The sequence below is a fragment of the Pseudomonas syringae pv. tagetis genome (genome assembly GCF_022557255.1).
Taxonomy (GTDB): domain Bacteria; phylum Pseudomonadota; class Gammaproteobacteria; order Pseudomonadales; family Pseudomonadaceae; genus Aquipseudomonas; species Aquipseudomonas caricapapayae.
In genome coordinates this window covers 1-54,401 of the sequence record NZ_CP092924.1, presented here as the reverse complement: position 1 = coordinate 54,401, position 54,401 = coordinate 1, and the positions used below count along the sequence as shown (strand labels likewise).

The following is a 54,401-nucleotide window of genomic DNA, read 5'->3' as shown; positions in this document are numbered from 1 at the left end:
TCGCCGTGAGGTGGTCCAGGTCATCGACCGACTGAGGCGAGTTTTCGACTTGCTTGTAAGCAGAGACGATGCTGGCTTTGAACGCTTCGCGGTAGCTGTCGTTTTCCATGTAAGCCGTCAGCAGGGCAGCCGCTTCTGGGGTCTTGTCATCCGTCGCAATGATCCAAATGGCATGGTCTTCACCTCGCAAGCCCATGACCGTATCAGAGGCCCTGACATCCGCTTCGGACATCGGAAAATCACGACGCCATTGCGCTTCAAGCCGGACCAGCTCGCTTGGGCTCTGCAGGTCAGGGTCGTTGGCCAGCGCAGTCTTCGCGGCTTCTGGGCTTACCGGTTCAGGCACGGCGTCTGAAGGCGTCGGCACATTGGCCTTCGCTTCAGACGTTGCTGATGCTGCGGAATTCGCAGCCGGTTGCGCACGCTGCGCCTGCCACTGTGCAAACGACTGGTCGCCCTTGGGCTCGCCACGTTCTGGAATGCCCAGGGTGATGGCCACCGTCTCCACGAACGCAATGCGCTCCGACTCAGGAACGGTGTCCAGCTGCGCGGCGAGCGCCTGGCTAACCTGGTCAGCAGTTTTTCCTTGGCCATACAGCGCTTCGATAGGCACGGTAACGCTCAGGCGATCCGCCTGGTCCCGCACGTCCCGTGTGGCGTCATCAACGTGCCGAGGCAAGTCGGTGGCAGGACCAATGCTCTGGCCATCACGTTCGATGTCCAGCTCTGCACGGCGGTCCGCCAGGCTTTGATTCATGGCCTTGTCGGTGAAATGCACGTCCAGGCCATTTTTGGCCACCGCCTCGATCACGAGCTTTTTGAATTCGGCAGTGCCGTTGATCGTCAGTGTGCTGCCAAACCTTTCCCGGGCCAGCTGGAGGGCTACGGACACCCCGGCTTCGGTGATGCCCGTGCGGCGCATGGAAATGGTGGTACCCGTGTCGACAAACAAAGTCTTGTCGGTCTGTTTGTCCAGGTAATGCACGTTCTGACTGAACTTGACCTTGCGCGTGTAAAGATCCTTGGCGCTGAGGTCGCGAGCCCGCTCACTGGCGGCGGCTGGATCAACCTGTTTGGCGAAGCGATCCATGATCCGCTTCACCTGGTCACGCACGCCTTCACGGCCTGGGCCCCTCGCGCCGCTGATGCTGAAGCCTGGGTCTTCTTTTTCATCATCTAGGAGATTGCGTATGGCTGCACTGCCCATGAGATTTACCTCGATATTGGGTTGGGGTTTGTGGAACTGTTCACGTGCTTTGAGCCGTTCGAAGGTCAGCACGGAAACCAGCTGCGCCTTGTCCTGACGGGTTAAGCGTTGATCGGAGAACACGGCGCGCCTGAGCGCGAAATACTGCTGATCGATCCGGCGTATGGCCCGGCGGTGGGCCGGAGCGATCTTGTTGTGCTGCGCCTGCCGCGTGAAATACGCGGCCACCGTGGAGGCGTGTTTGTTAACGGTCAGGGCCTTGATCGAAGCCCGCTTGAACACCAGCACCTTGTCTGCAGGTCGCTTGAGCGGATCGAACAGCATCCGGGCGCGCTGCTCGATGTCAGCCACCGTCGCGACCCGGTGCGGGTTCTTGGCGTAAGGCGGGACAGCACCAGGCCGCCATTGACGGGGAGGGCGGGGCTTGCCTGAACTCCGGGGCCTGCGTCCGGCAGTAGATTGGACAGGCGTTGTCGTCGCAGCCGTCGCCTGGGGCAACTGGTCGGCCACCTGTGGGTGGCTGGATGATCGATAGAACACCAGCGCGTTGTCAGAAGGCCGCTTGAGCGGGTCAAACAGGCGTCGGCCCCGCTCCTCGATGTCAGCGATGGTGGCGACACGGTGGGGGTTCTGGGCATACGGCGGGACTACACGTCCAGCTCGTACTCGGGTGTTTCGGGATTTTCCAGCTCCGGCTCGTCGTCGGCCTGTTGCGCCTGCAGGCGTTGCTGTTCCCTTTGTTTCTTGAGAAACGGCGGCAGGTTGGCTTCCTCCTCTTCCTCGCTCAGCTGTGGACCCGGCCCGCCTTCCTCGTCCACCTCCTGGTACAGATGATCGCAATCCAGTATCTCCTCCTGGTTGCGACTGTCCCACGTGAACGTGTGCATCACTGGGCAGTAACAACGCACCGTCACGGCTTCGGGTCGGTCCGGCTTGCCTGTGATCTGCCACATCGCTGACGGACAGGTCTTGCAAGCCATCGGCAGGTGCCGCAGTGCGTCGCCCTGTAGTTTCAGCAGGACTTCGCTGGTTATCTCTCTGTCGTTGCCAGGTGTGTACGGATTCATAATCATCTCCATGTGCTCGGTAGAAATGGGTTTCGCGCTCGGCCAGTAGCCGAACACGCTCTTCAGGGGAAGCTTGGGAATACTGTTTGCGAAACTTGGGGGTGGCCTTGTTGACGTACTTGATTTCCCTTGCGCGCTGCGGCCAGGCAAGCAAGCGTTCCTGGATCACACTGGCTTCAAGCGGTGGTTTTCTTAGTTCACGCCTGACAATGAAGTCATCCTGGAAGATGGTGTCTTTCAGGTTCGTGCCCTTTGCGTCACCCGGCAATTTGACCGAAATGTATTCGTTGTCCTTGCCTTCATTACGGATGCGTGTTTCACCGTGCTCAGCTACCAGGGCATAAAAATCAGCGCGTGAAGTTACGCCGCGCTCAATGACCTGCTTAACCAGCTGCTGTTTGAACTGGCGGTTCTTGCCGTAAAAGTCGTCGCCCTTGTAACGTGACAAAACACTGGCCGCATCGGTAATGTCCGCACGCACATTCTCACGCGGTGAAGACAGACCGTACTTCTGGTTAATGTGCTCCTGAAAAGCTTCAAAATACTTCTCATGATTCTTATAAACATCGACCGGATTGGCCTCGTTGCCGCTCAGCAGGTTGATACGCGGAATGATGATATGAATGTGAGGTTTGCGGTCAATCACCTCGCCGGTTTTCCTATCAGTGACCGTCTTCATTTTTGGCAAGTGCGCTTCGGCATACAGATTGAATTCTTCAGGCTTGTACGCATGCATAAAGAAGTTCTTGAAGTCGGTCGTCACTGCCTTGAGCAATTCAGGTGACACCGTGTCCTCTTTGAAGCTTAGCGTGAACGTAAGGTAGCGATCTTGGCCATGGTCCGGAATACTTTCGTAGATGGCCCTGGTCACACTGAGCTGACCCTCAATGATCAACCGATGGTCCAATTCATCACGCGTAAACTCTCGACCTGATTTGTTGCCTTGTTCTAAATACTCCTGCGCCCCGGTGTTATAGCCACTGACTCTAATCAGCATATTCAATACCTGCTAATAAAATCGTTTCGATGACCACCAGCGCTTCATACCATTTGTCTCTCACACTGTCGGTAATGAGGCCTCTGTCACTGGCTGATTTAGCGATATAAACCAACTGCGAAATGTTGTTACCGGCTTTGTTTACGATGAATACTATTCTCCTCCTAAACCCGGTAAACTCTCTGAATACCGGAGTGGGATTTAAAATCAGCTCTCTAAAAAAGGTTGATGCAGAACAGCCCGCCCGTTTGATCATGTCATCAAACTGGGTCATTTCGTCTTGGGTGAGTCGAAACCGGATGATATGAACTTTTTTGCCAGATACTTTAGGTGAACCACGGTTGCCGTTATGGACTGGCCTTGCCGGTTTTGGCGGGTCAGTCTCGGACAACACGGTGAGCAACAGTTGTTGAATAGCATTTAGTTTATTAAGCCAGTGGAGATATTGCTTTTGATAAACGGTGCCGTTGTAAGGTGCCGAGTTTGCGGAGTAGGCAACTCGGTTTAGAGCATGTCCGGACTTTTCGAATACCTGCTGCATCCGCTTTTTGTCGATTGCGGATCGCTCGAAGGTAGGCGAACGGCTGATCACCAGGTCACGAAAGAATCGGGCTGGCTTAAGGCCGGATTGCGCGATGGGCTCGGCAAACCGAGCGAACTGTTCATCCGTGAAACGGCATGACACGGGGCATGACTTGTTCACTTTTTCGGCCACAAGATCACCTCCTGGGGGCACCTGGAATGACGACAACCAACAACGACAACGACAACGCTTTCCCGCTCTGCGGGGTTCCAAAGGGGTATCCCCTTTGGCACGTCGATTGGATACGAAAAAGGCGAAGCTCTTTTTTGTAGACAATCGGTAACGTGCCTGTTTAGCGAATTCGAGATAGGGGGTCAGCAGGATGAACCCACGGTTACATCAGAATTGCATCAGAAATGCTCGGGATTACGTCAGGATTGCTTTGCATTGCGTTTTTCTACATCGGTGTTACGCTCGAATACGACAGATTTACATCACATTTACATCACTTTGTACGCAGCAAGGGGCAAATCTTGGCTCAAGAAACCGAAAACCGGCGTGATGCGTTGGCAGAACTAGCCCAGGACAGCAAAGCCAGGTCGTACACTGCGCAAATTCGCGACCTGTATGACGTGATCGAAAACGCTCTGGACTCAGCTGTAAGCAGGACGGTGATTCACCAGAAACTGGTGGATACTGGACTCGCAATCAGCCTTCGTCACTTCGACCAGGCGCTGTACAGAATTCGTAAAAGCCACAAACGAGCCGGACAGGTTAAACACCCCCTACCTGAAAAAAGCGACAGCGCAGCGGTCAGCAAACCCGCATTGCTGAATGGCGAGAAGACCAGGCCACAAGCTAACTTCAGGCAAAACATGAAGCAAATCAGGGAGGAGGTGGAAAACACGAATTGGGCCGAAGTCATCAGTGACGCGAACAGAACTTCCAAGCCATGACCGTTATATATTAGCTCAGTGGTTACTGCGCAAACTGTTTTTTAATGGCAGACGGTAGCGTATCAATGACAGCCTGCTGTTTTTTGTATTCGTGATAAAACCATCGATTGGTTTCATTAACGTCCTGAGCCTTTATCGCTACCCACCCCATTGCACACACCACCGCGATACTCACGGCAACAAATCCCGACAGGACAATATAGTTGAACCGTGAGGCTTGGGTGTCACGAAAATTGCCGGATAAAGCGCTGACTCGCTTTTCCAAGTCATCGATTTTTATCGCTGCGCGCTGCAAAGCAGGTTCGAACACTCGCTCTAAACTCTGGTGAATGGCCGTGGACATTTCCAAAGCAACGTCCACACCAGCTTTGGCGGCAGTCGCTTGAATAACTTCCTTTGTCGCTTCTTGCAAAAGCAACGCAGTGTCTTCCGCATCCTCTACTGCGTCGGCCACAATATCCAGTGAATCCCTCATGGATATCTCAAGCAGCTTCGGAATGCCTTTAACCTCATCGTGCAAACGGCCTACGTCGCTCAACAACTCAATAATCAGAGCATCACGTGCAGTAGAGGGAATAGTTTCATGTTCACTCATTTTATCACCTCAAGGCCAAACAGCGCCGCGAAAACTCGATCAAGTTTGCGATTAACGCCTTTACACAAGAGTGTCAGCCCGAACATATCAGACCAACGATCACGCTCCTGTGCGTTGGCATCTTTATCCTTGAGGAGTGTTTTGTAGTCGGTGTCATCGTCCATTACGGTTTGCATTGAGATACGGTGGATAGACAAGGCATCAAACAATGCAGATTCAAACACGGCACATTCTGGATTCAACGTGAATGCACCGGCGCGCTGGTGATAAGCAAAGATAATCGGAAACTCTGTATTAACATCCTTTTTGACACGATTGAACAATACAAGAATCTTTTCAGGGGGTACGCCAAGTGAGGCCAGGCTACTAATCATGCTCACCGTTTCTTTTTGCTCCTTGGTGCCTGAAGTGACCGGGATCACGAAGTAGTCGACTTCCTCATGAGCTTCATCAAACTCCTCCAGGTTGGCCATAAAATCTTCAACGTTGGACGCTCCAACGTCGATGATCGCCTGATCCTCCAGCATGAGTCGCTTGAACAGCTCGCGGAACGCGTCGCCGCGCAGCTTCTCAACATCCAAGCCAAGGTTCTCAGCCGTTTCGTTGATGGACTCAATGGCATAGAGCGGCGCGCCGCCCATGCGTGGCCACAACAGGTTGGCGGCGATGGTAGTTTTGCCAACGGTGCCGGTGTAGTTAATGACGACAACTTTCATAGTTAGTGATCCTGGCGATTTAAGATTGATGGGGTCGCAGCGCCCATAGCTGGGCACCGATTTGAAATGTCATTGGCAGGGCTGTTTGAACACCAAGGGCGCGGCCCTTGTCATCTCGCAACGGCCGCGTTGACCTCAGGAGCGCGGGGTGGTGAAGCTACCCCACACTCCTGCGGTAAGCCTTTTCTGGTCGTGGTAGCGTCAAGTGTGCGCTGCGCCCGTGCTTCCGTTCGCCGCGACGATAAAGCGCGTCACGACGAGCCGGGAGCGCGGCACCTGACGTGGGCAAGATCGCTGTGCGGATGGGTCAGACCAGCATCCAGTTGAACCGATAGGGGTCCATGAACGGGATCTTGTCATCACCGCCGTCAAAATCCCCAGCGGGTTGCGGTTCGGGCGCTTTGGCCTGTGCCTGCTTGCCTGATGCACGTGGCGGTTTTGGTGCCGCTTTGCCCTTGCCGGACGGTTTTTCCGGTGCCGCCTGCTGGGGAGCTTGCTGCCGAGGGGGTTCTTGGTGATCACTGTCACCGCTGCCATGGCCGTTCTGCCCTTGTGGGGAGTCGCCCTGTGGACGGCCACCCAGCAGCTGCATCGTGCCCTGCATGTCCACGACGATTTCGGTTGTGTAGCGCTTGATGCCGTCCTTCTCCCATTCGCGGGTTTGCAGCTTGCCCTCGATGTAGACCTGCGAGCCCTTGCGCAGATATTCGCCGGCGATTTCGGCCACCTTGCCAAACATCGAGACGCGGTGCCATTCGGTCTTCTCGACCTTCTGCCCGCTCTGCTTGTCGGTCCATTGCTCGCTGGTGGCCAGGCTCAGGTTGGTCACCGCATTGCCATTGGGCAGGTAACGCACTTCCGGATCTTGCCCGCAGGTGCCTACCAGGATCACTTTATTGATGCCACGCGCCATGATTGCGCTCCTTCTTCAATGAGTGCTTAAAGGGATTTGAGGGGGGTTACGAGACCTATGGATTTACCAAAAGGCGTCCATGGCGATACGTTCGAAGCCTGCCAATTGCGCTTCGTGTTCCTCATGAAAACGCTCGTAGCGATCCATGTGTTCTTCGCAGAACTGCTCCAGGGCGTCGGGCTGAAGGCGTGGCGAATAGATCAGCGCCGGTTCGGCGTCATCGTCCACGAACTGCTCGGTGCCATCGGGAAACATCAGACGGCCCACACCACCAAGCAAGATTTCAACGGCAGTGGTGTAGGGGGCGTTTTTACTGGCGTCGGGATCAAAATGGATTGTCGTGTTCAACAGCTCGCGGCCCCGGGCCGAAGACTGCGCAGCAGGGGCCAATATCAAGGCTGTTGTGCCGTCTGCCGACAACTCAAACTCGGCAAAACAGGTGTCGCAATCCACTGGACGCCAAGTCATTTCCCACTTCCTGACGTTGACGATATCGACAGTTGCGGGGGTTTCGCAGTTGGGGCAGTGCGCAGTCATCGTGTCACCAGGTGGCCACTGAGCAACACGTTCGGTAAAGGTCTGTGCAAGCCAATCAGCGTCTGCGGTCAGGATGGTGACTTCGTCGAATGGGGCTATCAGCAGCGCCTTGATGATCTTGGCCACCCAATTCGGATGTTTCGCCATTTGTGCCTGAGCGTCCGCAAGTGCTTTGCGGCCCAATGCCACAGCTTCAAGGTCATTGCTTGGAATCGAAGCTGTTACGGCTACAGCCTGGGCCTGAAGCGCTTCAAGGGCGGCATACGCTCCCTTGGGTAATTTCTCGTCTGACATAGCAAATGCCTCCGTTGAGGAGAGGGGTCATGCGCGCGTGGGTTTGCGGCTGTATACGAATTCCAGCTTGGCTTCGTGGTTGAGCTTCAGGGCTGCTTCAAAGGACTTGCCGGTCTTCTTGTTGTGAAAGCCCTTCAGTAAACCGGTCTTGCCCGTCGTCAGCAGCGCCTCGATCTGGCCAGGGGACAGCATCTTGCCGCTGACTTCCGGGTAGAACTTGAACGCGCAGGCGCGACAGCCGATCACTCGCGGGGTGACGGCCAGTTCATTGCCGCACATGGGGCACTGAGCATTTAGGCTGTCCAATACCGGCTTACCGTCACCCTGCACGTTGCCCAGATCGACGTTATGCACCTGGTGGGCAATGAAGGACTCCAGCTCGTCCAGGAACGCGTCGACGGTCAGTTCACCGGCCTCGATCATCTGTTGCTGTTCATGCCAGAGCGCGGTCATGTCCGGCGTGGTCGCAATCGCTGGCAGCGCGGCGATGAACTCAAGCCCCAACGCGGTGGGGATCAGTTTTTTCTTCTCTACTGCGTAGAAACCCCGCTCCTGCAGCTTGGCCAGTACCGCACCTCGTGTCGCCGGGGTGCCAATGCCGCCGTTCTCGCCTTTCTTGCCTTGGTCACGGTCGATCAGCAGCTGCTTGATGCGCGGGTCTTTCACATACTTGGCCACGCGCTGCAGATCCTTGAGCAACGTGGCTTCGGTATAAAGCGGCAGGGGCTTGGTCTTTTCTTTGGCCACCGTAATGCCATCGCATACCCCGGCGTCACCGACTTTCATATCCGCCAGAGCATCGAAGGGGCTGGCGACCTCGGCGGCGTCCGACGCGTCTTCGTCTTGCTCGTTTTCTTCAGTGACCTGCGCCGTCCACCCTGGCTGCGTCACTTTGGTGGAGCGCGCAACGAAGGTGTGTCCGTTCACGCCAAAACGCACCTCGGCACTGAGGTAGCGTTTCTCGGGCAAGAACTGCGCGACGTAGCGTTTGACGATGGCCAGGTACACGGCGCGTTCATCGTCACTTAGCTGGGCAATGTCGATCTTCACTGCCGTTGGGATGATCGCGGTGTGCGCCGAGACCTTGCTGTCGTCAAACGCCCGGCTTTTACGTTCCGAATTCACCTCGGTGAACATCCCGGCCAAATCTGGCAGGGCCTGACTTAGCAGGCTCAAGGTCTCCGGAGCCTCGGCAAATTGTTCGTCGGACAGGTAGCTGCAATCGGAACGGTTGTAGGTGATGGCCTTGTACTTCTCGCGCAGCGCCTGGGTCAGGGCTAGGGTTTTCTCGGCATCGATGCTGTGGGTCTTGCTCATGTAGACCTGCAGGTCGAGCAACGCGAACGGCAAGGGTGCCGGGGTTTGCTTCTCCTCCACACGGGCCTCGATCACGTCCGCAGGCTTCATTCGGCACGCGTCGGCTACCTGCGTGGCATACGCCTCGTCGATGATGCGGTTCTTGTCATCGATGGGGGCATCCGCGGCCACCACGAGGCGGGCCTGGGGACGACTGCTACCAAAGGCCAGGCTTGCCGCAACCGTGTAGTAAAACGCACTGGCGTGACCCTTGTTGGCCAGGTAGCGATTCACGATCAGCCCCAGGATCGGGGTCTGCACGCGTCCCACTGACAACACGCTTTTGACGCCCTTGGCCCTACCGGCCAGGGTGCAGGCGCGAGTCATATTGAATCCATACAACTGATCACCGATGCTGCGGGCCAGTGCCTTCTGGAACAGGCCGTAAAACTCGGTGTTGTCGCGCAGGCCGTCCAACGCTTTGCGGGCGGCATTGGCGTTCATGTCGTTGATCAAGATACGTTTGACCGGCGCGGTGTTGCCGAAATGCACCAGGACCTCGTCGACCAGCAGCTGGCCTTCATCGTCCGGATCACCGGCGTGGACGATTTCCGAAGCGCGACCGATCATCTGCTGGACGATGCTCAGCTGGTCCTTGGTGCGTGCGATGGGCTGGTACTTGGCCGGACGCAGCTTCAGGGGCAGGTCGGCCTGAACCCAGTTTTTATAATCGGGGTTGTGCACCTCGGGCGGGGCCAGTTCGAGCAGGTGGCCCACGCACCAGGTGACGATATCGTTGCTACCGCACTCGAAATAGCCGTCCTTGCGTATGACGGTGCCCAGCGCCTCGGCAATGACCTGGCCCAGGGCGGGCTTTTCCGCAATGAATACTCGCATGGTGTTCTCCTTCTTATGATCTGGGGCTTAGCCCTGGACCTTGCCGAACTTGTCGTTGATTTTTTTGGTGTAGCCACGATCAGCGCTGGGGCAGCTGTTGAGATAGTCCTGGCGCATCGAAGCGGTTTCGCTCCATTTGATGTTCCCGTGCTTCTTGACCAGGATGCTGAAGTAGTCCAGCTCGGCGCTGAGGCACTCGTTGCCACCGCTGTTGCCGGTGAACTTGCCGTAGAGGCAAAGTACGGACTTGCACGGGTCACCGGCGAAGGCTGAGCCACTGCCCATCAGGCACACTGCGAACAGCGCGCAGACCCGCGTTTTGCCGCGACCAGGCACGGCGTTGCCAGCGGCCTGACCCTGGCGGTCAGCCGTTTTGCTGTAGGTATTCATGTTTTGCTCCTGCAGGCGCTTGGGTGCGTCGGTGAGGGGACTACATCGGTTCGGAGGTGTCGTCAGCCTGCACAGGCTCTGGATCCGGCTCGACCTCAACTGGCTGGGCTTTGTCCGCTTCGGCCTGAGCCACTTCGGTTGCTGAGGCTTTTGTATCTCTGGGATTCCAGCGCTGCCGTTGTTCGGCCTGCATGGGCTTGGTGTCTGCCACTGCCACCTTGGCTTCGACGGTGCGCACCGGTACGGTTAACGCGTCGATCTTGGAGGCATCCCCCACGGGCAAGGGCGGCGGCGGCAGCTTTTCTCGCGACCTGAACACCTCTTCCTCGTAGTAAAAAATCTTGCGAGCCAAAATCTTCAGGGCGGGCGTGGTTTTGGTCCCCTGTACGAAGATTAACTGTTTGTCATAAGGCAGCTCGTTGATGTCTTGGGGCAGCATCAAGGGCCGGGGCTGTTCGCTGTAGCTGTCTGTTTGCCCTTGAGCCCCAACCTGATGCTTCTGCCTGTTCAATGACTGGTTATGGACGCGCACGGTGGTATTACCCAAGCGCCTGCTGTACTCCTCGGCCAGCTTAATATCACCAGGGGCGAACACGATTTCATTGTGAATCGCCTTCATGATGGCGTTGGCAGCTTCCTCACCATAGATAGCTCGCAGCTGATCCTTACCCTGGAAAATGAAGAAGAACCTCAGCCCCGCGCCTCGGGTCAAGGCGGGCGCAGTCTCCAAGATTTCAATACGGCCCATGATGGCCAGCTCATCCATCAATAGGGCCAGCTGGTACTTGTACCGTAGCGTGCCGTCTGCACAGTGCCCGCCTTGCTCGGGAATGACCTTGGAATTGAGCCGTATGGCCTGTGTGAAGAACAGATTCATCAGCGGGCCATACTTCTTCAGCGAACCCTCGGTGACGCTGAAGTACGCGGTCATCTTTTCTTCTCGGGCTTTCGACAGGTCGATGTCATCTCCCGACACTGCCCATGCCACCGTCTTCTCGGCATACACCGACAACACGTCACGCACGATATCCACGGTGGTGGACCAACCGCTGCTCTTGTTTTTCGAGGCCTCGAATACACCATTAAGCTCACGAAGGGCTTCAAAAGAGAGCGCATTAGGGCCGGTGCTGCGCAGCTCGATAATCTGTTGGGCCCACGTACCCATCCCGGTACCCAAAGAGCCAATTTCGTAGGCCTGAGGCAACGTGAAAGGCATTTCCGGCGTTTCCATCAGAAACAGCAGTACGGCGGTGAAGACGTTGCCTGCCTTGTTGTACCACTCCTGGTTCTTTGGGTTGTCGGAGACAAACAGCACTCTGGCGATCGTGCGAATTTCCCCCAGCCGGTAGAGCGGATCGCGGTTTATCGCGCTCAGTGGATTCCAGCGGTGCGTCTCCAGGCGTTCAGGGGAAAAGCGATAGACTTTGTGCCCGGCAGCAGCCCGGAAACCCGAGGTGATTTCCCAGTTTTCAAATTTCGGATCGTTGACCACCATGGAATCGGGATAGCTGAGCAGGTTGGGGATCACAGCCCCGACCCCTTTGCCGGTACCCGGTGGTGCTGCCAGCATCACGAACTGCTGCCCGTAGCTGGCCAGAAACGAATCCTCCGTGGGGTGCTTGCCCAAGAGGAAAGCGGGATGCTCCTCGATCCGCTTTTGAGGGTTGGTCGGGCTGATGGGTTTGGATTTAGCTCTGGCCATCAGCGGACACCTGCTCGACGCTCAATCGCCTGGGCGTCGAGGCTTTGTTGCAGGGCGATAGCCACCTGCTGATTGGCCTGGATCTGCCTGAGCGATGCACTGATCTCATTGAGCTGAGCGAGTGCGATACAAATCCCCAGCCAGGCTGCAATGACGAAGACAACGCCCAGCGCAATGGGCAAGGGCAAACCCAGAAAGAGAAGGGGTTTCGATTCTTTTGATTGTTCCATTGGGAATCTCCTGCAAGGTGCTTCCGGACACAGCTCGGCCCCAGGCGGCTGATAGCTGTCTGCGTGGCAGTGCATGGAAAGGGTTGGTAAGGGCGGGTGTATCAGGCGGTGATGTGGGTGCAATACCTACTTGCTGGTGTTCTTGTATTCACCCTGGTACTCGAACTGGCGCAGCTCGCGGTTGTTGGCAAAGCGGGCATCACCGTGTAGCGAGGTTTTGGGCTTCAAGCGCACGAAAAGGGCCATCAGCGTGATGCCTACTGGCAAGAAGGTGAGGGCAGCCGTCACACACCATGACCACGGCACGTACAGCATCCGCCGGTCGTTCCAGGCCAGCTTGCGGGTCTCCCATAGCGTGTCCCAGGCCAAGCCCGCGAAGTGACCTTGGGTCAGGTGCAGATACATAGCCCCCCCTGCGTACAGCCCGATAACGAAGCACACAGCCATCATGAACACGATTGATAGCAAGATTTTCCACCACATGGCGTTCTCCTAGGCAGCTCGTTGACGCTGGCCATTGAGCAAGGCCAGCTTGTGTTCGGGTTCGTAATGCACTTCCTCGATGTAGGTGTTTTCCATGTACACCACAACGTCGAATGAGGTCCGTACCAGGCGTTCGATGTAGTCGTAATCCAGGCCCTTGCCGACCTCCGATTGCTTCACCAGACCGCACACACGGGCATAGCCCGCTTCACTGTCGTTGGCGTGCGCGGTGGTCACGGTGCCCTTGGTGCCGGTGTTCAGAATCTCGATGAAGTGCCACACCTCGTCACCCGTCAGCTCGGCCAGAAACAGGTGGTCGGGCTTCATGCGCAGCGCGCTGGCCACCAAGGCTTTGGGCGTCACTACATGGCCATAGAGCAGATGCACATGGTTGGGATGGAAGGGCATCGGGTCCTCCAGTATTTCCTGGATCGTGATCATGCGGCGGTTGACCGGAAACATGTCGATCAGCGACTTGCCGTAGGTGGTTTTACCCGAGCCCGGCCCGCCAAAAATGATGATGTTCTGACGATGGCCGATGGCGATTTCCATGAACCGGTGCCAGTGGCCAGCCGCGTGGGCCTCCTGCATGTCGCGCTGCCAGTCTTTCAGGGTCAGTATCGGCGAAGCGATGGCCCTGGCTCGGTCATAGCGGCCACTGTTGACGTAATCCATATGGGTGAAGCGATCCAAAGAGGGTTTTCGAAACGTGGTCGACAGTGTGCCCTTCTCGCATGCCGGGGCCATGACGATCTGGCCCCGCTCCCCGCCAGGCAGCTCCACGGTATGAATCGGTGAATGAGGGGCCAGCACGCGGTAGTTCAGCGCGCAGAGCGCATTGGCAAGCCGCCAGCACAGGTTGTAGGTGAGCCAAGGCGCTTCTTCATATTCCCAGCCGTTTCTACCGTCCACCCACAGCTCGTAAGGCCGGTTGATGGCCACGTCCTTGGTGCCCTGACGATTCAGGCGCTCGGTGACGCCTGCCTGGTCGAGGAAGTCCAGAACCAGGGTGTCTTCGGTGAGTCCTTGTTCTTGCGTCATGAATACTCCTTAGCGGTTCTCGAAAACCGATGAAAAATCGATGTCTCTGGCCACGATGACGGTGATGACCGTGCCTGGCAGCAGATGCGCGGTGTCCGGAATGTTGATGGTGCTGTCCAGCGCCTTGTTGGCCATGCTCTCCACGTTCTGCTCGCTGTTGTTCACCGTGTAGCCTCCGGACCCCGAGCTTTTCTGCGTCGTGTTGGACGCGGCCTGAAGCGCGTCCTGGATGAACGACAACATCACCGCACCGCCAAAGCGCTGCATGTAGTGACGATCGATCCAGGCTTCGGTCCCGCTGGCTCCCATGGGGCCTGCACCCAAGCTGTCAATCTTGGCCCGCACACCCGCTTGGGTTTCGATTTCGGTCCAGGTGGTAAACACGCTAGTTTCGCCTGGACCAACCTCAACCGTCTGTTCACCGGTGAGCTTGTCACCTGCTGCCGCAATCACCGTGGAGCCATCAGCGGAATACAGCGGATCGGTCAGACGACAATCCACCATTCCTGGGTGTGTACTGATGATTTCGGTGTACAGCGCGCAGCGCGTGTAGGTGTTGTGGCTGACCAGGTACTTGCGGTTCGGTGCCAGGTACGCCTTGGCCGGGGCAAAGGCGGTACCGCCCAGGTTGCTCAGGCTGCTGCGTTTTCTGCTGGACGATTCACCACCCAGACCGCTGCTCGATCCGCCCTGAATGTCGCCCAACATTGAAGGCGGCAGTGATGGCTGCTCGCCGGACGGCTGTTGCGGCTGAGTATTCCCAGCACCAGTACCCTGCGCGTCTTCAAAGGTGACCCACATTTCACCTCCCAGTTTGCGTTGCCGGGGGGTCAGTTCCTCAGGCGGTTTCTGGCCGGGCGAGCCGGGCGGTGGCGGCGCACTACCGGCGTGGTCCTGCCCGGTTCTTCCGCGTTCAGCATCCTCTTTATCCTTTTGCTCTTTGGCCAATCGCTCTCTTTCCGCTCGGGCTCGCTTTTCCTCCTCAGCTTTGTCAGCGGCCAGCTTGGCTTCCCGTGCTTTTTTCATGCTGTCGTCGCTGCCCAGATTCACGTCCAGGGTCGCGTCCTTCTTGACGTTGGTTTCATCGACCTCGGAGCCGGTGGTTTTCATCTGGGAAATGGTGAAGTACCAGAGTCCACCTATCACCAGCAGACCAACCAACACCAGCCCGACCAGGCCCAGGTAAAGCGTTCTCTTGTTTTGGGCATCGCCTGATCGTTTGGCCCGCACGTCAAAGGCCCCACGGGCCTGTGTGCTAGAAGGCTCGGAGACCGGGGCCGGTTCTGGAGAAGCTGCGGTGGACGCTGCTTCGGGCGGCCCGATGCTGTCCGGCCCTTGAGTGTTCTCCGGAGCCTGGTCGTTGTCATTGTTCTGCATGCTTGAGCTCCCGAATCTCGCCGGTGGTGGTCCCGTTGAAGTTGTACCACGTGTTCACCTGAGCAGTAGGCCGGGCCTCTACAAGCAGACCGTTCAGGCGAAACCGAAACAATCGGCTGACCCCATGCACCACGACCACGTTCTGTTCGTTGTGCATGTCGGCCACCGTTTCGGTGCCGTCTGGTAGAACCTGGTACAGCACCGGGCGCGGCCCATTGCCGGTGAAGCGGAAGCAGGTCAGCATGCCGTTGTCCCAGCCCTCATAGGGCGCTATGGATCGACTCTCTGCATTGGAGCGCTTCTGATAGGGGCCGTTTTGCACCGGCCCGTCGCAGGGGTTGCTGGGGTCACGGCGAGCCGCGACAGCCTTTTTCGGCGGCTCGGGGTAGGTGAAGCGCAGTAGATACGTCGAGTCTTGTTTGCGCTTGACCAGCTTCAGCTCAATCAGGTAAGTACGCCGATTGGTGTTAATGGTCAGGTTCGTATCCGGCTCCTGATCAGTGATCGGCTTAAGCGAAACCATGTTGCCCGCTTTGTTTGGGCCAATAGACCAGGCTTTCGGATCGCCCGAGATCATGAGGCCCGTATCTTGGTTGATCGTCTCGTTGGATTGGAGCTGAATGAGCGATGCCCGGCCAACTGTCGTTTGCACCCTAAATACCTCGTCAGGGGAGTAAATGGCCGCCTGTACGCGCCGATCCAGTGATGAACCGGTGCCCATGCTCTCGGCAGAGGCCGGTAGGCCGGACGTCAGAAGCAACAAAGCGGTGAGGCCTGAAGCGGCTTTATTTACCATTGGACACCCCCACTTCCTGGGTCATTGTGTAGGCCTTGATCCCGAAGCCACGGGGGTTTAGCCACTGGTCACCGGCTTTTTTCGCAGGGTTTTTGTAGTCGTAGGTCACTGTGGCCACCCAGGTCACCGGGTGCAGCTGAGGATCGGGGATGCCGTTGCGGTCCAGCACGGTTTTGGTGATTCGCACCTGGGCTGTGCCTTCCCGATCTTTACGCTCAAGAAAGTTGATATTGTTGATATCCGTGCGTATTTGCCGGTTGGTCCCCAGCACTTCCAGATAGCCCTTGGAGGACAATTGGAAGTTGCGGTACTCCGTGAAGGTCTCGTCATAGGACATCAACTTGACCATGCCGTAATTGGCATCGTTACTCGAAAAGTTGTAGCTCTCGCGGAATCGCGTGTACGCGGAAAGCCAGAACTCGTCATCGATCTGCTCTTGTGGCTTGCCTTTGTCGTCGGCCCACACCACATCCGTGTAGCCGGAGTTTCTGTCGACCCGTACCAGGCCAAGTTGAACGGTCTTGAGCGGGGTCAGGCCCATCACGGCGGCAACTGACATGACGGCAATGGACCCAAACACATAATTCAACCGCGTTGCTCGTTTGGTCTTGGCCTTTTCATCGGCGGCGATGCTTTTTTCAAAGAACCGCGCTGCATGAATCCAAGCCTGTTCAACCAGGCTGATTTCTTGTGCGGTGGCCGCGTCGATGCTGGTACGGGCGGCCAGTTGCCGCTCCTGCTCGATCACGTCCTCTTTGGATTTTCGAAACTTTTTCATAAGTCACCTAAACCTGGACAAACACGTGCTGCGCGGATCAGTTCGCGGAGCATTTGGATTCGTTGGGTGGGGCCTCGGCGGGCTTTGCCGGGGGGGCGGTTGCCGAACGCTTTGGACTGGTGGTATTGAGCAACTGGGCCTTGGGCGAAGGGCTCGCTGCTGGCAGCACCCGGCCAGGCACGGGAGCAGGCGTTGTCACGGGGGCATGGGTGAAGGGCATGTCTTCCCATTGCCCTTCCGGTTCGGACAGTTTGGGTGCAGAGCCACACCCTGACAGCAAGGCAGCCGAAAGCAGCCCGCTCAAAGCAAGTTTGAAATTCATAGTTGGATTACCCGTTGTTGCGAGAGAGGGGGAGCAGTTGAAAGCTTGTGTTCGAGGGGCTAAGAGATTTTGTTACGACCTTTCATCTTGGCGGCGATCTTCTCACCTATGCTTTTCGCTGCGCGTGCACTGTTCATAGCACTGCCAAGTCCTGAACCCTTTGCAATAATCCCTCCTATTCCAGTAGCGGATACAGGGGTGCCTCCCATGATGGTTGCCGCGTAATTAGGCAGTTCCACGGCTAAAAGCGTAAATGCCGAGAAGCACAAAAGCATTACAAAGTTGCCTGTAAGACTCAGATCTATCTTGCCATTTACTATGATGTACGAGTTTATAAAGCTGAGTTCCAATGCAATGACCGCGGCGAACAACACTTGGGTCAGCATAAATCCTGCCATAACTGAAACCCACCCCCAAAACCATTGCTTCGTTTGCGCAAACAGAGCGAAGACTATGAACAATGGCCCGACTGCTGTTATGACGGTACTGGCAGCTTTCAGCACCACGATTGTGCCAGAGGCCGTCAGCATGAATGGAATGCCAGCTATTAAATAAATAACTAACGCTTGCCCTCCAAGATAAATAGTTTTGAGGTCGACATCCCAAAGATCAACCTTGAAGATATCAAACAGCTTATTTAAGTTCTCAAGATAGACGACCACCATAGAATCAATCTGGTTCATCTGGCTACCGTCTTGCCCTGAAAGCACACCCCCCATCCATGATGGAAAGCCCGTTATGACCGGCACTATAGTGCTCCAGTACCATTGGACGTTGAACGCACAGCCGCAAATGAACGCAACCTTGAGAATTTCAAAAAAAACCTCTTGGAAGGTGCTAGTCATGCCTTGCCACATCCAACTGAAGCTACGGAATGTGAAATGCACCAACCAAAACGTCCCTACTGCCGCATTCAAAGCCAATAAAACCACGGACATTTTGGTTAGTACCACACTTTGTAGTGCCAAGTCCCAAAAATCATACATTTGTTGTGTAATGTGCATTGCATAACACCTTTTAGCAACAGCATCTATTTATCGGGTGGAACCTCGTCTTTGAAAACAGGATATTCTTTAGTTTTGCCGGTTAAAAAGTCCTGAATCTGAACTTCGCGTTTTTTATTCTCCACATATCGAGCATCGCGTGCGGCCTGAACCTTGCTTTGCTGACTGTGGTCATCGCAACCGCTGATCGCAATCATCGATGCCATTGAAAACGCTATAATCAGATATTTCATATCACTAGTCCTTGTCTATTGGGGCATCACAGTTGACTTCCCAAAATAGTAATCACTTATGTCTTGTGCACGTTTTTCATTTTCCATTTTCTCTTGCTGCTGCTGGAGCATCTGCATGTTGGCCAGCCGCATCTGCTGGTTTTGCAGCTCGATCAACTCCTGCTGGTAGCGCAGCTGTAAATCCTCCTTCTGCTGTGGGGTCTGCACCTCGTTTAACCGGGCTCTTAGCAGCTCGGCGTTCTTGACCCGTTCAGTGCTGGCGTTGTAATTGCGCTCCAGCGCATCGGCAGCCGACATCATCTGATCGAATTTCGCCTGCACGCTGGCATTATCCGAAGTTAAGCCGTAGCGGTCACGCAAACTGGCGATATCCCGTCCCGTGCTATACACATCGGCCCAGTCCCCCAGAGGCATGACCTTGTTCAAGGCTGGGTCGTTCAGGAACCCACCCAACATGTCGTTGCCGGTGATGATGCTTTTGTAGTGGTTGTATTGCTGCGCGGTCTGTGTGATCGCGTCTTTGGCCGTGCTCAGCGCGTCCATCGCCTGCTTGGCCTGGGCCAACGCATTCGCCTTCAGCGCGAGCAGGTTAGACGGATCCAGGACCGGAACGCCTGGTACTGCCGCATGCGCAGCAGGCAGGACTGTGGTCAACATGAGCGCGCTAAGCGCGTAAGCCATCACGTGATTTTTCATGACGAAACCTCGATTTCATTCTGTTCCTGAAGGGCTTTCCAGGCTTTTTGAAAGGCCGGCATCCAGCGCTGTGCATCCCGCGTCTTCATGGACTGGCGCAGGCCCTCGGCATAGTCGAACGCGGGCAGCCATACAGCGGGATCGTCGGTGTTCAACCATTGGCGCACGGCCTCGGCCACCAGGAACACATCGACCCAGACCATGGGATCGGTCGTGCCCAGGTGTTGCCGAATACGTTCAGCCACTGCCAGGTTCTTTTGAGTAGCGGATAACAGCGGCAACCAATACTTGAGCGGACCGTCCAGCTCCATTTTCAGCTTCACCGTCTGGTGCCCCTGTTGCACCACCATTTCCCGGCTCAGCGGTCCCATATCACGCACTGCCTCAAACACCTTGCCGGTGACGCCGAACTTGGCGTAGCTCTCGGCCTGGGCTTTCTTGTTTGGGAGCCAGATAGGCGTTGTCACTTGCTGAATGACGGCTGCTGCGTAAGGCGTCGCCAGTGCTTGCTCGGGGTACTGGGTGTCCATGATCAGGATTTCCCCGCGCATGCGTCCGCTCTGCAGGACCTCTTTGATTGCGTCCGCCGTGCTTTTGAACGACAGCGGTGCCCAATACTCGGCTACCACGTTCAACAGCAGATTGCCGGGGCGGGCTTCGTGCATTTCGCGTTTCATGTAGAACAACGTGTTCAGAAACGCTTCCATGACTTCGGGGTGCTTCTCGGCGTAGTCGTTTTTGAGCAACTGCGTGCAGTCAAAGGCCAGACGCCGGTAAGTCTGCGCATTGAACTGGTTGATCGGCGAGTCCAGAACCCAGGCGTACTGACCTTCGCGGCCTTCACCGGCCAAACGGCACCATTTCGACAGCCGGGTGTGCAGGCAATTGCCACCCCGATGGGGGATGTTTTGCAGCAGCAGCGACATGCCCCGAAGTCGCACATTGGTATGCGCCATGACCGCTTCGACCGAATCCTTGATCGTGCGCTGGTCGGCTTCATCGGTCTTCGCTGGACCACCGGCGCAGCACAGCACCAGATCATTCAGCATTTGCCGCAACCCAGGACGGTCGTGAAACTGAAACGGGTTGACGCCGGTGAAGTGCCCAGGCTGCACGGTGTAATACTCGGCACCCAACCCACACAGCAGATGTCTCAAAGACTCGTTGTAGTCGATGCTGAAAATCAGCGGATCGAAGCGGCTGAGAAAGGTCAGCAGGATGGCCTCAGCGGTGGTTTTACCCACCCCCGTTTGGCCTGTGTAAACCGCATGACCTGGCAGCATTTCACCGAGGTTGTTCTGGCCGGGTGGGCTGTCATGCACGTTGAGCACATATAAGGCCTTGTTGACCGTCAGCACCGGCATCACGCCCGTTCCATCACCGATGGGGTTGCCCTTGACCTTGCCCGTGGGCGTGGAGTGCAGGGAAAAGCTGCACGCCAGGTTCTCGGTCGACTTCATCATCGGGTACATGGCCTCGGTCACACCGGGGAACTGCGTGTACCAGGTGTCGATGTTGCTCATGGTCGAACGCACAAAGGTCGCGTCACGCACCGTGAACACCGACGCCATTTTCGTGCCGTTCTCGATGGCCTGGTCCGGGGTGTTGCCGTAGACGATCAGCGAGGCGTGATAACGACCAAACGCCTTGTCGCCCAGGGTGATGGCATCGATGGCATTTTCAAGCTCTTCGGTTTGCTTTGAATCGCGCTCCACCGAACCCAGATCCGCCACGTGCTTTTTGAATTTGTCCTTGGCCTTGTTACGGTCTTCGAACAGAAACGTTTGCACCAGGGTGAACTCGAACTGCTGCTCGATGGCCTCGTCCCACATACCGGGGTAGGTCCCGCCACTGGGGTAGTCGCGCAGGTCAAAGGTAGTCGCGAAACGCTGGCCACCCCGATTGGGCCGGTTCTCGACAAAATCGTAGTTTTCGAAGTTGGTGACGCTATCAATGATCGCGTCACCCAAGCGGGTGTCGCTGACCAGCACGTCTTTTTCGTGCCCGTTAATCAACAGGCTGAAGTAGCGCCCGATCTGCGAGAACAATGCACCGTGTTCGCTTTCCTCAAGGCCCATGATGACCGGGTCATATTCGGCCAGCAACGTAGAGGAAAGTGACAACAGGTCGCTCATACGCTCGATCCCTTCATCAACCTCGCGGTACTTGAGGATCAGCGCAATGCTGTACCCGACCTGGAAGAAGGTGCCGTTGCGAAAGGGTGCGGTGTAAGCGTCCACGAAGTCCTGCAGCGCGGGCAGCGGCAAGGTGTATTGCGTGTCCAGCTCGATGCCTGTCTTGGTGATGTAGGTTTGCAGCATCAGGTGCTTGCCTTCCTTTTTGCCCAAGGCCAGGAAGTAGCGGTTGAGGTTGTGAAACAGTTGGATCAGTTCGTTATCACTGCGGGTTTCACTGGAAACCCCCTTTAACTGGATCAGGCTCACCAGGCGATTGCCGGGTAGGGTCACCATGTGTTCGTGGACCGGATAGCGCATCAATGGCACTTTCTTTTCCGGGGGCATAACGCTTGTGTGAAAATCGTGCGCCATAGAATTCGCTCCATTGCGGATTAAAAGGGGTCAGCAATAACGGTTTGCCGTACTTGAGATTCAGCCAGAGACGCCGCCGTGCAAAGCGGATACGGCGCAAATACTGAGGATCGATCAGGTCCACGACCCTCAAGGCAATGAGGGCAATCAGGAACGGGGAGGCAGCAACCAGGCCCCACACCCAAGACAGCAGGAACGTCGCGGCAACACCGAAGACCAAGCCGCCCATCAGCAACCCCACCATCGGCATGATGGGAATGTTCCAGAACATCGCAGGCCGACTCATGGCGTTGTAGCTTTCGAAGGTCAGTTTCTTGAGTACTTCGTTACTGGCCATAAGCGCTCCTGGTCAACCCGGCACGCCGGTGCCGAACACCTGCCAAGCCGCTGTGCCGAGGAGCACAGATCCACCAACGACCAGCAGCACACCTACCTGCTCCAGGTAGTCCATGAAGGTGTGCGAGCGGTCGCCCGTGGAACGAGCAATCAGCCACTGGGCACCTGACCAGATCAGGCAAATCAGGCCCAGGGTGCCCGCCAGGGTGTAAAGGCCCAGGCGGATATTGCTGCCCCACTGGTTCAGCGTGGTGAGCCAGTCAGCGGAGGCGATACCGGGCAGGTAGGCCAGAGCCACCAGCAGAATGCCCAGCTCGCCTTTGTTTGGCACAAGGGTACGTTTGATCATCATTGATCCTCTTTGGGGGTGGTTGAGAGCTCTTCAGTGGATGCAGCGGGTGGAGCTGGTGCAGCGGGAGTAGCAGAAACAGCCGGTGTTGCCGGTGGCAGATAGCGCGGGTACTGGCGCAGTACGTCCCAGCTTTCGTAGGTCGGATCAACGGTGGACGCAGGAGCCTGAGCGCGCTGGTGCTTGTTTGGTTCAGGTGATCCGCCTTCCAGCGCAGGGACCGTCACGGTGGTCGTGCCTGCATTGGCCAACACACGTTGCACGTGGCTGCTGCCACCAAATTCGGCCTCGGCCTTAAAGCCACGTTTGGGGTTGCCGCTGTAGTAACAGGAAATGGCTTTGTGCAAAGCGCTTTGCACATCAGGATCGGTTTTCCTGGCCTTTACGTAGCAGGCCTGTAGCTCTCGCGCTGCCATGCGCAAGTTGGTGCAGGGTTCGAACACAGGTTCGGGTCGGCTGACATCGAAATGCTGCCGGTTGATTTGGCCTAGGCCGATGCTGAAGTCAGCGCCCTCTGCGACCAGCTTTTTCACCGCCAATACGGCTTCATCCAGGCTCTGCGGTTGACGCGGCAACACTTTGCCGCTCACGCCGATGGCATAGGGATTGAAGGAGGATTCTGTCTTGACGATGGGGGTCAGCGTGTCTGGGTGTATCGAGGGAGCGCATTGCATAGCCAGGGCCAGAAAGGCACTGGTGGTGAGCATTACAGGTTCCTTTTAATCTGGGGCCGTAAGAGGTTTGCCGGGTACCGGTTTTTTGGAGTCTTCAATCAGCTGCCCAACGGCCATTTCAAGAAAATTATCGATCAGATACCGAGCGAGCTCCGAGGGTGAAATCTGCCTGGAGCTTTGGGTTTCATAGCTCACCCGTATCGCAGCCTTATTCAGCGCCTCCACCCTGATCGGTCGGATATATACGCTTGATGTCTTGGTGGTTGCTTCATCTTCGGATGACGCCATGGGAACTCCTAAGGGCTGTGAGAACGCAAAAAAACACCGCCAGGCGAGACCTGGCGGTGAAATGGGAAATCGTGGAAATAGGTAATGCCTAGGCGGCATTCACCGTCGAATAGAAAACGGTCCCAGAACGCCCGACAAGGCGCTCCAGCGCGGCGTTCTGCGACAGAAGCGCGAAGAAAGCCGCCCTGCGGGCAGCTTCAGATTTCATGTCTATGATCAGACGGAGCGTTTTTTCTAGCTCTGTCGGCACATTGCGAAACTCGATGCAATCGAGTGAACGGTTAGATCGAATCAGCGAAGCAGCCTTTAATTCCTCTACCGTAGAGTCCTGCAAAACACAGGTTCGACCGCCGAACTGAACGAACCCATGAGCACCATTCAACGCTGTGATGGTTGTGGTGTGTGTCACCTCGGGATCGAACCGTAGCAGCAGATAGCCAGGAAACAAACGAACCTCCTTTTCTATCGACGAAGGGCGATCCGTACGTTTGCGAGAGGTAATTCTGACGGGGGAATACACCTCAACGTCTAACCGTTCTATCAATGTCATAAGTGACTGATAAACGGCAGAATTATGCATCAAAACGTGCCAGTTTTTCATAATCAGAACCTTTTGATCAGGCGCTCTTTCGAATTCCGGAACCGCTGGGCCCAGGGGAGAATCATGAGCCATGGAGAGCCGGCTCTATCCGCTTCTGGATCGAAGGAGCTCAATCAGGAAACGGATTTCTAGGAAACAAAATAGATGGAACAGAAAAAAAAGTAAACACTTTTGTATCTAATAGACACATTTGTGACTTTGTGAAGGCGCAAGCAGATGAAATTATTGGTTTTTTTTGGAGACACTGTGGACACTCTCAGGAGCGTGGTAGGAGCAAAAATCAAAGCCCTTCGGAAGTCTTCTACGTTGAGCCAAGCGGACTTGGCAGAAAAGATTGGCTGCGACGCTCCGCTGATAGGACGTTACGAACGAGGCATAAACCTGCCTGGCATCGAGCAGTTGGTAAGAATCGCAACCGTTTTCAACGTCTCTCCAGGAGAGCTGCTACCTGGTGGCCAAGATGTTCTACGCACGCGATTGATATCGCTCCGACAAGAACTTTCAGAAAAAATCAACCAGGTCGATTCTCCTGAAAGTCTTGAGGAAATCATCCGTCTTACCGATAAATTCATCGCATACAATGACCCGTCCAAAAAGACACAGTCTGAATAGATGAAAACTCGTTAAATCAGGCCATATTTTTGAGATAACTCCTCTATACGGCTTTTTCTCTGGAAGTTATATATACTCGATTGCACATCTAGAGGTAAGAAACCGTCTGCAACCAACGCAGCATATTTCTCATCCATTCTAACGAGTTTCACCAGCTCTTTGATTTCATCCCGGTGTGGTTTTTCTAGTACAGCGACTGAGGTAGTCATAGCTGATTCTGTCCTCGAATCTATACCATCACTTGAGCGTTCTGCTTAGACGAATCTACGCAAAACGCGCTCAATATTCACGGCAAAAATTTCCGGCTTAAATACCACTCTTCACTTTGACCCAAGCGCGTGTGCGAATTCGCTCTAGCTTCAACGGAAGGGGCTCTAAAGGGAAAAGCCTACTAATAGTATCTTTATCCAAGTAAACCGAAGCGTTATTTCTAAGTTTTGGCTCTACAAACTGCTTTGCATCTTTATTAGCACTAGGGTAAAGGGTGTGATTTGAAGTTTTAGCAATCACTTCAGGGCGCAACATGTAGTTTATAAACGCCATGCCTTCTTGTGGATGAGGGGCATCCTCCAACAACACCATATTCTCTGACCATACCAAAGCGCCTTCGCGAGGGATGGAGTATGCTATCCGACGTCCAGTTTTGTTTTTCTCATTCAACTCTTGCGCTGCAAGCGCACCATTTGCCCATCCTACAACCATACAAATATTACCATCAGCCAGATCAGCATCAATTTTAGATGAGTCAAAATAGCGTACATAAGGACGAATCTTGAGCAATAAGGCTTGAGCTTTCTGATAGTCGTCTGGTTTTTTGCTGTTGTGAGGCAGACCAAGGTAGTGCAAGGCAATCGAAATAATTTCACTCGGAGAGTCGAGCATTGCTACACCGCACTGCTGGAGCTTACTAATATTTTCTTCCTTGAACACCAAATCCCAACTATCCACCGGAGCGTCATCACCTAGTGCGGACTTTATCTTATCGACATCATATCCGATTCCGGTAGTCCCCCAAAGGTAGGGCACTGCGTACTGGTTTCCAGGGTCATTAACAGAAACCTTAGCCAGTATTTCGGAATCAAGGTGCGACCAGTTGCCGAGCTGGCTACGATCCAGAGGTTGGAGCACTCCTGCAGTGATCAAGCTCGGCAACACGTTTGAGGTAGCTACTACTACGTCATACCCCGTGCGCCCAGCCATGACCTTGCTCTGCATGATCTCGGCGCTGTCAAAGGAGTCAATGAGCAGTTTGCTGCCGGTTTCGTGCTCGAATTCTTTAGAGGTATCTGGTGCAATGAAGGCATACCAGTTGTATAGATGCACGCTGGTTGGGCTCGCAATCGCAATATTTAGCCCAGCGCTGAACAAAGAGGTAGTAATTATGGTCAACATACGAACGCTTTTCATAGGCTTACTCCATGCCATTGGTCAGTCCCCATTGGTAGGTACCGAATCCATGAGGGCGCAATATAAACGTATCAAGTCAGGTTTTAAATAACCCAATAGGGGTAGACGATGCCAAACCAGCTCCAGGGCCAAATTTGGCACAGATCGATAGCGAAGCTTATAGAAAAGCTCAACCGGCCTGAGTTTTGGAATTCGCTAGTCAGATTGCTGAAGGAATATGCACCAGTCGACAACTGGGTTGTGCTGATGTTTGGCAGCGAAGGGGTACAGGCAATTTGCTATCCCGATACCGCTGACGAGGAAGAAATAGATGGGCTGCTCAACCGATATGTCAAAGGGCTATACATGCTTGACCCCTTCTACATAGCTAACCGAGAAAATCAGCAAAGCGGTTTCTTTCATCTTTTGGATATTGCACCGACTCACTTTTTGGAAACAGAATACTATCATCTTTATTTTGAACAATTTGTATCAGTAGATGAAGTTCAGTATAACGTTCAGCTTGGCTCTGAAAGAACACTTTGCTTATCCATGGGTAGCAAAAGTCGGTTTACTCAGGAGCATATTGCTATATTCGACTTAATCAAACCATGGGTATTGGCTTTGATGAAGCAACGTATAGCTTCTGATATTGAAGAAAACGAAAGCTCTCGACCCCAGCAATGGCAGGACAAGATTATAGAGCTTGCTCCACAACTAACGGGGCGTGAAATTGAAGTTTTAAAGCTGGCTTTGAGTGGTTTTTCAAATAGCGAAATTGCTGGAAAGTTGTCGGTATCCCCAGAGACAGTTAAAGTACATCGAAGAAATTTTTACAGTAAGCTCAATATAAAATCTCAATCAGAACTTTTTGCTTATTTCTTTCAGAGCACTATAAGCTAACATAAAAAAGTCATCATAAAGGGAGTGCGACTTTCTCGCATTCCCTTTCATGATGTGACGCTGTCAGAGACTAGACTGGATGGGGTAGCACAAGCGTGTTTTGTCCATCCAGCCACTACATAGGCTGTAGCAGACAGTAGCGGATCAGTGCCTGTTCAACACTCTGTTTACTACCCAATACGAGCAATACGCTGATGTCGGTAATACCATCAGAATCCATCACCTCGTAAAAGATCCGGTATCCGTCAGTGTTCAACTCACGATAGTGCAGTACGCCCAGCTCACTCAATTGAGGACTGACCGGATAGCCCAACGGGGTGGACAGGAGCTTGTCCTGGATGGCATCGATAAGGGAATCTATGCGTTGAGCAGCTGATGAGAATCCCTGATAGACAGCCAGATGTTCAACCTGATCTTCGAGGCTTTGCTGGGCAACATCGGTAAAGCGTAGTGCAAACGTATTCATTTATGCTCCTATTTATTTTTGGGCAAACCTCCTGCTCAATCGGGCTTTGAGTTCGTCAGTGGAACAGTGCTTGCCTTGGGAGTACTCGCGCGAGCTGATTGCCAGGAGCTTCACCAAGGCAATTGACTCATCGCGGCGCTTACGATCAGCGTAAGACTCCACCACGTAGGCCGGGACACCGTTTTGCGTGACGACCAATGGCTCATCAAGAGGCAGGTCGGCTGCATTGCGTTTCAGGTAGCTTATTGTTTCAACTCGCATGAGTTCCTTCCTAGTGGTGCCCGCCAAGGCACCACGCCTGCAGTTTTAAAAATGAATGTCGAGCTGGATCTCGGACGACAACCCATCATAGACCACATTCAGTCCAAATTAAATCTTCTTGTGGCCCGTTTGTTTGTATTTTGTCGATTAGCCTTTTTCATGCAGGATTTTTAGGCTCGCCTACGATTTTTAAAAATCTGCCATAAAAGTGGTGATAAAATAGGTTATCACCACTTATTGCCGTTTATCGGTTTTAGCAACGGCGGACTGATATAGCGATGATTTTGTGACCGAAAGCTTTGAGAGCGATTGCAGGATAGCCAATGATGAGAACGATATGCAGGAACTGACGAAAAACCATACGAATGATCAGCGTCGGCTCACGGCGGTCGAATTTCAGACGCTGGCCAAGGTTCCAGCCGCGGTCGAGTGGTTTGCCAACCTGGACAACCCTCGAACACGACGTGCTTACCAAAACGACCTGGAAGACTTCTGTAGTTTTATCGGCTTGGCTTCGGCCGATGAATTTCGGGTCGTGACCCGATCGCATGTTTTAGCCTGGCGAGCCCACCTCGAGCATCGCGGTTTGGCCGGAGCCACGATCCGGCGCAAATTGGCCGCGCTGGCCAGCCTCTTTGATCACCTCCTGGAGAACAATGCGATCGCCGGCGGCAATCCAGTGCATGGGGTAAAACGTCCCAGGATAGAAAGCAATGAAGGCAAGACGCCGGCGTTGGGTGACCACCAGGCGAAGGCGCTGCTCGAGGCGCCGGATGAAACAACACTTAAAGGGCAGCGCGACCGGGCGCTATTGGCTGTTCTTCTCTATCACGGACTGCGCCGTGAAGAAGCGGCGCTGCTGCAGGTGAGCGACATTCAGGAGCGCCGCGGTATTCAGCATCTGAAGGTTCACGGCAAGGGCGGCAAGGTGCGATACCTCCCGTTGCACCCGATCGCAGCCGGGCGTATTCATCAGTACCTGGAAAACTCAGAGCATCATCTGGCCGAACGGAAGGTGCCACTGTTCATGCCGCTGCGAGGTAAATTGACCGGCGCCGGTATCACGGCAAACGGCATCTATGCCGTCGTCACGGCCTACGCGAAAAAGGCCGGGATTGAGGTCGACGGCCTTGGGGTTCATGGACTCCGAGCAACGGCAGCCACCAACGCCTTGGAGCATGAAGCCGATATCGCCAAGGTCCAGGCCTGGCTGGGTCATGCCAACATCAGCACGACCAAGATCTACGATCGGCGGGAGAACCGGCCGGAGGATTCACCCACCTATAAAGTGAAGTATTAATTGAAGTGATCGAGGCCTAAGCGGCAGCTCACCCACGCGCACTGCCAAGGATGTGGTGCAACGCTGCCCATGGATGATGACCTTCCACATCGCTGGCTGGACAGGTGTCGGCATGTAGAAAGGGGCTTTCGCAGTCTTCCAGCGCTTGGCTTTCCATGCAGCCAGTGCATACAGCACGTCCGGCAACGATCGACCATCGACCGTTCCGTTCCTCAACACCTCGTTCAGTCTCCACTGTTTCGACTCCTCAGCGTACGTTTGTTAGATGCTGAAGGTAGCGCTGTGCGGGCCGATTTGATACGCCCAAAACCATACCCTTGTTTGAGTTGTAAGCCATGCGCACCAACCAACAAAGCGACGCCTGTTGGTCGGCTTATTAACGGCAGCTTTCGGCCATAAGCAGACCTTCGCCCGCATATTTACGATGCCCTACCGTTCTAATTGGCGTTGCCTCAGAATATCGGTCCACTAGCGGCTGGATGGAACCACCATGCGCATCGTCACAGACTCCCGGCCAAACGAAATCCTCAGGCTGGCGTTACGGGAATACGTCCAAGGTGTACCGTACCTCGGCCCCATTTTTCGTTGAAATGATCCATCAAAGATTTATGAGGCGCGGCGGCTGTATGTTGGCGAAAATATCAGGTGTGTATTCTTCTGGTTTGCGCCACTGACAAAGCCAGTGGCGTAAGCCAGCCTATTAATTATTTGACGTTACGGCTTGGCAACGTGCCAGACTTGGTTGACGCCGTCACCGGTTGTATCCCCTGGCTTGGTATCTTTGACCCAGCTGTAAAGTGGCATGCCTTTGTATGCCCATTGTTTTGTGCCATCGTCTCGAGTGATGACAGAGTAATCATGACCCGCTTTCGCGTCTGCGGATACCGGTAGAGGTGGCCAGTTTGAAGCGCATGGCCCATTGCAGACCGACTTGCCCGAGGTGTCCTTACCGAAGGTATAAAGAGTCATACCTTTTGCGTCTACGAGTACTTTTCCCTTGTCCGTTTCAGCAAGCTTGACTGGCGCATCGGCGAGCGCCAAACCCGACATGCAGCTGGCGGCAACAGCGACGGTGAGAATCATCTTTTTGAACATATGTATTTCCTTTGGTCATTTTTAATTTTTAGAAGACCCACCTGCCTCTGAAACGGCAAGCGATCAGACAATAGACGAGCCACAAACAGGTTAATTCGACTCCATAGAAAAAACGTCCCGATATCATTTTTTGCTGGAATGCTGGGCTCTCCCCCCCCCCGGACCCTGTGCCTTCCTCAATTGAGCAAAGCGACGCTCACGGTCAAGCATCATTGGCTCATCTCAATGAGCGACGGCGATCCATCATCCAGGACTCATCATTTTCACTCATTATTATTCACTTGGTCGTGGAGTATCAGCAGGCCCCCATGAAGGCCTGCGCTGTTCAATCAGTCGGCCTTGAGCGTCGACACCACCTTGTTGCTGGCGAGATCGACTGTGGAGATACTCAAGTCCTCATTGAGGACATACGCCTTCGACTTGTCTTTGGTGAAGACAATGGCCTGGCGGGGTGCCTTCAAACCGGTCACAGTGGTGGTCACTTTCAGCGTTTTGGTGTCGATCACTGAAAGGCTGTTGTCACCGAGGTTACCCGAGTAGACGTGCAGCCCGTCTGGAGTGAGGGCTGCGCCGTAGGGGTCTTTGCCAACAATGACGGTGGTTGTGATGGCGCGTTTTTGAGTGTCGACAACTGCGATGCTGTTACTGCCGCTGTTAGCCGCGTACAGCGTATTGCCGTCCGCCGATATGGAGATGGCGCGCAACTTGTTGAAGCCAGTGATCTCACCTTCAATCGTATTGGTCTTGCTGTCGACCAAGGTAATTTTGTCCCCAAGAAAGTTGGTGACATAGACGGTTTTGCCGTCAGGACTTACTCGGATGCCCTGGCGCGGTTGGGAGAAGCCAGGTACCACAGCTACTGGCCGCTGGTGATCAAGGTCAATGACCGACAGCGTGCTGGCCGCTTCATTGTTGACGTAGAGCAGGCTTCCGTCCTTGCTGAGTGTGGTACCAAAAGCACCTGCGCCCAACGGAATATCTGCGATCACTTTTAAAGTCTTGGTGTCAATCTTGCGCACGACCCCCAAACTGCTGTCGGAGAGGTAGAACACATCGCCAGTTGGCGAAAACACAATATTTCGCGGCGTGACGTAGCCGGTGAGAACCTGGCGAACCTTACCGGTTTTCAAATCATAAACCACTACATCTGGACGCTGACTGTAAGAGACCACCGCCGTCGTTTCATCAGGGCTGACGGCCAGCGAGTTGTTGTGAATATCGCCGTCAAACGTCCAGCGATCTTGCGCGGCCCACGCGCTCATCGATGCGGCCAACGCAACACCCAACGTCAGGGCTGTGACGGTTTTCTTTATCACATTCATCAGAATTTCCTCATAGGGTAAGCAAGGCACCCAGTCGCGCCTTGGCATATACAACTCGTTCATCGCTGCAGGGCAATGAGTTGACTATATGCGTCGTTGATAAATTCCGGAAACAACTTGTTTTGGTAGCTCTTACCTGTTTTATAAATAGGTCTAGCTACTCCTGGCTCACGAATTGACTGCATTTTTCCCAGAATCGCTCAAGCCCAGGCGAGATGTATTTGTCCCGGTGACGGATCAGAAAAAAACGTCGGGTCAGTGCAGGCAACGCGTGCGGCAGTTCAACCAAGACTTCAGAGGCCAGTAGATCCCGAACGACCCAGCGGGACAGGCAACTGATGCCGATGCCTTGTGCGAGGGTATGCTTGATGGCCTCTGAACTGCCGATCTGGCGCGTTTCGGCGAGATCGTGCAAATGACGCAGCAGCAATTGTTCGACTTCTTCACGGGTACCAGAACCTGGCTCGCGCAGTAGCCATTCAGCGGTACGAAGATCATCAAGTGTGACCTGCTGCTTTAGTGCCAAGGGGTGCCGTTGGCCTGCGGCAATAAGCAACTCATCAATTAGCCAAGGCTCGGCACTGAGTTCGGGCAGGTGGCAAGGCCCCTCGATCAGGCCCATATCAATCTCGAAATCAGCGACTCTTCTTGCGATAGCCATGCTGTTGGCCATGTCGACATCGACCCTCAAATGTGGTGTTGATTGACGTAGCTCACCGAGAATCAATGGCAGAACATAATTGCCTATCGTGGTACTGCATCCTACCCGCAAGCGTGTCTTCAGCCCGGCATGGCCGGGTAAGAAACTGGCCTCTATCTGTTGTGCATTCTCAAGCATCCTTCTGGCTTGAGGCAGTAAGGCATGGCCGTTATCGTTCAGCACTAAACGCTTGCCTACACGGTCGAACAGCCTGGTATCCAAGGCGCTTTCCAACTCGTTCAGTGCGGCGCTGGTTGCAGATTGGGACAGTGACACCGAAATGGCGGCGCTGGTGGTGCTACCGTGCTGCGCGACGGCGCAGAAAATTTGTAGCTGGCGTAGGCTTAGCTTCATGTAATCTACCTTCTTTATAGGTCATATAAACCTATACTATCCGTTTTTACCGCTATTCCCATCAAGCTATACTTCAACCATGTCATATCGAAGGCACACTGAAGCGGGAGCGCGAAAATGAGTGAGACACGACTCGCAGCTATAATGGGCGGCAGCCATCCACTGGCGGCTTTGTCCAATCCACGAGAAGCGATCCGGCAGTTCACACCCAACTGGTTCGCCGCCACGATGGGCACCGGGATTCTGGCGCTGGCTCTGGGCCAACTGCCCTTTGTTGCGCAGTGGCCCAAAGCGTTAGGGGAAGCCTTGTGGTTTTTTAATATCGTGCTGTTTTGCCTGTTTACGCTGATGTACGCGAGCCGTTGGGTATTGTTCTTCGATGAGGCCAAACAGATCTTCGGCCACTCCACTGTATCGATGTTTTTTGGAACTATCCCCATGGGATTGGCGACCATCATCAACGGTTTTCTCCTTTATGGTTTGCCACGCTGGGGGGGTGGGGTAGTCGCTTTAGCCGAAGTGTTGTGGTGGATCGATGTCACCATGGCATTGGCCTGCGGGGTGCTGATCCCGTATATGATGTTTACTCGCCAGCAGCACAGCATTGATCAGATGACAGCGGTATGGCTGCTGCCAGTAGTTGCGGCTGAGGTGGCTGCCGCCAGTGGCGGTCTATTGGCTCCGCACCTCGCTGATGCGAGCGCACAGTTCACCATGCTCATCACCAGCTACGTGCTGTGGGCCTACTCGGTGCCCGTCGCCTTGAGCATACTGGTGATCCTGTTACTGCGCATGGCTCTGCACAAACTACCTCATGAAAGCATGGCAGCATCGAGCTGGCTGTCTTTAGGGCCGATCGGTACCGGGGCTTTGGGGATGTTGCTGCTGGGCAACGATGCTCCAGCAATCTTTGCTGCCCATGGAATGGCAAGCATCGGCGGCGTAGCCGAGGGCATTGGCTTGATCGGTGGTGTGCTGTTCTGGGGGCTGGGATTGTGGTGGATGGTATTGGCGCTGCTAATTACCGGGCGCTACTTCAGGGAGGGCATTCCCTTCAACCTCGGCTGGTGGGGCTTCACCTTTCCGCTGGGAGTGTACGCCGTAACAACCCTCAAATTGGGCTCTATGCTGCACCTCACGTTCTTTAGCTTCTTTGGCGTGGTGCTGGTGTTGATGCTGACTGTCATGTGGATGATCGTCGCGGCTAAAACCCTGGCTGGTGCCTATCGCGGCAACTTGTTCGTCTCGCCGTGTATCCACTCGCTGAGCAAGGCGAGCAAAACCTGAGCCTTTGGCTACTTGATCGACTGTTTGGCGTGACGCAGTGTGGACAAAATGCGCTGCCTAACATTCGGGTGAGTGCAAACGGAAAGGGGGCTTGGGTGTGGCATTTCCAGCAATGAAAAATTAGGGAAGGCGAGCCGAACACGCGGTATGGCTTTCTGGGCAACACGTCCGGCAAACACGATAGTGACGAGATCAGGGAAAAGCGTCAGTAGCGTGATCAGCATCTCGATACCTTCCTCAATTTGCGCTCTGCGGAGCGGACCCTTGGGCTTATCGAGATCTGGTAACCAAGGGTACAAATTCCAAAGGACGGTTTTGTGACGTGCCAGTCCAACCTGCTCAATGAAACCTTTCAGGTTGCGTTGTGCAGGCCCCGGATTGTCTCTTGAGACATACCGTGGAAGACTGACCGTTCGAGCGGGCGATTCCAACAAGATCAATACCCTTGCGAAGACGCCGCCATCCAGTGGATCGAAATACGGTAATGTTCTTTCGCCCGTGGACTGGGCCATTACCCAGCGCGTCAATTCAGCAGTTTTCGGCAGCAGCAAAAAGTCTTCTCTTACCTTAAGAGAAATTTCCTGCTCTGCGCTTTTCTGATTGAGTAACACTACTTGGAAGCCTCCTTCTTCAGGTTATAGGCCGCTACCGATTTACGAATATCTTCCCGCGCTTCGTCTGCGCTCCCCCAGCGGCCCATTTTCACCCACTTACCCGGCTCTAACGCTTTGTAGTTTTCGAAGAAGTGCTGAATCTGTGCGAGGAGTAACGCAGGGAGGTCAGAGCATTCCTTTACATTGCTGTACATAGAGCTGAGTTTTTCATGAGGCACTGCGATTACCTTGGCATCCGCACCAGCTTCGTCCGTCATGTACATCACACCTACTGGGCGACTGCGGATGACAACGCCAGGTGATACCGGGTAAGGGCAAATCACGAGGACGTCCAAAGGATCGCCGTCATCGCTCAAGGTATTTGGAATGAACCCGTAGTTAGCCGGGTAGAACATCGGCGTGCTGAGGAAGCGATCAACGAAGATCTGTCCACTTGGCTTGTCCACCTCGTACTTGATCGGCGAGTGGTTTGCAGGAATCTCGATAACGGTGAAGAAGTCATCGGGGATCGCGTTACCAGCTGGAATATCCGTGTAGCTTATGCTCATATCTCCAAGCGTCTAGGAAAGGCCAATGCCACTGACGTTTTTGCCAACAGCTATACGTGGTTCGTTTTTTTACGGTAACCAGTCCAACAGGTTTACCGGCGATAGGCCGTCAGCGCACGAATGCATCATGTCCTGCATAAAACGCACGGCTGCCAAGATCCTCTTCTATTCGCAGAAACTGATTGTATTTCTCGACCCGCTCCCCCCGGCATGGAGCTCCTGTCTTGAGATGGCCAGTCCCCATCGCGACAGTCAGATCAGCGATGGAGCTGTCCACCGTCTCCCCGCTACGATGAGAAACCATCGCCCCCCAATTTGCCCCATAGGCCATTTCGATGGCGGCTTTGGTCTCAGTCAGCGTTCCGATTTGATTAGGTTTGATCAATACGGCATTGGCGACGTTTTCTGTGATGCCTCGCTGAATCCGTTCGACATTGGTGACAAATAGGTCATCTCCAACCAACTCGATCCGGTCACCCAGAGCTGCATTCAATAGCTTCCAGCCTGACCAATCGTCTTCCGCGAGTCCATCTTCCAGTACCGCAATCGGATACTTGTCGACCCAGGAGGAATAGAGATTAATCAGCTCTTGAGCATCGACCTTACGACCCTCAGAGCGCAGATGGTAAAGGCCGTTTTCATAGAAGCCGCTGGATGCTGGATCGATAGCGATCTCGATCTGAGATCCAGGGGTGTAACCAGCCCTCTCGATTGCCTTGATGATCAGCTCAATGGCGTCTGAGTTTTTCTTGAGTGCCGGCGCAAAGCCGCCCTCATCTCCGACCGCTGTTGAATAGCCGGCGTCCTTAAGCACCGCTTTCAGCTCGTGGTACACCTCGGAGCCCCATCGCAAGGCTTCCTTGAAACTGCCAGCCCCTGTAGGTGCAATCATGAATTCCTGAAAGTCAGGGCCTTGCCAGTTGGCGTGAACACCGCCATTGAGAATATTGAACATCGGGACGGGCATTCTTGCTGCTTGCTCGCCGCCCAGATATTGGAACAAGGGCAAGTTCAGCGCAGAAGCCGCCGCTCTGGCAACGGCGAGGCTCACGCCCAAGATCGCGTTTCCTCCAAGCCTGGATTTATCAGAGGTTCCATCCAGCTTAATCATCAAATGATCAATTTGTTCCTGGTCAATCGCATTCATGCCCCTCAGAGACTCAAGTATTTCGGTATTCACATTGCTAACGGCCTTTAACACTCCCTTGCCGGAGTACCGCTGTGTATCTTTGTCACGCAACTCAACTGCTTCGTGAGCGCCTGTAGAGGCACCGGACGGTACTGAAGCCCGGCCCATGGCGCCGCACTCCAAGGTGACGTCGACTTCAACGGTAGGGTTACCGCGTGAATCGAGAATTTCACGTGCATGAATGGCCTGGATTTGCGTTTTCATTGATCTTCTCCAAGTAACGATTCGGGAGCGTCATTAACCATTTGAATCCGTTGAGAGGCCTCTATGTCGGACGTCAGCTCTCCATGAGTATCCTGAACAGCTGCACTGCCGACACCGCAATTGCGGGAACCAAGAAGCCTCCAATAATTAGTTCAGGAATCTCTCCCACCAAGGGCATGAACTGCCCTCTTTTTGCCATCTGGAAAAGCTCCATCATTTGGTTTGAAGCAACCATTACAGAGCAGCAATACGCCGTCTGGGCTTGTAGCCTGACGCGCCTTTGATTTAGCAGATGAAAGGTCAGCAAGGACACTCCAACGCTTACGATGAAAAGCGCGGCGAACTCATAGACGGATCCTGTGAAAAACCTGCCCATCACAAGCCCGAATACGATGCTCAGCGTCACTGCGCTCATGTGGTCTCCCAATTCTCTAAAATGATTTTGATGAGCCGACGTCGGTGAGCTCCATTTCGCGATCTCATCTTTGGATTGCCAACCGCCATCGCGCTCAATGTTGCTGTGCTCTCAGCTCGTAGCCCGGTACGCAGGTCTGGGCTACGTCGGCCTTGCAGGACTTTTCACTGGGCATACGCATCGTGACTAATGCGCCTTCGAGCGGGGTGACGACGTACCACCCCTCGCTCGAAATCTTTTGATTGTCTGCGATGCCCGCCAGAAAAAGCGACCAAAAAACCAGTCCTACGAGGAGCTGCCTGTTGTCATGAGCCCAGTTAGCGGGGGCTGGCTGTGGACGTAGGTTATAAACTCGGTACATGGCGTTTATCCTTTTTATCGGTTGTCCAACAAGGTGCGTTTTTTAGTTTTTCGCCTGGCCCACTCGACCGTATTCGATGGGCAATTTGATATAGCTCAGTGAAAACGACTCCTTGGCCAATGCCTCCAGCAACCTGTCGCACCCAATTTCATCAGTGGATATAGTCACCGTGACGGGATGGTCGGCACCGCCGAGGAAATGCGCCGTATGCAAATGCCCCAAATGATCTAGCCCCTCTGTACCGCTCACCAACGTCGCACCCAACGCGCCCTCTCGCTTGGCGAACTCGACCAACCACTCTCCCAGTGGAAGGTGCTGGTAGTTGGTACTCTGTTCGGTGAAAAACGTCAGTTGAAAGCCGTTCATAGCTACATCCTCTAATGTCGCGAGTGACCGACGCTTCGGTCGGCCTTACCTCTTCATTTCCGAGCTGTTTTCAAACTGAATTACGACGCGTCAGTGAGCGGTAACTCACATAAGAGAAGAACTGCTCGCACCTTGCGTAACTCGTCAGCGTGGTCGCGCAGGTATGCGCGCAGCTTGTCCTCTGTATCTAGCAATTCCAGACACTGGGGATGACGCATATCGCCAAGCTCCGGGTGATGATGGGAGATGCGATGGCCTGGCAAATAACCTGCAGAAATCGTCTTGAGCATGACCTGCTCAATTCTTGCTTTTTGAGCAACTTTAAGGAGGTGCTGGGCTAGTGCAGGTGCGCTTAGGTGGTGCCAGAAGCTGGTCACGCGAGCCCGGCTAGCGCCAGGAAAATAGAGTTGCAAAGCTGTCAGGCGATCTTGGTGATGTTCAATCATTTCTCTTCCCCCGCAAGAGTCACTTTCCGCTCGCTGGCGGATTCACTTTGAGCATGAAATTGCTTGATATCAGAGAGCCGGATTTCCTCCGGAAGAGGACGGTGATGCTTGCTGTGGCCGACGCGCTGGGCGTGATAGATCCCGGTGTGTCCGGATACGAGGTAACTTGCGATACAGGCAATGGCTGCAAGCGGAGCAATTTCGGGCCCGAAGAGCTCCATGGCCATAACGATGGTTGCCAGTGGCGTATTAGCTGCACCGGCAAAGACGGCGACAAAGCCGATACCAGCCAGCATGCCGAAGGGAAGGTGCAAGAGGGGAGCCAGCGCATTCCCCAAGGTGGCACCGATGTAAAACAGCGGTGTGACTTCGCCGCCCTTGAATCCAGTCCCCAGGGAGACAACGGTGAACACCATCTTTCCAAGCCAGTCCCAAGGGGCCATTGGCATTTGAAAGGATTGGACGATGCTCGGAATGCCTAGCCCGATGTACTTATCAACGTCGATGTAATGGTTACTACCGAGCGCCCACACTGCGACTGCGATCAGCAGGCCGCCGGCGAAGGGTCTTAATGGTGAATAGGTGATAAGCCGCTTAACGAAGGCTCCGAGCTTGTGGGTCGCAGTCGCGAATAGCAGGCCGGTAAGGCCAAAGACAATCCCAGCTGCCACCACAGCCATGACGCTCCACAGCTGCACCGGAACCACTTCGCCAATGACGTAATGCGTGTGAACCACGCCCCAGGCTTGCCCCACCTGGTCAGCAACGATTGCCGCAACCACGCAAGGGAAAAGCGCGTCGTAACGCATACGTCCAATGGCCAATACTTCAAGTCCGAATAAAGCCCCGGCAAGAGGGGTGCCGAAGACGGACGCAAAGCCAGCACTGATACCGGCCATGAGAATCACCCGACGGTCTTCGCGGCGCAGACGGAAGACATGCGTCAGTTGATCGGCAAGGGCACCGCCCATTTGCACCGCCGTCCCCTCACGTCCCACAGATGCACCAAAAAGGTGGGAAACCACGGTTCCGATCAGCACCATCGGCACCATGCGCAAAGGCACGATCTTCTTAGGATCATGGATCTCATCGATGATCAGGTTGTTTCCGGCATCAACGGGTTTGCCTATCAAGTGATATGCAAGTCCCACAGCAAAGCCGGCCACTGGCAGGAGCCAGATTACCCAGGGATGGGTTTCTCGCCACTGGGTGGCATGATCCAAAGAAAGCAGGAATAACGCAGAAGCAGAGCCTGCCAAAAGAGCTACAAGACCAGCAAGCGCAAGCCATTTCGCTATATAGGGCAGTAAGTCGAGTTGTTCAGGTCGTCGAAATTTAGACATTTGGCCAGCCACAAAAAATAAGTGGGCCTGACCAAAGAAGGGATTCTAAGCGCGAACGCCTACAGACCTGGTTTGATCAGGTTTCTGTAGGCATCATCAGCTGCTACGGGCGCAGCGGTTTGTTAATGGAGGAATGCCATCTCCAATGCGCCGATCTTAGCTAGGTCTGTCCAAAATGTAAAATCGTGTTTCGGAGTACGAGGCAAGCGAAGGCGTCTTCGAGTCACCGCTTACGAAAGAGGGCCAAACTAGGTGACCTCTGTTCCGACGAAGCCCAGCTCAACTGGGGTTTTTATGTAAAACAACGAGATATCTTCAAGCTCCAATCGCTTGAATAACTGTTCAGATTCGTCCTCGGTAATGGCCATACGAATTTCGGTAGGCTGATCCGCTAGTTCAAAAAAATGCGAGGAATGCAGCCGGCCGGTATGCCCAAAGCCTTCGATACCTGTGGACAGAGTCGCACCCCGCAGTCCCATTTCTTTCGCCAAATCAACGACCCAGTCGCCGAGCATCTTTCCCTGATAGCGACGATTCTGTTGAGTAAAGAAGGTCACCAGAAAAGCTTTCATGTTCCTCTCCTCAGCGCGTGTTGATTATTTGATAGGACAGAAGCCCGGCAGCCGTCATTACCAGCGAGCCCACGACGTGTAGTGAAACTGAGCCTAGCGCCCAGGGCAGCCTACCCATCACGACCAATACAGCCGCCATAGCCGGTACAGGCATCCAGGCCCATGCGTTGTTCCAGCTTTCAACGATGCGTGATCTCTTTGCCCCGGCAGCTGTTGCTACCGCTAAGACCAAAGGCAAAGCGATCAGCATCACAAAGGCCTCAACAAATGGGCCTATAGAAATGACCACTGTTGAGTCGTTACCCAGCATGAAGGTCAGGTACACCGGCAGCAGTACAAGCTGCATCAAAAGAAGCAATGGGGTGGCCGCCAGAGTGAGTTTGGAGTCGCCTTTACCGATATGGGTAAAAACCACCACATAGTCGATACAAGGCGTCAGCAAGACCAACAGGGCACCCACCAAAATCGCCGGGTGATTGGTTATCCCCATCGTCAATGCCCAAACCAGCAAGGGGATGGCCACGAAGTTGGCTGTGAGCAGCGCCGCCATGAAACGCTTATTTGCGAGGCCATTACGGAGATCCAAGAACGGGATCTGTAGAAACATGGCGTACATCAGCACTGCGATGGTGGGTGTCACCGTCGACCCTAATGCTTCAGACGCATTGGGGGCGAGCAGGCCTCCGAGGGCCGCGACAATGACCGCGACGAAGTAAATGGGAATCTGGTTAGTCTCTAGCTGTTCTCTGTCCACAAAATGCCCTTCAAGCGCGTGAAATTATTTTCTGAAGACAGGTTAATATCTGTAGCTGCTACAGGTTCAAGAAAATGCTTGGGGAGTTTGCATGTCAGGAATCGGGGCGCTGTCGAAATCAACGGGTTGCCACATTGAAACGATTCGCTACTACGAGAAAATAGGCCTTTTACCTCCCGCCCTGCGGTCGACTGGGCGTCATCGAATCTATACTGAAAAGCATCGATCAAGACTCGTCTTCATCCGGCAGAATCGTGAATTGGGTTTCCCGCTCGAAGATATCCGAGAACTCATCGCGCTCGCAGCAGATGCTGATCGTCCGTGCGCTGACGCGCTTTCGGTGGTCAAGAAGCACCTAGCGGAAGTAGAGTCGAAGGTAGCAAAGCTTCAGCAAATCCGGGTAGAGCTGCTCTCAATGGCAGGTATGTGTGAGTCAACATGCTTAGGTTCGAACACTCCAGACTGCACGATTGTTGAGTCACTTTTTGAACCTGCTGCTGGGGTTCGCTCTGGTTGCTGCTCCTAGACGAGTCAAGAGCATAGGGGGAGCAAGCTGCCATCGAAACCGAATAGCGCGATAGCCTCGACAGGGTGTTTCGAGCGTCCGTCTACACCAAACGGGCTGGTACAAGATGTGTTCGGCAGACGCTTACGACCTGATCAATTCCTGGTGGAATGAAAGGCGTGACGCTGGCCCGGGAAGCCAAGCGCTTTTACCCCACTCCAAAGGTGTCGCTGAAAACTGGTTATTCCGAAAACTCGCTAGAGCCTACGGATGCGGGGGGATTTTGATGTTATCCAAATCTTACGTGCCCATCGATCTGGCTAAGAAGGTGAGGCAAGTGCTGGAGGGGCCCAACGGGGTCAGATGACTATTCGTTCTTGTTCAGTGCAGCCGTCAAAGCCCGCCAGCTTGCTCTAATGGTGCATTGATACACCATGCGAGACTGAGCTGACTACTAAGCGTGCGACCACTGCACCTGGACAATACCGTGCCGCTTGGCGAGTGGCTTGCTAACGATCTGGACCCTGTCTCGGCGATATTTCGGGATCTGCGCTACCCCCGAATCCACTGCAGCCCAGTGCCAGGCCTCAGCATTGCTCATGATTTCCGCGCTGACGTAAAAGCTCTTGTCGGCACCATTGTGCACGTACTCGATTCGATAATGAGCGGAGTGTGGCATGGGCAATTCCTTTCCCGGAATGTGACGAAGTTCCCTTATTCGGAAAATCCCCAAGTTCCTAAGTTCCGTCTCTTTGAATCACCTCACCAGCTCCGGCAATGGCGGCATAGTGTTTAGTCCACACTGAGGCCTAAAGGCAAGTGGCGAATCCCCGATCTGTTATCAACCAATCTTCAGGCCATGAAGCTCAATTGCTGTGGAGTCACTCAGATTGCTGACCGGGTGGAGCGACTGGCTCATACCCATGGCAAGACGTGGCACACCTGGCACACCGATCAAGACAAAACACTTCCCCTAGGTGTTCCACAACTGATGATGGGGTTCACAGCTGACGGCCAGGCTGATCCCGCAATGCAGCAACAACGCAACCAACGCTTGGGAATCGTCAAGTCGGCAATCAAAGCTCAACGAGCCGATATTCAGATCCCCAAAGCAGATCCAGGTGCGGATGGATGGCAGCATGGGAAGACAATTCAGATCAACGATCCTACGGGACATCTTCACGGGCCCGCAACGTCACCCACCCCACAAAACACAAACAGCCGATCAACCCAATAGCCAATAGACTGTGCAATCCCTGCAGGCTCACGCTCAGGGAGGACGGTATATCGCCAAGGCACAGTCGACAGTCTAGGTCCGATATCCAAGGACATCGGACGAGTCCGCTGACGTACGTGAATACCTTAAACCTTGAAACGATTGACCAGCTGATTCAGACTAACCGCAAGCTTCGACATCTCGTTGCAAGCGCTTGCAGTCTGGCTTGCACCTGCAGAACTTTGGGAGGCCAGCTCGCGAATGCTAACCAGATTGCGATCGACTTCCCGGGCGACGTGCGCCTGTTCTTCCGAAGCGGTGGCGATGAGAATGTTACGCTCGTTGATGCCCGTAATAGCTGTCGCGATCTGGTCAAGCGAACTGCTGGCATCGCCTGCGACGCTTAGGGATTCTGCAGCCAGTTCTCTGCTGGTGGCCATCGCCTTCACGGCCTGGTCAGAATCGTTCTGAATGGCCTGAATCATCTGCTCAATTTCTTGCGTAGACACTTGCGTGCGGTGAGCGAGGGCTCGAACTTCGTCAGCAACGACTGCGAAGCCTCGGCCTTGTTCACCCGCCCTAGCGGCCTCGATCGCGGCATTGAGCGCAAGCAGATTGGTCTGCTCAGCAATGGCTCTGATCACCTCAACCACTTTGGAAATGTTCTGTGCACGATTGGACAAGCCAGTGATCTGCTCGCTGGTGTCGCGCACGTTGCTCGACAGCTTTTCGATGGACTTAAGCGTCTGCGATACACGCTCCAAACCAACCTCCGTATAGCCCTGACCTTTCCTGGACTCTTCGGAAGCTGATTCGGCATTGCGTGCTACCTCGTCCACTGCAGCGCTCATCTCGGTGACAGCAGTTGCAGCCTGATTTACTTCATCATTCTGCGACACCAGGCCAAGGCTGGATTGCTCAGTCACCGCGGTCATTTCTTCCGAGGCGGCAGCCAGTTGGGATGAGGAGTCAGCGATCTGCATGATCGTGCTTCGAAGGTTCTGCTGCATCGTGGCCAACGCGCTCAAAAGCCTGCCTGCCTCGTCGGTACCGCTTACCTCAACCTCCTTCGTCAGATCGCTTGAGGCAATGCGTTCGGCGACGCTAAGGGCGCTCCCGATGGGCGACGTAATCGTTTTGGTTAGAAGAGTTGCCAAACAAAGAGTCAGGAGCGCGACGAAGATAATCAGGCCGATGACGATGTAAAGACCTGAATCATAAACTTGCGTCGCTTGAACACCGGCAAGCGCAGCGCCTTTGTTATTGAATTGTGTTAATTCCTCGACCTGAGTTTCCATTTGGTTCGTGAGGGGACGTATACCGGTAGCGACGAGTTTGACAATCGAAGCGGTGTCGCCTGCCTTCAACAAAGGTTCCAGCAGATCCAGTTGGCTTGCGTAATCGTCGTAGGACTTTTTCACGGCCAAGAACAACTGTCGCTCCTGGTCACTCGCAATGAGGGTCTCATAGTTATAGACCGCATCCTTCATGGCTTTCCGGTAGGCAGGAAATTTGACGATGGTCTGCTGAACGGTTTGAGGATCGGCAACGGCCCGCTGGGTCTCCAACCGGACGCGAAGGACGGTGGAGTTCATCATCGCGGTTTGCCGAATACTGGGTAGCCAATTCAGTTCGACATCCTTTTCCGTATCGCGAAGCTTGCCCATCTGCAGTATGGCGATGACGCCCAAGACCACGACCAGCAAAATGATGGCCGAAAAAAACAAGGTGGCGCGTGGAGCGAGGTTTATATTTCTGAGCCGCATAGGACTTCCCACTGCAAGATGGCCAGAGGCCTGGTCTTGAAGCTATCGGCTAGAAATCGTGAAGGATTATGGCTGTTCGTCAGCTCGTTGACACCACGTCCCCCGGCGGCGCATGCGTACCATTGTCGGTTATGGCCGTTACTTACCAATGTAAGAAATACGTTATCACCACTTTTTGACATGGAGCTGTCGGTGGATATTTCAGAGCTGACCAAGATTGATTACACCAATCGCGTTGACTGCTTGGTGGAGACTTACGCCGAAATCGCCGAGCAAGCGTTCGCATGTTTTCTCGATGAGGTCATCGACCCGGCTGCGAGGATTGGGTTTAGCCCATTCGACGATCCAGGGGGACTCATGGATCAATATGAGAGAAGACGAGTCAGCGGCATCAAAACCATCGTGTTTGCCGCCATGGCTATCGAGGCGGCGGCATTTGAATACGCAGCAATGAGCTTGGGTGATCGAATGGCCAAAAAGCTCGACAAGATGGACCTTGAAGGGAAATGGATGATCGCGACTCAACTGGCTTGCGGCCAGTCTTTTCAGGCTAATAGTCCCGCCATCAATGGCCTCAAAAGCCTGGTAAGTGCGCGCAATGCCTTGGTGCATCACAAGTCCAGCCCGGATGACAGCGAAGGAAAGTCGGTGGAGAAAATGATGAAGCGCTGGGCCGACTTTGAAAAAGACCAAGTGCCCAACGCCTTCAAGACCCTGGTATTGCTCTCCCTTGAACTGGATGCGTTGCCAAACAGCATTATTGGGACCCTCCCCTACTACGGCAAAGACCCGTTCCACGATTATCCGCGCCATCCTGGCGTCAAAGCAGTCATTGAACGTTGCCGCATGATTCACAGCGATGCGAATGGAGGTTGAGGTGTCAGATCTGATCATTACCAGTGATCGCCGGCTTACAGCCGTCGAGTTTCAGCAGTTGGCTAGCGTGCCAGCGGCGGCGGAGTGGTTCGCCAATATCGACAATCCGCGCACGCGTCGTGCGTACCAGAATGACCTGCAAGACTTCTGCAGCTTTGTCGGTCTGGCCGGCGCCGAGGAATTTCGCGCTGTGACCCGCTCTCACGTTTTAGCCTGGCGCGCACAGTTGGAGCTGCGAGGCCTGGCCGGTGCCACGATTCGGCGCAAACTGGCGGCGCTGGCCAGCTTGTTCGATCATCTCTTGGAGAACAACGCGGTCGCCGGCGGCAATCCCGTGCATGGCGTCAAACGGCCTCGCGTCGAGAGCAATGAAGGCAAGACACCGGCCCTTGGTGATCACCAGGCCAAGCAGCTGCTCGATGCTCCGGACACTGAAACGCTCAAGGGTCTGCGCGACCGGGCAATTCTGGCCGTGCTGCTGTACCACGGCCTGCGTCGGGAGGAAGCGGCGCAACTAAAGACCGGCGATCTGCAGGAGCGACGTGGCATCAAACACCTGCGGGTGCATGGCAAAGGCAGCAAGATCCGCTTTCTGCCGCTCCATCCAGTGGCCGCCGAGCGTATCTATGCGTACCTAGAACGGGATGTTGAACGAGACGCTGCGCCAGGTCCGCTGTTTCGCTCGATGCGTGGCACCACCACCGGTGCCGGTGTCACTGCGAATGGTCTTTACACCATTGTTGCGCAGTGGGCACGCGTGGCAGGCATCGAGGTCGAGCGATTGGGTGTGCATGGTTTGCGAGCAACAGCGGCAACCAATGCGCTGGAGCATGATGCGGATATCGCCAAGGTGCAGATGTGGCTGGGCCATGCCAACATCAGTACCACGCGGCTATACGATAGGCGCGGCCAGCGGCCAGAGGATTCACCGACTTTCAAAGTGAAGTACTGAGACTAGCGCTAGCGAAAGGTTCAGTTACTGTCTTGATGGCTCAGAGGATTGACCGCTAGTCGGAAAAAAGCATTCAACGATTAGTTGACTACAGATACCCTAGCAACACTTACTAAAAAACTGCGAAAACGAGCACCTTGGTCACCGACGAACGGTGAGGCTCAATGATTATGAGGGGTACAGTGGCGAATACTTTTAATTGATATCATCCCACGATACACCTTTTGCAAATTTTTACTCAGAAACGACGAGGCCCGCAAACTGCGGGCCTCGCGGCGTTTTGGACTCATCCACACGTAGCGCCTAGCGAACTTCTTCCTTCGTTGCTAGACGATTGGTAACATGCAGGGCAAGACGAAACGCAATACTTCTTTTTACTTGGCAGTTAAAGGGTATTGCGGGATGACACCGCCGTCAACTTTAAGGCTATGTGCTGTCCGACTCGCCGACACCCTCGCTCGATCTGGGCGAGCCCTTTAACGCATGAGGTTTACTCTATGAAAGCAGTTTTCGAACGGTTTCTGCCGTCTGAACTGATTCGCGCGCTGCAAGCGGCTTACTGGTCCATTCGCTTGTATCGCGTGATACAGGAATTCTAAGGACTAGCCGCACCAGAGAAGAAACGGGAGCCTTGGCTCCCGTTTTTGACTCTCTAAAAAAACGGCTAGCAGTTACCTGGTACTGCCATAGGCCCAATCAAGGGCAGGTGGTGCAGCGAAATGCCTATCATCAAGGGTCACCGGAAGTCCCGGAAAATCACGGCCATTCATCAAATTTGGTTGACACACGTGTCACCTTGTATATGATTGCAAGTGAGCGCGAAACCAGTGGCCTTCAGCGGCAATGACTGGCGTAGGAACCCCGGCGATGGCTGAACATCGGCGTAGGGTGAGACCTCCACACCCCTGCTTGAGGGTGTGTATATGAATATCAAGCTTCAAATTTGAGGGCTACTTTCACAAGTAGCCCTTTTTCTTTGCTCTGAAAAAAGCGTGTAGCGCTTGTACAGCAGCTCGCCATGACGATGCTTGTTGAGCGATTTGGCGTCCGTGTGCATAAAATTCCAGAGCATCTGGCCCTCGATGAACACAACGCTTACGAGCATCTGCCGCTTAGACTCATACGCACCAATGAAAGCCAGGCGGTCAGTGCCGTCCGTGAAAGCCACTTTCCAGACCTCTAGCGGCCCAGTGAGAGTGTCTAAAGCCAATCTTACGTAGCGCTCCCGGGCATCCAGTCGTTTTTCGACGATGTGGTAGATGCTGCTGCGCAGGATAGTCACATCCCCCATAGGCGTAATGACAGTTATGGACAAAATCGCAGAGTCGATGAACCCCAGATGCTGAGCTGTCACCTCAATGGCGTCTTCATGGCTGGACGCCGCAGTGACTTCCTCAAGAGCATGTGTACGCAGCTCACGCGCCAAGGTACGCAGGTCAGGAAGATTGCTATCAACCCACGTGGGCTGGCCTTTTACTTCAGAAATTTTGGGTAGGAGAGTATCCGTGCTCAAACGTCGTCGCTCAATCTTGGCGGTTGTTAGGTCGTCATTGTGCCATGTCTAGAGAAAGACAGTAGTGATGCCGAGCCTGGCGGTAGAGGTTCAATTCAGCGAGCGGAGTTCCCTCGATATTCAGGGTTGCCGGTGACAGCCAGCGCGACAAGTCAGCCTGTCCGTCACCAGCTCCAGGTAAGGCTCATCACATGTCCACAATCAGCCGATCTGCCGGGTACTGGTTCATAAACGCCGCGCTCTGCTCTGGCCGCGCAGTCAACCAGTCCGCATACGAGCCCTTGGGCAAAATAACTACCATGCGCTTTTCATCCTTGGGCTTGTGGTACGCCTTCATGAAGTCGTGATCATCTGCATTCACGGTCAGCATGGTGTAGCTGTGCAGGATCTGGTCGGTGGACGGATCGCGCCACTGCTCCCACAGCCCAGCAATGCCCAGCAGCTCGCCGTCTGCACGGGCTATACGCGTGGCTATTGCCTTGCCTGATCGCCAGTCCGGCTCGTAGATGGCCACCGCTGGGATAATGCAATGTTGCGCTTGGCGCCATGCATGTCGGAACGACGGTTTCTCGGCCACTGTCTCTGATCGAGCATTGTAGGTGTGTTTGGCAAACTTGCTGTCCTTGCTCCAGGACGGGATCAACCCAAAGGAGCCGGTCAGCACTTCCATGGTTGCGGGAGAATCGTTGTCATCTGCCCGGCCATCTGGGCGGCGCAGGAATGGACCGATGTAGCCAGGCCACAGATCGAGCCTGCCCTGGTCGAACAGTGCGACCCCGAACACTTCAGCGACCTGGTGCGGTGACGGTGCTTCATAATGGCTACACATAGTGGCTCGCGGGGGCATGTGGATGTACTAATGTGAGACGCCGCCCTGCCCTGCCGTTCCATTTAATCGACTGGTTACAGCCTAATGCCAGATACGATAAAAGGTGCCTTAGGCACCCTCTTCGTACTATACGTAGCCAAAGAGCTGGCCACCCTGTGCCCGGCCCATTTGAGAATGAGCAAACCAGTAATTATTATTTAATAATTACCAATTAATCCAGAGTATAACCTTGCGCTTCCAGCGCATGCTTAACTATCGCACTAACCGTCCTGAGTGCTTTTCCGGAGCGCTTATTTTCACGCACATCGTCCTCAATTTTCTCCAGTATGCCTGGGGGCAAGCTGATCGATACGGGAACGGGCTTCCGCTTATCCGGTGCCTTTGCCAACGGGGTTGAGTCATAAGGCTTGTCAGCAAGCTCTCGGGCCAGGCGTTCCGATGCTTCCTCGCTGACCTGCCCCCTCCTATTTGCAGTCTCACTCGCCTTTTTAATTGCCATGGAACACCTCTTTCAACAGACTCTTTATCTCGTTAGCTGCTTCACGGTTTTTCCCTTCTAAAACTGACATTCCCGAAGGAATCGAGTCTTTGTATGCTTTCCGATAGAAGCCGACTGAATCCAAAGGCTTGATCTCAGGATACTCGGAAAGAAATTCCAGGAATTCGCGCCTCTCCGTGACACGAACTGCAGGGTTTGGGGAAGCCATAGATTGATAGGCATATGCCTGCAGGTTTGGGTTTAGATCTCGGCAGCGCAAGACTTGCTCTTGCAGCTCCCCAAGGGTGTCCAGATCGAGCTGGCTGCATTGGTTTGGAGCAATGATGATGTCTGCCACTACTGCTCCGGTGATCAATTCACGCGAGTTTCTACCAGCGACGTCGACAATCACATAATCAAATTTCTCGCTCAGTGTTCGCAGCGTAACCGTGATGTTGTCGCGTTTTTCAATCAGGGTGATCTTCGGTTCCAGTTGTGCCGCTTCACGCTCTGCGTACCATTTCGAGGCGCTGCGTTGCGCATCCGCGTCTACTAAACAGACATCGTAGCCTTCCATTGCCAACCCAATGGATACGTTTACGGCAGTGGTAGTTTTGCCTACGCCGCCTTTGTTCCCGCCAACCATCACGATTGTGCCCATGTGGGCCTCCTAAATTAATTCGCAATTAATAATTCGCAAATAACAATTAATAATCAGCTCTGCGGGGCTTCTAGTCAAGACCGATCCAGCGCAGATCGGTCCATTCCCCTTCTCAACGATCTAGAACGACCCGTCGCTTGGCTTTGATACCGTCGATGTCAGTCGTTATAAGGATCAACGTGCCGGTAAAGCTGTTACCTGTGTAGAAGCGGATCCACTCAGCTGCACGTGCTGCACTGGTGGTGAATTCGTTGATGATCGTAGTAACACCCTCGTCATCAATGACCGCTCCAGTAAGCGCATAAGAGGTCATATGCCATTCCCTTAGCCCAAGATTGGACGGCACAGCACCCTGCGTATCCGAGCGGACACGCAGAGGCCATTCGCTGCAGCTAAAAACAGCTTTCAGGTGATAAGGGGATGCTTACGAAGGAACGACATGAGCGACTCGGCTATGCAGGGAGCTGCAACCTCACCGGCAAACTGTTTTATCCAATAGCGATATTTAGGGTCTGCAAGGTCACGTAACAGCAAAGGACGAGCTGTGATACATTTCATGTTGAGCATGATTTTCCACCAGGTTTATTGTGTTCACGCTGGGGGTGGTTGCACCCATCCCCAGCACCTTCTTTGACTACCTTCTCCTTCTATTAGCCCGTGAATGCCAGAATCGGCACGATGTCCTGCGGCACTCGGCCTGTGAGGATTAGAAAATTTCGCCAGATCTCGTAAGGCACGTCTTGGCTCCCCTCCTTGAACTTCCTAATTCGTCTGTCTGATGCGATGCGAAGCAATCCCGCCAGCTTTTTATCCGTCGCATACGCGTCGAAATGGTCCTGAAAGTGCCGGAAATAGGACCTGACTATTTCAGCGTGAGGTGCTTCCCATCCTTCGTGCTTACGCAACAGGTGAGTACGCGGAAACAGGGCCTCGTCCAGATCCTTCGGACCAGGAATGCTTGGCGCGTGCAGGTTTGCTTCGAGCTGCTTTATCGCCTCGCGAGTAGCCATCTCGAAAATCAATCTCTGCTGTTCAGGGATACCAGGTAGCTCAATCTTCATTGTCATCCCATTAATTAATAAATCATAATTATTAATTGCCAATTAATAAAACATATTGAGGAACGTAAAGACTGGGGCCTTCCGGCCCCTTCTTCACCGTGGTGACAGTTCGATACGCTGAACGTCTGAAACACGGATGTTGACCAGGTTCAGCGTCCCTGTTGCCAACCTTTCCCAGTAGCCTTGCTGATGCACATGCATCAACGCGTAGAAAAGGTAGTCAGGTAGAACGATGTCTGTTCGGTTCACCAGGACACCTATGTGTTCAGTATTGAACACTCGCCCTGGTGCGCCGCATCGTTCTGCTGAACCCCGACGAATTATCCAAAAATGAGCCTCTGGAAAATTCGTCCGGATAGTCGCTACATCTGAAAGTCTCATCTCGTTCCTCGTAGGTGGCAACGACTAGCCCCCTCAGGTTCGAGTGGCTCTCTGCGTGCCACCAACAAAGACATAATAGGCCCATATGGGCCTAAAAACAAGAATTATTAATTACTAATTCATAATTAATATTTAAAGCAGCACGAGCGCTGGGAATTGATCACTTAGCCTTTACGACCCAGAAGTGATTTGATTTCCAGCATCCATCACTTAATCTGCCTGAGCTGTGCCAAGCAACAGGTAAAAAAGCTCGGAAGAGCTGACAATGGAGAAGTCGATAGTGTCGAAGAAATTCATAACCACGTGGTTTTACGCATCTAAGCACTCAGAAACTCAAGACGTTGGTATTTTCAGAACCAAATTCAGGAAAATCTACGATGATCGCTCTGTGGATTTCGATGAGTTTTCACAGCGCCTTGAAGAGGCATATAACAACTTTGATGAGAGAGGCTATGACGTGGTCAACGTCGTTCCAGTGGCCATGGGCTCGTCGGAGAACTGCAATCAGTCCAATGGAACTTATGTTGGAGACGTTGGCTTCTCGCTGACGCGAGGCGCAGTAATTGTTGGAAAACGCAGAGATTAAGCTAGCAAATAAACCTCTGGAATTTCAGGGTAGCCGAGGGTTTTCCTTGTCTGACCTGGGGATCCTGGCACTTGATCAGTTAGCCTTTACAACCCACAGCTGATCAAGTCGCGTCGTGTAGCTCTGGCTCATCAGCCCACGGCGCATCCCCCAATCCGGAACGACTGGTACTGATCCTGTACGCAGCGTCCCGCGTCCCCACTTGCCGTTGATCATGTCCAAAGTAGCCATCAGTCGATCTGAACTCGCCGGCTGATTGATGGTGAACAGATCGTCGGTGAATTCGCCTGGCTGGCAGATATCCATCAGCAAGACTTCTGCTTTGCTGTACCTGAAGCCTGGTCGAAAAATCCGCGAAACCGCCTCTGTCGCGAACTGGGTCATCACCCTCACATCGTTGGTGGGGTAGGGCAGCTGGACCAGAGCGCCGTTTGCATACTTGGCTTCGTCAGGATTGAACATGCCGGTGCGAATGCTCACACGGATCTTTTTACACACCGATCCCTGGGCGCGTAATTTTTCAGAGGCACGCATCATGTAGGTGGCCACCGCCTCTTTGATCGGCCCCAGCTCGGTCAAGCGCTTACCAAACATTCTGCTGCAGCAGATCTCCTGACGTGGTGGTTCGACTTCGTCCAGCTCCAGGCACGCAGTACCCGCCAGCTCGCGTGCCGTTTTCTCGATCACGACGCTAAACGTTTTGCGCAACATCCAGGGATCGGCCATGGCCAAGTCCTTTGCCGACAGGATCTGCATGCCCTCCAGGTGCGCTTTCATTTTTCGACCGATGCCCCAGACCTCTCCGACAGAAGTATTGCGCAGTACCCAATCACGCTTTTCAGGGTCACAGATGTCCACGACGCCACCCGTGTGTGCTTGCAGTCGTTTGGCTGTGTGATTGGCCAGCTTGGCCAGCGTTTTGGTCGGTGCAATCCCCACACCCACTGGGATACCGGTGCAGCGGTAGACTTTTGATCGAATCGATCTTCCCAGTTCGGTCAAATTGCCAGGAATACCGGTGAGGTCTGCGAACGCCTCATCGATGCTATAAACCTCAACAGCAGGGACCATGGATTCAATGATGGCCATCACGCGCTGGCTTAAGTCTCCATAGAGCGAAAAATTACTGCTGAACACCTGGATTCCGTGCCGGCGCAAAATATCTTTGATCTGAAAATAAGGCGCGCCCATTTTCACGTAGGGTTTTGCATCGTAGCTGCGGGCAATAACACAGCCATCGTTATTGCTGAGCACCACAATAGGCACCTTGGCCAAGTCAGGTCGGAAAACGCGCTCACAGCTGGCGTAGAACGAATTGCAATCGACCAGGCCAAAGACCGGCGCTGGCTTGTTACTCAAATCTTGTGACGCCATGTCGCACTACGCCCCATATCGACAGCTCTTCACCTTCCAGAATATGCCGAGGCGGATAGGCGGGGTTGGCTGACTTCAACACCACATGATCGCCCTGCAGGATAAGGATTTTGCACAGCGGCTCATTGTTCAGTGCCGCAATAACGATGCTGCCACTGGACGGCTTTCGCGAACGATCTACGACCACCAGGCTGTCATGAAAAATCTTCGCACCTTCCATGCTGTCACCATCAATCTTGGCCACGTAGATGTGGGGCGCACGCAAGTCCATCAGCCGGTCGAATGAAAAGTCCTGCTCGATGTGATCCGCTGCTGGATTAGGAAAACCGGCAGGGATTTTAAAGGTGTAGAGCGGGATGACCTTTCCGGACTCGCACAGCCGACCGAGTATTTTGACATTCATGACGCGAACCTGAATGAGAACAGAGTTAACTGTATGGACGTACAGTTAACGGCGCGCTGCGGTTTCCCGTCAACTCAAGCCGACCAACAGCACACAAGCCGTTCTCTGATCGCACTGAACTCATTCAACGACGCCCCATCATGAACAATCGTCATGTTCTGTTTTTAAGGGCTCTCCAGCTTGCGGCCCCTGCGGGACCGCAGATATCTGATGTACACCGGATTGCACCCCCGGAGCGCGGCGATTTGCAGCCCGGGCCGGAGCGGGTTGGGGGGGGGTAGCTGAATCGACTTGGCCATGTGCATCAGAGACAGCCATAGCAGGCTGGCGGGTGACCCTGAGAACGCTCACAGTGGATGGTTGAGAGACTTCAGTGAGAATGTGCGTGTAGCTGGCCACCGTTCTCACCGAAACGCCGGCGAGTGTCGCAATGGCAGAACGTACCAATGCCTTGCCCTGGTCTTGAAGCTGCCTGCACGCGGCACGGATCTTCGATTCTGTGGCTTTGTGCCGCAGCTCATTGGTGCGCTTCGCAGCCAGGCTCTGCCGCTCGGTGAGCGACAAGCTGCCATCGAGCTGCATTGCGCCTCGATGGCAACGACGATCACCGGTGTACCGATCCCACGTCCAGCGACCTACGGATTTGACCGTGGCGCGTATCGAAGACAGCGGCAGGTTTTCCGAAAAGCCCTGTTTTAGAAAGCTGTTGTGGTTGTACGCATACGCATCGAGCGAGCGCATGAAAGACTCAAACGACCCCAGCTCGCGCTCGCGATTGACGATGCTGTACGCAAAATAACGCAGCTGCTCGAACAGGATGCAGTGCCGCGAATGGCTGACCTGGTCAAGCTTGGGACCAGTGGCCCATGGCTTGACGGTCAGCTCTACCGCGCTCGCCAGTTCGCCCAGTTCATAGACGTGGCTGTGGAATTCAGTCGTTTCCCACCAGGGGTGACCAGGTGTTTTGGCCACAGGGCCACCGTGGTAGTCCACGTCCGCGTCGAGGCGAGCGGCAAACGCGGCATAGATCGCTTTCATGTACTGAATCGGCTTGGCTCGTGCGTTCTCGGTGGTGCACACGGACGGCACGGCATAGAACAATTGGGAATGGCCGCTTTTTCGGTTACGCACCATCAGGTTCGGCGCGGGCAACCCGGCATCGTCCCAGGCCAGGGCATTGGCGTGGTCTAGGTCGAACACCAGCCAGGACACCATGCCGGGGCGATTGACCTGCATATAGGGATAACGAAGCGCGTACTCACGAGGGCGAACGCGGGTGGCGGTTTTGTCATCGCTGCATCGTGCCATGTACGGCGCTTCCAGCAATAACCGATTGAGCGCGGTGCCGTCTTCGAAAAACCGCGCTGGCGGAAGGTGAGTGCTGCTGGCCAGCGGATCGGCGTTGGCCATGTATGAGGTCGCAAGGGAAAGGCTGAGCGCATTGTCGTGGCTCAT

At 54.3% G+C, this 54,401-nt stretch carries 64 protein-coding genes, 3 pseudogenes and 1 riboswitch (1 of these 68 running past the window's edge); of the genes and pseudogenes, 11 read left to right on the top strand and 56 right to left on the bottom strand.

Annotated elements, in window-relative coordinates; all coding sequences use genetic code 11:
• Positions 1-1,090, bottom strand: the 5' portion of a protein-coding gene (locus MME58_RS27115) for an LPD7 domain-containing protein (RefSeq protein WP_338156866.1). The gene continues 479 nt to the left of window position 1, outside the view; 1,090 of the gene's 1,569 nt are visible here — the first part of the coding sequence; it begins with the start codon at positions 1,088-1,090; the stop codon falls past the left edge of the window.
• A gap of 764 nt (positions 1,091-1,854) precedes the next feature.
• Complete coding sequence (locus tag MME58_RS27110) at positions 1,855-2,274, bottom strand: hypothetical protein (RefSeq protein ID WP_017279388.1); 420 nt, start codon at positions 2,272-2,274, stop codon at positions 1,855-1,857.
• A 550-nt stretch (positions 2,275-2,824) separates the two neighbouring features.
• Here MME58_RS27110 and MME58_RS27985 point away from each other — a divergent pair.
• Positions 2,825-3,058, top strand: a complete 234-nt coding sequence (locus MME58_RS27985; protein WP_032674793.1) for a hypothetical protein — start codon at positions 2,825-2,827, stop codon at positions 3,056-3,058.
• Positions 3,059-3,260: 202 nt separating this feature from the next.
• Here the strand turns inward: MME58_RS27985 and MME58_RS27100 are convergent, their stop codons facing one another.
• Positions 3,261-3,986 carry a plasmid mobilization protein gene (locus MME58_RS27100; protein WP_055007064.1) on the bottom strand — a complete coding sequence of 242 codons (726 nt, stop codon included), beginning with the start codon at positions 3,984-3,986 and terminating at the stop codon, positions 3,261-3,263.
• Positions 3,987-4,327: 341 nt separating this feature from the next.
• On the opposite strand from MME58_RS27100, the gene MME58_RS27095 reads away from it, so the two are divergent.
• Positions 4,328-4,750: a hypothetical protein gene (locus tag MME58_RS27095; RefSeq protein ID WP_241409138.1), complete on the top strand. Its 423-nt coding sequence runs from the start codon at positions 4,328-4,330 to the stop codon at positions 4,748-4,750.
• A gap of 22 nt (positions 4,751-4,772) precedes the next feature.
• Here MME58_RS27095 and MME58_RS27090 read toward each other — a convergent pair whose 3' ends face one another.
• The 23 genes from MME58_RS27090 to MME58_RS26980 form a co-directional block, all read right to left on the bottom strand.
• A complete protein-coding gene (locus MME58_RS27090) occupies positions 4,773-5,345 on the bottom strand; it encodes a hypothetical protein (protein WP_055007062.1) in 573 nt (190 codons plus the stop codon).
• Entirely contained in the window at positions 5,342-6,061 is a 720-nt protein-coding gene (stbB, locus tag MME58_RS27085; protein WP_055007061.1) for a StbB family protein, read from the bottom strand. The genes MME58_RS27090 and stbB overlap by 4 nt, the downstream gene beginning before the upstream one ends.
• 307 nt (positions 6,062-6,368) lie before the next feature.
• The gene (locus MME58_RS27080) at positions 6,369-6,974 is read right to left on the bottom strand and encodes a single-stranded DNA-binding protein (RefSeq protein ID WP_055007060.1); all 606 of its coding nucleotides are present in this window, start codon (positions 6,972-6,974) and stop codon (positions 6,369-6,371) included.
• 63 nt (positions 6,975-7,037) lie between these two features.
• Positions 7,038-7,805 (bottom strand): hypothetical protein, encoded by a 768-nt coding sequence (locus MME58_RS27075; protein WP_055007059.1) that lies wholly within the window; start codon positions 7,803-7,805, stop codon positions 7,038-7,040.
• Positions 7,806-7,832: 27 nt separating this feature from the next.
• Positions 7,833-9,998, bottom strand: a complete 2,166-nt coding sequence (locus MME58_RS27070; RefSeq protein ID WP_104742477.1) for a type IA DNA topoisomerase — start codon at positions 9,996-9,998, stop codon at positions 7,833-7,835.
• A 27-nt stretch (positions 9,999-10,025) separates the two neighbouring features.
• Entirely contained in the window at positions 10,026-10,388 is a 363-nt protein-coding gene (locus tag MME58_RS27065) for a TrbM/KikA/MpfK family conjugal transfer protein (protein WP_055007057.1), read from the bottom strand.
• 40 nt (positions 10,389-10,428) lie between these two features.
• Positions 10,429-12,090: a type IV secretory system conjugative DNA transfer family protein gene (locus MME58_RS27060; protein WP_055007056.1), complete on the bottom strand. Its 1,662-nt coding sequence runs from the start codon at positions 12,088-12,090 to the stop codon at positions 10,429-10,431.
• Complete coding sequence (locus MME58_RS27055) at positions 12,090-12,320, bottom strand: hypothetical protein (RefSeq protein ID WP_055007055.1); 231 nt, start codon at positions 12,318-12,320, stop codon at positions 12,090-12,092. The genes MME58_RS27060 and MME58_RS27055 overlap by 1 nt, the downstream gene beginning before the upstream one ends.
• Positions 12,321-12,446: 126 nt before the next feature.
• Entirely contained in the window at positions 12,447-12,803 is a 357-nt protein-coding gene (locus MME58_RS27050; RefSeq protein ID WP_010217013.1) for a hypothetical protein, read from the bottom strand.
• 9 nt (positions 12,804-12,812) lie between these two features.
• Entirely contained in the window at positions 12,813-13,844 is a 1,032-nt protein-coding gene (virB11, locus tag MME58_RS27045) for a P-type DNA transfer ATPase VirB11 (RefSeq protein WP_104742476.1), read from the bottom strand.
• Between the two features lie 9 nt (positions 13,845-13,853).
• Positions 13,854-15,221, bottom strand: coding sequence for a TrbI/VirB10 family protein (locus tag MME58_RS27040; RefSeq protein ID WP_055005868.1), 1,368 nt, complete (start codon positions 15,219-15,221; stop codon positions 13,854-13,856).
• Complete coding sequence (virB9, locus tag MME58_RS27035) at positions 15,208-16,017, bottom strand: P-type conjugative transfer protein VirB9 (RefSeq protein ID WP_055005867.1); 810 nt, start codon at positions 16,015-16,017, stop codon at positions 15,208-15,210. The genes MME58_RS27040 and virB9 overlap by 14 nt, the downstream gene beginning before the upstream one ends.
• On the bottom strand, positions 16,007-16,795 hold the full coding sequence (locus MME58_RS27030; protein WP_010199854.1) for a VirB8 family type IV secretion system protein: 789 nt from the start codon (positions 16,793-16,795) through the stop codon (positions 16,007-16,009). The genes virB9 and MME58_RS27030 overlap by 11 nt, the downstream gene beginning before the upstream one ends.
• 37 nt (positions 16,796-16,832) lie before the next feature.
• Complete coding sequence (locus tag MME58_RS27025; protein ID WP_082427332.1) at positions 16,833-17,117, bottom strand: conjugal transfer protein; 285 nt, start codon at positions 17,115-17,117, stop codon at positions 16,833-16,835.
• Positions 17,118-17,176: 59 nt separating this feature from the next.
• Positions 17,177-18,121, bottom strand: a complete 945-nt coding sequence (locus tag MME58_RS27020; RefSeq protein ID WP_055005866.1) for a TrbL/VirB6 family protein — start codon at positions 18,119-18,121, stop codon at positions 17,177-17,179.
• A 26-nt stretch (positions 18,122-18,147) separates the two neighbouring features.
• On the bottom strand, positions 18,148-18,354 hold the full coding sequence (locus MME58_RS27015) for a hypothetical protein (RefSeq protein ID WP_005782472.1): 207 nt from the start codon (positions 18,352-18,354) through the stop codon (positions 18,148-18,150).
• A 15-nt stretch (positions 18,355-18,369) separates the two neighbouring features.
• Positions 18,370-19,050, bottom strand: a complete 681-nt coding sequence (gene virB5 / locus MME58_RS27010) for a P-type DNA transfer protein VirB5 (RefSeq protein ID WP_055005865.1) — start codon at positions 19,048-19,050, stop codon at positions 18,370-18,372.
• Entirely contained in the window at positions 19,047-21,545 is a 2,499-nt protein-coding gene (locus tag MME58_RS27005; RefSeq protein ID WP_233591032.1) for a VirB4 family type IV secretion system protein, read from the bottom strand. The genes virB5 and MME58_RS27005 overlap by 4 nt, the downstream gene beginning before the upstream one ends.
• Positions 21,460-21,936: a VirB3 family type IV secretion system protein gene (locus MME58_RS27000; RefSeq protein ID WP_055005863.1), complete on the bottom strand. Its 477-nt coding sequence runs from the start codon at positions 21,934-21,936 to the stop codon at positions 21,460-21,462. The genes MME58_RS27005 and MME58_RS27000 overlap by 86 nt, the downstream gene beginning before the upstream one ends.
• A gap of 12 nt (positions 21,937-21,948) precedes the next feature.
• Positions 21,949-22,284 (bottom strand): hypothetical protein, encoded by a 336-nt coding sequence (locus MME58_RS26995; RefSeq protein WP_025391077.1) that lies wholly within the window; start codon positions 22,282-22,284, stop codon positions 21,949-21,951.
• Positions 22,284-22,991: a lytic transglycosylase domain-containing protein gene (locus tag MME58_RS26990; protein WP_055005862.1), complete on the bottom strand. Its 708-nt coding sequence runs from the start codon at positions 22,989-22,991 to the stop codon at positions 22,284-22,286. The genes MME58_RS26995 and MME58_RS26990 overlap by 1 nt, the downstream gene beginning before the upstream one ends.
• A gap of 12 nt (positions 22,992-23,003) precedes the next feature.
• A complete protein-coding gene (locus MME58_RS26985) occupies positions 23,004-23,246 on the bottom strand; it encodes a hypothetical protein (protein WP_055005861.1) in 243 nt (80 codons plus the stop codon).
• Between the two features lie 88 nt (positions 23,247-23,334).
• Positions 23,335-23,847, bottom strand: coding sequence for a transcription termination/antitermination NusG family protein (locus MME58_RS26980; RefSeq protein WP_055005870.1), 513 nt, complete (start codon positions 23,845-23,847; stop codon positions 23,335-23,337).
• Between the two features lie 216 nt (positions 23,848-24,063).
• Between MME58_RS26980 and MME58_RS26975 the strand changes: the two genes are divergently transcribed.
• Positions 24,064-24,459: a helix-turn-helix domain-containing protein gene (locus tag MME58_RS26975; RefSeq protein WP_055005860.1), complete on the top strand. Its 396-nt coding sequence runs from the start codon at positions 24,064-24,066 to the stop codon at positions 24,457-24,459.
• Between the two features lie 11 nt (positions 24,460-24,470).
• On the opposite strand, the gene MME58_RS26970 is transcribed toward MME58_RS26975, so the two are convergent.
• Positions 24,471-24,668, bottom strand: coding sequence for a hypothetical protein (locus tag MME58_RS26970; RefSeq protein WP_020304272.1), 198 nt, complete (start codon positions 24,666-24,668; stop codon positions 24,471-24,473).
• 97 nt (positions 24,669-24,765) lie between these two features.
• Entirely contained in the window at positions 24,766-25,866 is a 1,101-nt protein-coding gene (locus MME58_RS26965) for a polyamine ABC transporter substrate-binding protein (RefSeq protein ID WP_055005859.1), read from the bottom strand.
• A gap of 108 nt (positions 25,867-25,974) precedes the next feature.
• On the opposite strand from MME58_RS26965, the gene MME58_RS26960 reads away from it, so the two are divergent.
• Positions 25,975-26,748: a helix-turn-helix transcriptional regulator gene (locus MME58_RS26960; RefSeq protein ID WP_055005858.1), complete on the top strand. Its 774-nt coding sequence runs from the start codon at positions 25,975-25,977 to the stop codon at positions 26,746-26,748.
• 115 nt (positions 26,749-26,863) lie between these two features.
• Here MME58_RS26960 and MME58_RS26955 read toward each other — a convergent pair whose 3' ends face one another.
• Together MME58_RS26955 and MME58_RS26950 are read right to left on the bottom strand one after the other, a co-directional pair.
• Positions 26,864-27,214 (bottom strand): type II toxin-antitoxin system RelE/ParE family toxin, encoded by a 351-nt coding sequence (locus MME58_RS26955; protein WP_020304269.1) that lies wholly within the window; start codon positions 27,212-27,214, stop codon positions 26,864-26,866.
• Between the two features lie 12 nt (positions 27,215-27,226).
• Positions 27,227-27,475, bottom strand: a complete 249-nt coding sequence (locus MME58_RS26950; protein WP_004662018.1) for a type II toxin-antitoxin system prevent-host-death family antitoxin — start codon at positions 27,473-27,475, stop codon at positions 27,227-27,229.
• 337 nt (positions 27,476-27,812) lie between these two features.
• On the opposite strand from MME58_RS26950, the gene MME58_RS26945 reads away from it, so the two are divergent.
• Complete coding sequence (locus MME58_RS26945; RefSeq protein WP_003425065.1) at positions 27,813-28,775, top strand: tyrosine-type recombinase/integrase; 963 nt, start codon at positions 27,813-27,815, stop codon at positions 28,773-28,775.
• Positions 28,776-29,489: 714 nt separating this feature from the next.
• On the opposite strand, the gene MME58_RS26940 is transcribed toward MME58_RS26945, so the two are convergent.
• The 3 genes from MME58_RS26940 to MME58_RS26930 all read right to left on the bottom strand — a co-directional run bounded on the left by MME58_RS26940 (position 29,490) and on the right by MME58_RS26930 (position 32,246).
• Complete coding sequence (locus MME58_RS26940; RefSeq protein ID WP_003317528.1) at positions 29,490-29,870, bottom strand: COG4315 family predicted lipoprotein; 381 nt, start codon at positions 29,868-29,870, stop codon at positions 29,490-29,492.
• Positions 29,871-30,199: 329 nt separating this feature from the next.
• Positions 30,200-31,192: a beta-propeller fold lactonase family protein gene (locus MME58_RS26935; RefSeq protein WP_003317529.1), complete on the bottom strand. Its 993-nt coding sequence runs from the start codon at positions 31,190-31,192 to the stop codon at positions 30,200-30,202.
• Positions 31,193-31,349: 157 nt separating this feature from the next.
• Positions 31,350-32,246 carry a LysR family transcriptional regulator gene (locus MME58_RS26930; protein ID WP_003317531.1) on the bottom strand — a complete coding sequence of 299 codons (897 nt, stop codon included), beginning with the start codon at positions 32,244-32,246 and terminating at the stop codon, positions 31,350-31,352.
• A 117-nt stretch (positions 32,247-32,363) separates the two neighbouring features.
• Between MME58_RS26930 and MME58_RS26925 the strand changes: the two genes are divergently transcribed.
• Complete coding sequence (locus MME58_RS26925) at positions 32,364-33,533, top strand: TDT family transporter (RefSeq protein WP_010428856.1); 1,170 nt, start codon at positions 32,364-32,366, stop codon at positions 33,531-33,533.
• Between the two features lie 8 nt (positions 33,534-33,541).
• On the opposite strand, the gene MME58_RS26920 is transcribed toward MME58_RS26925, so the two are convergent.
• The 10 genes and pseudogenes from MME58_RS26920 to MME58_RS26875 all read right to left on the bottom strand — a co-directional run.
• Positions 33,542-34,144 carry a uracil-DNA glycosylase gene (locus MME58_RS26920; protein ID WP_003317532.1) on the bottom strand — a complete coding sequence of 201 codons (603 nt, stop codon included), beginning with the start codon at positions 34,142-34,144 and terminating at the stop codon, positions 33,542-33,544.
• The gene (ppa, locus tag MME58_RS26915; protein WP_003317533.1) at positions 34,144-34,689 is read right to left on the bottom strand and encodes an inorganic diphosphatase; all 546 of its coding nucleotides are present in this window, start codon (positions 34,687-34,689) and stop codon (positions 34,144-34,146) included. The genes MME58_RS26920 and ppa overlap by 1 nt, the downstream gene beginning before the upstream one ends.
• A gap of 115 nt (positions 34,690-34,804) precedes the next feature.
• Positions 34,805-36,088, bottom strand: a complete 1,284-nt coding sequence (gene eno, locus MME58_RS26910) for a phosphopyruvate hydratase (RefSeq protein ID WP_003317534.1) — start codon at positions 36,086-36,088, stop codon at positions 34,805-34,807.
• A gap of 73 nt (positions 36,089-36,161) precedes the next feature.
• On the bottom strand, positions 36,162-36,503 hold the full coding sequence (locus MME58_RS26905) for a hypothetical protein (protein WP_003317535.1): 342 nt from the start codon (positions 36,501-36,503) through the stop codon (positions 36,162-36,164).
• A gap of 94 nt (positions 36,504-36,597) precedes the next feature.
• Positions 36,598-36,864, bottom strand: a complete 267-nt coding sequence (locus MME58_RS26900) for a hypothetical protein (protein WP_003317536.1) — start codon at positions 36,862-36,864, stop codon at positions 36,598-36,600.
• Between the two features lie 42 nt (positions 36,865-36,906).
• Complete coding sequence (locus tag MME58_RS26895; RefSeq protein ID WP_003425060.1) at positions 36,907-37,230, bottom strand: DUF190 domain-containing protein; 324 nt, start codon at positions 37,228-37,230, stop codon at positions 36,907-36,909.
• A gap of 80 nt (positions 37,231-37,310) precedes the next feature.
• Positions 37,311-37,676 carry a hypothetical protein gene (locus MME58_RS26890; protein WP_003317538.1) on the bottom strand — a complete coding sequence of 122 codons (366 nt, stop codon included), beginning with the start codon at positions 37,674-37,676 and terminating at the stop codon, positions 37,311-37,313.
• Positions 37,673-39,019, bottom strand: a complete 1,347-nt coding sequence (locus MME58_RS26885) for a voltage-gated chloride channel family protein (RefSeq protein ID WP_011267047.1) — start codon at positions 39,017-39,019, stop codon at positions 37,673-37,675. Before MME58_RS26885 ends, MME58_RS26890 begins: the two co-directional genes overlap by 4 nt.
• An 80-nt stretch (positions 39,020-39,099) precedes the next feature.
• A riboswitch (Fluoride riboswitch) is annotated at positions 39,100-39,172 on the bottom strand.
• Positions 39,173-39,267: 95 nt separating this feature from the next.
• Entirely contained in the window at positions 39,268-39,591 is a 324-nt protein-coding gene (locus MME58_RS26880; RefSeq protein WP_003425054.1) for a DUF190 domain-containing protein, read from the bottom strand.
• Positions 39,592-39,706: 115 nt separating this feature from the next.
• Positions 39,707-40,345 (bottom strand): annotated as a pseudogene (locus tag MME58_RS26875) (arsenic resistance protein); the annotation flags it as partial.
• 91 nt (positions 40,346-40,436) lie between these two features.
• Between MME58_RS26875 and MME58_RS27980 the strand changes: the two are divergent.
• A complete protein-coding gene (locus tag MME58_RS27980; RefSeq protein ID WP_003425026.1) occupies positions 40,437-40,871 on the top strand; it encodes a MerR family transcriptional regulator in 435 nt (144 codons plus the stop codon).
• A gap of 433 nt (positions 40,872-41,304) precedes the next feature.
• Here the strand turns inward: MME58_RS27980 and MME58_RS26865 are convergent, their stop codons facing one another.
• The gene (locus MME58_RS26865) at positions 41,305-41,529 is read right to left on the bottom strand and encodes a DUF6555 family protein (RefSeq protein ID WP_003425025.1); all 225 of its coding nucleotides are present in this window, start codon (positions 41,527-41,529) and stop codon (positions 41,305-41,307) included.
• 222 nt (positions 41,530-41,751) lie between these two features.
• On the opposite strand from MME58_RS26865, the pseudogene MME58_RS26860 reads away from it, so the two are divergent.
• Positions 41,752-42,087, top strand: a pseudogene (locus tag MME58_RS26860) (DUF1264 domain-containing protein); the annotation flags it as partial.
• 125 nt (positions 42,088-42,212) lie between these two features.
• Here the strand turns inward: MME58_RS26860 and MME58_RS27975 are convergent.
• Both MME58_RS27975 and MME58_RS27970 read right to left on the bottom strand, forming a co-directional pair.
• Complete coding sequence (locus tag MME58_RS27975; protein ID WP_413038778.1) at positions 42,213-42,917, bottom strand: methyl-accepting chemotaxis protein; 705 nt, start codon at positions 42,915-42,917, stop codon at positions 42,213-42,215.
• Between the two features lie 201 nt (positions 42,918-43,118).
• Positions 43,119-43,832: pseudogene (locus MME58_RS27970) on the bottom strand (MCP four helix bundle domain-containing protein); the annotation flags it as partial.
• Positions 43,833-44,024: 192 nt separating this feature from the next.
• Here MME58_RS27970 and MME58_RS26850 point away from each other — a divergent pair.
• Both MME58_RS26850 and MME58_RS26845 read left to right on the top strand, forming a co-directional pair.
• Positions 44,025-44,708 (top strand): hypothetical protein, encoded by a 684-nt coding sequence (locus MME58_RS26850; protein ID WP_233591031.1) that lies wholly within the window; start codon positions 44,025-44,027, stop codon positions 44,706-44,708.
• A 1-nt stretch (position 44,709) separates the two neighbouring features.
• On the top strand, positions 44,710-45,660 hold the full coding sequence (locus tag MME58_RS26845; protein ID WP_241409139.1) for a tyrosine-type recombinase/integrase: 951 nt from the start codon (positions 44,710-44,712) through the stop codon (positions 45,658-45,660).
• Positions 45,661-46,597: 937 nt separating this feature from the next.
• Here the strand turns inward: MME58_RS26845 and MME58_RS26840 are convergent.
• From MME58_RS26840 to MME58_RS26810, 7 genes are all read right to left on the bottom strand, one after another.
• On the bottom strand, positions 46,598-47,173 hold the full coding sequence (locus tag MME58_RS26840) for a PBECR2 nuclease fold domain-containing protein (RefSeq protein WP_003348590.1): 576 nt from the start codon (positions 47,171-47,173) through the stop codon (positions 46,598-46,600).
• A 187-nt stretch (positions 47,174-47,360) separates the two neighbouring features.
• Positions 47,361-48,002, bottom strand: coding sequence for an SOS response-associated peptidase (locus MME58_RS26835; protein WP_055005745.1), 642 nt, complete (start codon positions 48,000-48,002; stop codon positions 47,361-47,363).
• A gap of 211 nt (positions 48,003-48,213) precedes the next feature.
• On the bottom strand, positions 48,214-48,501 hold the full coding sequence (locus MME58_RS26830; RefSeq protein ID WP_003348585.1) for a hypothetical protein: 288 nt from the start codon (positions 48,499-48,501) through the stop codon (positions 48,214-48,216).
• Complete coding sequence (locus MME58_RS26825; RefSeq protein ID WP_003348583.1) at positions 48,491-49,141, bottom strand: AAA family ATPase; 651 nt, start codon at positions 49,139-49,141, stop codon at positions 48,491-48,493. The genes MME58_RS26830 and MME58_RS26825 overlap by 11 nt, the downstream gene beginning before the upstream one ends.
• A gap of 112 nt (positions 49,142-49,253) precedes the next feature.
• Positions 49,254-49,454 (bottom strand): hypothetical protein, encoded by a 201-nt coding sequence (locus MME58_RS26820; RefSeq protein WP_003348581.1) that lies wholly within the window; start codon positions 49,452-49,454, stop codon positions 49,254-49,256.
• A gap of 337 nt (positions 49,455-49,791) precedes the next feature.
• Positions 49,792-50,202, bottom strand: a complete 411-nt coding sequence (locus MME58_RS26815) for a hypothetical protein (protein WP_005782529.1) — start codon at positions 50,200-50,202, stop codon at positions 49,792-49,794.
• Between the two features lie 93 nt (positions 50,203-50,295).
• Positions 50,296-50,583, bottom strand: a complete 288-nt coding sequence (locus MME58_RS26810) for a hypothetical protein (RefSeq protein WP_016569387.1) — start codon at positions 50,581-50,583, stop codon at positions 50,296-50,298.
• 265 nt (positions 50,584-50,848) lie between these two features.
• On the opposite strand from MME58_RS26810, the gene MME58_RS26805 reads away from it, so the two are divergent.
• Entirely contained in the window at positions 50,849-51,169 is a 321-nt protein-coding gene (locus MME58_RS26805; protein WP_005782530.1) for a hypothetical protein, read from the top strand.
• Positions 51,170-51,244: 75 nt separating this feature from the next.
• Here MME58_RS26805 and MME58_RS26800 read toward each other — a convergent pair whose 3' ends face one another.
• From MME58_RS26800 to MME58_RS26790, 3 genes are all read right to left on the bottom strand, one after another.
• Entirely contained in the window at positions 51,245-52,543 is a 1,299-nt protein-coding gene (locus MME58_RS26800) for a Y-family DNA polymerase (protein WP_055005744.1), read from the bottom strand.
• Positions 52,521-52,946 carry a LexA family protein gene (locus MME58_RS26795; protein WP_055005743.1) on the bottom strand — a complete coding sequence of 142 codons (426 nt, stop codon included), beginning with the start codon at positions 52,944-52,946 and terminating at the stop codon, positions 52,521-52,523. Before MME58_RS26795 ends, MME58_RS26800 begins: the two co-directional genes overlap by 23 nt.
• 138 nt (positions 52,947-53,084) lie before the next feature.
• Positions 53,085-54,401 carry a replication initiation protein gene (locus MME58_RS26790; protein ID WP_055005742.1) on the bottom strand — a complete coding sequence of 439 codons (1,317 nt, stop codon included), beginning with the start codon at positions 54,399-54,401 and terminating at the stop codon, positions 53,085-53,087.

Excerpts from the sequence above, each read along its gene's own strand:
- MME58_RS27110 (WP_017279388.1), bottom strand. The coding sequence starts at position 2,274 with ATGAATCCGTACACACCTGGCAACGACAGAGAGATAACCAGCGAAGTC.
- MME58_RS27985 (WP_032674793.1), top strand. The coding sequence starts at position 2,825 with ATGATTCTTATAAACATCGACCGGATTGGCCTCGTTGCCGCTCAGCAG.
- MME58_RS27090 (WP_055007062.1), bottom strand. The coding sequence starts at position 5,345 with ATGAGTGAACATGAAACTATTCCCTCTACTGCACGTGATGCTCTGATT.
- stbB (WP_055007061.1), bottom strand. The coding sequence starts at position 6,061 with ATGAAAGTTGTCGTCATTAACTACACCGGCACCGTTGGCAAAACTACC.
- MME58_RS27080 (WP_055007060.1), bottom strand. The coding sequence starts at position 6,974 with ATGGCGCGTGGCATCAATAAAGTGATCCTGGTAGGCACCTGCGGGCAA.
- MME58_RS27075 (WP_055007059.1), bottom strand. The coding sequence starts at position 7,805 with ATGTCAGACGAGAAATTACCCAAGGGAGCGTATGCCGCCCTTGAAGCG.
- MME58_RS27070 (WP_104742477.1), bottom strand. The coding sequence starts at position 9,998 with ATGCGAGTATTCATTGCGGAAAAGCCCGCCCTGGGCCAGGTCATTGCC.
- MME58_RS27065 (WP_055007057.1), bottom strand. The coding sequence starts at position 10,388 with ATGAATACCTACAGCAAAACGGCTGACCGCCAGGGTCAGGCCGCTGGC.
- MME58_RS27060 (WP_055007056.1), bottom strand. The coding sequence starts at position 12,090 with ATGGCCAGAGCTAAATCCAAACCCATCAGCCCGACCAACCCTCAAAAG.
- MME58_RS27055 (WP_055007055.1), bottom strand. The coding sequence starts at position 12,320 with ATGGAACAATCAAAAGAATCGAAACCCCTTCTCTTTCTGGGTTTGCCC.
- MME58_RS27050 (WP_010217013.1), bottom strand. The coding sequence starts at position 12,803 with ATGTGGTGGAAAATCTTGCTATCAATCGTGTTCATGATGGCTGTGTGC.
- virB11 (WP_104742476.1), bottom strand. The coding sequence starts at position 13,844 with ATGACGCAAGAACAAGGACTCACCGAAGACACCCTGGTTCTGGACTTC.
- MME58_RS27040 (WP_055005868.1), bottom strand. The coding sequence starts at position 15,221 with ATGCAGAACAATGACAACGACCAGGCTCCGGAGAACACTCAAGGGCCG.
- virB9 (WP_055005867.1), bottom strand. The coding sequence starts at position 16,017 with ATGGTAAATAAAGCCGCTTCAGGCCTCACCGCTTTGTTGCTTCTGACG.
- MME58_RS27030 (WP_010199854.1), bottom strand. The coding sequence starts at position 16,795 with ATGAAAAAGTTTCGAAAATCCAAAGAGGACGTGATCGAGCAGGAGCGG.
- MME58_RS27025 (WP_082427332.1), bottom strand. The coding sequence starts at position 17,117 with ATGAATTTCAAACTTGCTTTGAGCGGGCTGCTTTCGGCTGCCTTGCTG.
- MME58_RS27020 (WP_055005866.1), bottom strand. The coding sequence starts at position 18,121 with ATGCACATTACACAACAAATGTATGATTTTTGGGACTTGGCACTACAA.
- MME58_RS27015 (WP_005782472.1), bottom strand. The coding sequence starts at position 18,354 with ATGAAATATCTGATTATAGCGTTTTCAATGGCATCGATGATTGCGATC.
- virB5 (WP_055005865.1), bottom strand. The coding sequence starts at position 19,050 with ATGAAAAATCACGTGATGGCTTACGCGCTTAGCGCGCTCATGTTGACC.
- MME58_RS27005 (WP_233591032.1), bottom strand. The coding sequence starts at position 21,545 with ATGCGCTATCCGGTCCACGAACACATGGTGACCCTACCCGGCAATCGC.
- MME58_RS27000 (WP_055005863.1), bottom strand. The coding sequence starts at position 21,936 with ATGGCCAGTAACGAAGTACTCAAGAAACTGACCTTCGAAAGCTACAAC.
- MME58_RS26995 (WP_025391077.1), bottom strand. The coding sequence starts at position 22,284 with ATGATCAAACGTACCCTTGTGCCAAACAAAGGCGAGCTGGGCATTCTG.
- MME58_RS26990 (WP_055005862.1), bottom strand. The coding sequence starts at position 22,991 with ATGCTCACCACCAGTGCCTTTCTGGCCCTGGCTATGCAATGCGCTCCC.
- MME58_RS26985 (WP_055005861.1), bottom strand. The coding sequence starts at position 23,246 with ATGGCGTCATCCGAAGATGAAGCAACCACCAAGACATCAAGCGTATAT.
- MME58_RS26980 (WP_055005870.1), bottom strand. The coding sequence starts at position 23,847 with ATGAAAAACTGGCACGTTTTGATGCATAATTCTGCCGTTTATCAGTCA.
- MME58_RS26975 (WP_055005860.1), top strand. The coding sequence starts at position 24,064 with ATGAAATTATTGGTTTTTTTTGGAGACACTGTGGACACTCTCAGGAGC.
- MME58_RS26970 (WP_020304272.1), bottom strand. The coding sequence starts at position 24,668 with ATGACTACCTCAGTCGCTGTACTAGAAAAACCACACCGGGATGAAATC.
- MME58_RS26965 (WP_055005859.1), bottom strand. The coding sequence starts at position 25,866 with ATGAAAAGCGTTCGTATGTTGACCATAATTACTACCTCTTTGTTCAGC.
- MME58_RS26960 (WP_055005858.1), top strand. The coding sequence starts at position 25,975 with ATGCCAAACCAGCTCCAGGGCCAAATTTGGCACAGATCGATAGCGAAG.
- MME58_RS26955 (WP_020304269.1), bottom strand. The coding sequence starts at position 27,214 with ATGAATACGTTTGCACTACGCTTTACCGATGTTGCCCAGCAAAGCCTC.
- MME58_RS26950 (WP_004662018.1), bottom strand. The coding sequence starts at position 27,475 with ATGCGAGTTGAAACAATAAGCTACCTGAAACGCAATGCAGCCGACCTG.
- MME58_RS26945 (WP_003425065.1), top strand. The coding sequence starts at position 27,813 with ATGCAGGAACTGACGAAAAACCATACGAATGATCAGCGTCGGCTCACG.
- MME58_RS26940 (WP_003317528.1), bottom strand. The coding sequence starts at position 29,870 with ATGTTCAAAAAGATGATTCTCACCGTCGCTGTTGCCGCCAGCTGCATG.
- MME58_RS26935 (WP_003317529.1), bottom strand. The coding sequence starts at position 31,192 with ATGAATGTGATAAAGAAAACCGTCACAGCCCTGACGTTGGGTGTTGCG.
- MME58_RS26930 (WP_003317531.1), bottom strand. The coding sequence starts at position 32,246 with ATGAAGCTAAGCCTACGCCAGCTACAAATTTTCTGCGCCGTCGCGCAG.
- MME58_RS26925 (WP_010428856.1), top strand. The coding sequence starts at position 32,364 with ATGAGTGAGACACGACTCGCAGCTATAATGGGCGGCAGCCATCCACTG.
- eno (WP_003317534.1), bottom strand. The coding sequence starts at position 36,088 with ATGAAAACGCAAATCCAGGCCATTCATGCACGTGAAATTCTCGATTCA.
- MME58_RS26905 (WP_003317535.1), bottom strand. The coding sequence starts at position 36,503 with ATGAGCGCAGTGACGCTGAGCATCGTATTCGGGCTTGTGATGGGCAGG.
- MME58_RS26900 (WP_003317536.1), bottom strand. The coding sequence starts at position 36,864 with ATGTACCGAGTTTATAACCTACGTCCACAGCCAGCCCCCGCTAACTGG.
- MME58_RS26895 (WP_003425060.1), bottom strand. The coding sequence starts at position 37,230 with ATGAACGGCTTTCAACTGACGTTTTTCACCGAACAGAGTACCAACTAC.
- MME58_RS26890 (WP_003317538.1), bottom strand. The coding sequence starts at position 37,676 with ATGATTGAACATCACCAAGATCGCCTGACAGCTTTGCAACTCTATTTT.
- MME58_RS26885 (WP_011267047.1), bottom strand. The coding sequence starts at position 39,019 with ATGTCTAAATTTCGACGACCTGAACAACTCGACTTACTGCCCTATATA.
- MME58_RS26880 (WP_003425054.1), bottom strand. The coding sequence starts at position 39,591 with ATGAAAGCTTTTCTGGTGACCTTCTTTACTCAACAGAATCGTCGCTAT.
- MME58_RS27980 (WP_003425026.1), top strand. The coding sequence starts at position 40,437 with ATGTCAGGAATCGGGGCGCTGTCGAAATCAACGGGTTGCCACATTGAA.
- MME58_RS26865 (WP_003425025.1), bottom strand. The coding sequence starts at position 41,529 with ATGCCACACTCCGCTCATTATCGAATCGAGTACGTGCACAATGGTGCC.
- MME58_RS27975 (WP_413038778.1), bottom strand. The coding sequence starts at position 42,917 with ATGAGCGCTGCAGTGGACGAGGTAGCACGCAATGCCGAATCAGCTTCC.
- MME58_RS26835 (WP_055005745.1), bottom strand. The coding sequence starts at position 48,002 with ATGTGTAGCCATTATGAAGCACCGTCACCGCACCAGGTCGCTGAAGTG.
- MME58_RS26830 (WP_003348585.1), bottom strand. The coding sequence starts at position 48,501 with ATGGCAATTAAAAAGGCGAGTGAGACTGCAAATAGGAGGGGGCAGGTC.
- MME58_RS26825 (WP_003348583.1), bottom strand. The coding sequence starts at position 49,141 with ATGGGCACAATCGTGATGGTTGGCGGGAACAAAGGCGGCGTAGGCAAA.
- MME58_RS26820 (WP_003348581.1), bottom strand. The coding sequence starts at position 49,454 with ATGACCTCTTATGCGCTTACTGGAGCGGTCATTGATGACGAGGGTGTT.
- MME58_RS26815 (WP_005782529.1), bottom strand. The coding sequence starts at position 50,202 with ATGAAGATTGAGCTACCTGGTATCCCTGAACAGCAGAGATTGATTTTC.
- MME58_RS26810 (WP_016569387.1), bottom strand. The coding sequence starts at position 50,583 with ATGAGACTTTCAGATGTAGCGACTATCCGGACGAATTTTCCAGAGGCT.
- MME58_RS26805 (WP_005782530.1), top strand. The coding sequence starts at position 50,849 with ATGGAGAAGTCGATAGTGTCGAAGAAATTCATAACCACGTGGTTTTAC.
- MME58_RS26800 (WP_055005744.1), bottom strand. The coding sequence starts at position 52,543 with ATGGCGTCACAAGATTTGAGTAACAAGCCAGCGCCGGTCTTTGGCCTG.
- MME58_RS26795 (WP_055005743.1), bottom strand. The coding sequence starts at position 52,946 with ATGAATGTCAAAATACTCGGTCGGCTGTGCGAGTCCGGAAAGGTCATC.
- MME58_RS26790 (WP_055005742.1), bottom strand. The coding sequence starts at position 54,401 with ATGAGCCACGACAATGCGCTCAGCCTTTCCCTTGCGACCTCATACATG.